Source organism: Novosphingobium sp. PP1Y (assembly GCF_000253255.1).
Taxonomy (GTDB): Bacteria; Pseudomonadota; Alphaproteobacteria; order Sphingomonadales; family Sphingomonadaceae; genus Novosphingobium.
In genome coordinates this window covers 378,091-434,964 of record NC_015580.1, presented here as the reverse complement: position 1 = coordinate 434,964, position 56,874 = coordinate 378,091, and the positions used below count along the sequence as shown (strand labels likewise).

49 protein-coding genes and 1 tRNA gene (2 of these 50 cut by a window edge) are annotated in these 56,874 nt (G+C 64.7%); 19 read left to right on the top strand and 31 right to left on the bottom strand.

Translation table 11 applies throughout. The annotated features are described in order from the left end of the window. Positions 1-601 carry the 3' portion of a universal stress protein gene (locus PP1Y_RS08235; RefSeq protein ID WP_013831822.1) on the top strand. The gene continues 182 nt to the left of window position 1, outside the view, so only the last 601 of its 783 coding nucleotides appear in the window; the start codon falls outside the window, past its left edge; its stop codon occupies positions 599-601. Between the two features lie 767 nt (positions 602-1,368). Beyond that, positions 1,369-3,684: a CDC48 family AAA ATPase gene (locus PP1Y_RS08230; protein ID WP_013831821.1), complete on the top strand. Its 2,316-nt coding sequence runs from the start codon at positions 1,369-1,371 to the stop codon at positions 3,682-3,684. Positions 3,685-3,857: 173 nt separating this feature from the next. On the opposite strand, the gene PP1Y_RS08225 is transcribed toward PP1Y_RS08230, so the two are convergent. Beyond that, positions 3,858-4,991: a mechanosensitive ion channel family protein gene (locus tag PP1Y_RS08225; protein ID WP_051010001.1), complete on the bottom strand. Its 1,134-nt coding sequence runs from the start codon at positions 4,989-4,991 to the stop codon at positions 3,858-3,860. 67 nt (positions 4,992-5,058) lie between these two features. Beyond that, a complete protein-coding gene (gene polA, locus PP1Y_RS08220; protein ID WP_013831819.1) occupies positions 5,059-7,899 on the bottom strand; it encodes a DNA polymerase I in 2,841 nt (946 codons plus the stop codon). 224 nt (positions 7,900-8,123) lie between these two features. Here polA and PP1Y_RS08215 point away from each other — a divergent pair, with 224 nt between their 5' ends. Beyond that, positions 8,124-8,432, top strand: a complete 309-nt coding sequence (locus tag PP1Y_RS08215) for a hypothetical protein (protein ID WP_013831818.1) — start codon at positions 8,124-8,126, stop codon at positions 8,430-8,432. 148 nt (positions 8,433-8,580) lie between these two features. On the opposite strand, the gene PP1Y_RS08210 is transcribed toward PP1Y_RS08215, so the two are convergent. The 4 genes from PP1Y_RS08210 to PP1Y_RS08195 form a co-directional block, all read right to left on the bottom strand. Continuing rightward, a complete protein-coding gene (locus tag PP1Y_RS08210) occupies positions 8,581-9,546 on the bottom strand; it encodes a serine hydrolase (protein WP_013831817.1) in 966 nt (321 codons plus the stop codon). Positions 9,547-9,921: 375 nt separating this feature from the next. Continuing rightward, positions 9,922-11,571: a chaperonin GroEL gene (gene groL / locus PP1Y_RS08205; RefSeq protein WP_013831816.1), complete on the bottom strand. Its 1,650-nt coding sequence runs from the start codon at positions 11,569-11,571 to the stop codon at positions 9,922-9,924. Between the two features lie 45 nt (positions 11,572-11,616). Further along, positions 11,617-11,904: a co-chaperone GroES gene (gene groES, locus PP1Y_RS08200; RefSeq protein ID WP_007012467.1), complete on the bottom strand. Its 288-nt coding sequence runs from the start codon at positions 11,902-11,904 to the stop codon at positions 11,617-11,619. Between the two features lie 177 nt (positions 11,905-12,081). Next, positions 12,082-13,461, bottom strand: coding sequence for an MATE family efflux transporter (locus PP1Y_RS08195; protein WP_013831815.1), 1,380 nt, complete (start codon positions 13,459-13,461; stop codon positions 12,082-12,084). A gap of 135 nt (positions 13,462-13,596) precedes the next feature. Here PP1Y_RS08195 and PP1Y_RS26100 point away from each other — a divergent pair, with 135 nt between their 5' ends. Next, positions 13,597-14,187, top strand: coding sequence for a cytochrome c family protein (locus PP1Y_RS26100; RefSeq protein WP_232512583.1), 591 nt, complete (start codon positions 13,597-13,599; stop codon positions 14,185-14,187). A gap of 99 nt (positions 14,188-14,286) precedes the next feature. Here the strand turns inward: PP1Y_RS26100 and PP1Y_RS08185 are convergent, their stop codons facing one another. From PP1Y_RS08185 to PP1Y_RS08145, 9 genes are all read right to left on the bottom strand, one after another. Further along, on the bottom strand, positions 14,287-14,934 hold the full coding sequence (locus PP1Y_RS08185) for a hypothetical protein (protein ID WP_041558689.1): 648 nt from the start codon (positions 14,932-14,934) through the stop codon (positions 14,287-14,289). Between the two features lie 77 nt (positions 14,935-15,011). Further along, positions 15,012-15,482: a CYTH domain-containing protein gene (locus tag PP1Y_RS08180; RefSeq protein ID WP_013831812.1), complete on the bottom strand. Its 471-nt coding sequence runs from the start codon at positions 15,480-15,482 to the stop codon at positions 15,012-15,014. 7 nt (positions 15,483-15,489) lie between these two features. Further along, entirely contained in the window at positions 15,490-16,401 is a 912-nt protein-coding gene (locus PP1Y_RS08175; protein ID WP_013831811.1) for a CHAD domain-containing protein, read from the bottom strand. A gap of 186 nt (positions 16,402-16,587) precedes the next feature. Further along, positions 16,588-16,962, bottom strand: coding sequence for a 50S ribosomal protein L7/L12 (gene rplL, locus PP1Y_RS08170; protein ID WP_013831810.1), 375 nt, complete (start codon positions 16,960-16,962; stop codon positions 16,588-16,590). Between the two features lie 89 nt (positions 16,963-17,051). Further along, positions 17,052-17,567, bottom strand: coding sequence for a 50S ribosomal protein L10 (rplJ, locus tag PP1Y_RS08165; protein WP_013831809.1), 516 nt, complete (start codon positions 17,565-17,567; stop codon positions 17,052-17,054). Positions 17,568-17,928: 361 nt separating this feature from the next. Next, on the bottom strand, positions 17,929-18,183 hold the full coding sequence (locus PP1Y_RS08160) for a helix-turn-helix transcriptional regulator (protein WP_013831808.1): 255 nt from the start codon (positions 18,181-18,183) through the stop codon (positions 17,929-17,931). Then, complete coding sequence (locus PP1Y_RS08155; RefSeq protein WP_013831807.1) at positions 18,183-18,743, bottom strand: DUF2975 domain-containing protein; 561 nt, start codon at positions 18,741-18,743, stop codon at positions 18,183-18,185. Before PP1Y_RS08155 ends, PP1Y_RS08160 begins: the two co-directional genes overlap by 1 nt. A 21-nt stretch (positions 18,744-18,764) precedes the next feature. Beyond that, positions 18,765-18,947, bottom strand: coding sequence for a hypothetical protein (locus PP1Y_RS08150; protein ID WP_041558688.1), 183 nt, complete (start codon positions 18,945-18,947; stop codon positions 18,765-18,767). Positions 18,948-19,185: 238 nt separating this feature from the next. Then, complete coding sequence (locus tag PP1Y_RS08145; protein WP_041558687.1) at positions 19,186-20,358, bottom strand: hypothetical protein; 1,173 nt, start codon at positions 20,356-20,358, stop codon at positions 19,186-19,188. Positions 20,359-20,928: 570 nt separating this feature from the next. Here PP1Y_RS08145 and rpoB point away from each other — a divergent pair. From rpoB to PP1Y_RS26485, 4 genes are all read left to right on the top strand, one after another. Further along, positions 20,929-25,083 carry a DNA-directed RNA polymerase subunit beta gene (gene rpoB, locus PP1Y_RS08140; protein ID WP_013831806.1) on the top strand — a complete coding sequence of 1,385 codons (4,155 nt, stop codon included), beginning with the start codon at positions 20,929-20,931 and terminating at the stop codon, positions 25,081-25,083. Positions 25,084-25,161: 78 nt separating this feature from the next. Beyond that, positions 25,162-29,454, top strand: coding sequence for a DNA-directed RNA polymerase subunit beta' (gene rpoC / locus PP1Y_RS08135; protein ID WP_013831805.1), 4,293 nt, complete (start codon positions 25,162-25,164; stop codon positions 29,452-29,454). Between the two features lie 177 nt (positions 29,455-29,631). Beyond that, positions 29,632-30,828 (top strand): MFS transporter, encoded by a 1,197-nt coding sequence (locus PP1Y_RS08130; RefSeq protein ID WP_013831804.1) that lies wholly within the window; start codon positions 29,632-29,634, stop codon positions 30,826-30,828. Positions 30,829-30,942: 114 nt separating this feature from the next. Further along, positions 30,943-31,077, top strand: a complete 135-nt coding sequence (locus PP1Y_RS26485) for a hypothetical protein (protein ID WP_007012477.1) — start codon at positions 30,943-30,945, stop codon at positions 31,075-31,077. A gap of 12 nt (positions 31,078-31,089) precedes the next feature. Here PP1Y_RS26485 and PP1Y_RS08125 read toward each other — a convergent pair whose 3' ends face one another. Together PP1Y_RS08125 and ispG are read right to left on the bottom strand one after the other, a co-directional pair. Beyond that, positions 31,090-31,626, bottom strand: coding sequence for a TIGR02281 family clan AA aspartic protease (locus PP1Y_RS08125; protein ID WP_013831803.1), 537 nt, complete (start codon positions 31,624-31,626; stop codon positions 31,090-31,092). A 70-nt stretch (positions 31,627-31,696) separates the two neighbouring features. After that, positions 31,697-32,821 (bottom strand): flavodoxin-dependent (E)-4-hydroxy-3-methylbut-2-enyl-diphosphate synthase, encoded by a 1,125-nt coding sequence (ispG, locus tag PP1Y_RS08120; RefSeq protein WP_041558686.1) that lies wholly within the window; start codon positions 32,819-32,821, stop codon positions 31,697-31,699. Between the two features lie 117 nt (positions 32,822-32,938). On the opposite strand from ispG, the gene PP1Y_RS08115 reads away from it, so the two are divergent. Then, positions 32,939-33,949, top strand: coding sequence for a zinc transporter ZntB (locus tag PP1Y_RS08115; RefSeq protein ID WP_013831801.1), 1,011 nt, complete (start codon positions 32,939-32,941; stop codon positions 33,947-33,949). A 7-nt stretch (positions 33,950-33,956) separates the two neighbouring features. Here the strand turns inward: PP1Y_RS08115 and PP1Y_RS08110 are convergent, their stop codons facing one another. From PP1Y_RS08110 to PP1Y_RS08070, 9 genes are all read right to left on the bottom strand, one after another. Further along, the gene (locus PP1Y_RS08110; RefSeq protein WP_041558685.1) at positions 33,957-34,475 is read right to left on the bottom strand and encodes a GNAT family N-acetyltransferase; all 519 of its coding nucleotides are present in this window, start codon (positions 34,473-34,475) and stop codon (positions 33,957-33,959) included. Between the two features lie 95 nt (positions 34,476-34,570). After that, positions 34,571-35,038, bottom strand: a complete 468-nt coding sequence (locus PP1Y_RS08105) for a GNAT family N-acetyltransferase (RefSeq protein ID WP_013831799.1) — start codon at positions 35,036-35,038, stop codon at positions 34,571-34,573. Next, positions 35,038-35,961, bottom strand: coding sequence for an RDD family protein (locus PP1Y_RS08100; protein WP_041558684.1), 924 nt, complete (start codon positions 35,959-35,961; stop codon positions 35,038-35,040). Before PP1Y_RS08100 ends, PP1Y_RS08105 begins: the two co-directional genes overlap by 1 nt. After that, positions 35,958-36,998, bottom strand: a complete 1,041-nt coding sequence (locus PP1Y_RS08095; protein ID WP_013831797.1) for a stage II sporulation protein M — start codon at positions 36,996-36,998, stop codon at positions 35,958-35,960. The genes PP1Y_RS08100 and PP1Y_RS08095 overlap by 4 nt, the downstream gene beginning before the upstream one ends. Next, positions 36,995-38,323, bottom strand: coding sequence for a DUF58 domain-containing protein (locus PP1Y_RS08090; protein ID WP_013831796.1), 1,329 nt, complete (start codon positions 38,321-38,323; stop codon positions 36,995-36,997). The genes PP1Y_RS08095 and PP1Y_RS08090 overlap by 4 nt, the downstream gene beginning before the upstream one ends. Positions 38,324-38,327: 4 nt before the next feature. Further along, entirely contained in the window at positions 38,328-39,302 is a 975-nt protein-coding gene (locus PP1Y_RS08085; protein WP_013831795.1) for a MoxR family ATPase, read from the bottom strand. Beyond that, positions 39,299-40,636, bottom strand: coding sequence for a hypothetical protein (locus PP1Y_RS08080; RefSeq protein ID WP_013831794.1), 1,338 nt, complete (start codon positions 40,634-40,636; stop codon positions 39,299-39,301). The genes PP1Y_RS08085 and PP1Y_RS08080 overlap by 4 nt, the downstream gene beginning before the upstream one ends. Continuing rightward, positions 40,633-41,337: a hypothetical protein gene (locus PP1Y_RS08075; RefSeq protein ID WP_007012488.1), complete on the bottom strand. Its 705-nt coding sequence runs from the start codon at positions 41,335-41,337 to the stop codon at positions 40,633-40,635. The genes PP1Y_RS08080 and PP1Y_RS08075 overlap by 4 nt, the downstream gene beginning before the upstream one ends. Before the next feature lie 99 nt (positions 41,338-41,436). Continuing rightward, complete coding sequence (locus PP1Y_RS08070; RefSeq protein WP_013831792.1) at positions 41,437-42,330, bottom strand: prephenate dehydratase; 894 nt, start codon at positions 42,328-42,330, stop codon at positions 41,437-41,439. 119 nt (positions 42,331-42,449) lie between these two features. Between PP1Y_RS08070 and PP1Y_RS08065 the strand changes: the two genes are divergently transcribed. After that, on the top strand, positions 42,450-43,082 hold the full coding sequence (locus tag PP1Y_RS08065; RefSeq protein WP_013831791.1) for a cytochrome c family protein: 633 nt from the start codon (positions 42,450-42,452) through the stop codon (positions 43,080-43,082). A gap of 198 nt (positions 43,083-43,280) precedes the next feature. Here PP1Y_RS08065 and PP1Y_RS08060 read toward each other — a convergent pair whose 3' ends face one another. After that, positions 43,281-43,940: an RlmE family RNA methyltransferase gene (locus PP1Y_RS08060; RefSeq protein WP_007012491.1), complete on the bottom strand. Its 660-nt coding sequence runs from the start codon at positions 43,938-43,940 to the stop codon at positions 43,281-43,283. Continuing rightward, the gene (locus PP1Y_RS08055; RefSeq protein WP_013831790.1) at positions 43,937-45,250 is read right to left on the bottom strand and encodes a Ppx/GppA phosphatase family protein; all 1,314 of its coding nucleotides are present in this window, start codon (positions 45,248-45,250) and stop codon (positions 43,937-43,939) included. The genes PP1Y_RS08060 and PP1Y_RS08055 overlap by 4 nt, the downstream gene beginning before the upstream one ends. A gap of 304 nt (positions 45,251-45,554) precedes the next feature. On the opposite strand from PP1Y_RS08055, the gene PP1Y_RS08050 reads away from it, so the two are divergent. Further along, positions 45,555-46,358 carry a crotonase/enoyl-CoA hydratase family protein gene (locus tag PP1Y_RS08050; RefSeq protein ID WP_013831789.1) on the top strand — a complete coding sequence of 268 codons (804 nt, stop codon included), beginning with the start codon at positions 45,555-45,557 and terminating at the stop codon, positions 46,356-46,358. Positions 46,359-46,391: 33 nt separating this feature from the next. Here the strand turns inward: PP1Y_RS08050 and PP1Y_RS25975 are convergent, their stop codons facing one another. Continuing rightward, positions 46,392-46,538, bottom strand: a complete 147-nt coding sequence (locus tag PP1Y_RS25975) for a hypothetical protein (RefSeq protein ID WP_158511840.1) — start codon at positions 46,536-46,538, stop codon at positions 46,392-46,394. 167 nt (positions 46,539-46,705) lie between these two features. Here PP1Y_RS25975 and PP1Y_RS08040 point away from each other — a divergent pair. The 6 genes from PP1Y_RS08040 (at position 46,706) to PP1Y_RS08015 (ending at position 52,049) form a co-directional block, all read left to right on the top strand. Further along, positions 46,706-46,779, top strand: a tRNA-Gln gene (locus PP1Y_RS08040). A gap of 203 nt (positions 46,780-46,982) precedes the next feature. Then, positions 46,983-48,278 carry an integrase arm-type DNA-binding domain-containing protein gene (locus PP1Y_RS08035; protein WP_051010105.1) on the top strand — a complete coding sequence of 432 codons (1,296 nt, stop codon included), beginning with the start codon at positions 46,983-46,985 and terminating at the stop codon, positions 48,276-48,278. Then, positions 48,232-49,029: a helix-turn-helix domain-containing protein gene (locus PP1Y_RS08030; protein WP_041558682.1), complete on the top strand. Its 798-nt coding sequence runs from the start codon at positions 48,232-48,234 to the stop codon at positions 49,027-49,029. The genes PP1Y_RS08035 and PP1Y_RS08030 overlap by 47 nt, the downstream gene beginning before the upstream one ends. 426 nt (positions 49,030-49,455) lie before the next feature. Continuing rightward, positions 49,456-49,893: a very short patch repair endonuclease gene (locus tag PP1Y_RS08025; RefSeq protein WP_013831786.1), complete on the top strand. Its 438-nt coding sequence runs from the start codon at positions 49,456-49,458 to the stop codon at positions 49,891-49,893. Positions 49,894-49,939: 46 nt separating this feature from the next. Further along, on the top strand, positions 49,940-51,277 hold the full coding sequence (locus tag PP1Y_RS08020; protein WP_013831785.1) for a DNA cytosine methyltransferase: 1,338 nt from the start codon (positions 49,940-49,942) through the stop codon (positions 51,275-51,277). Next, positions 51,270-52,049 carry a hypothetical protein gene (locus tag PP1Y_RS08015; RefSeq protein ID WP_013831784.1) on the top strand — a complete coding sequence of 260 codons (780 nt, stop codon included), beginning with the start codon at positions 51,270-51,272 and terminating at the stop codon, positions 52,047-52,049. Before PP1Y_RS08020 ends, PP1Y_RS08015 begins: the two co-directional genes overlap by 8 nt. 177 nt (positions 52,050-52,226) lie before the next feature. Here the strand turns inward: PP1Y_RS08015 and PP1Y_RS08010 are convergent, their stop codons facing one another. Further along, a complete protein-coding gene (locus PP1Y_RS08010) occupies positions 52,227-53,276 on the bottom strand; it encodes a phage portal protein (protein ID WP_041558681.1) in 1,050 nt (349 codons plus the stop codon). Next, entirely contained in the window at positions 53,276-55,129 is a 1,854-nt protein-coding gene (locus tag PP1Y_RS08005; RefSeq protein ID WP_013831782.1) for a terminase large subunit domain-containing protein, read from the bottom strand. The genes PP1Y_RS08010 and PP1Y_RS08005 overlap by 1 nt, the downstream gene beginning before the upstream one ends. A gap of 175 nt (positions 55,130-55,304) precedes the next feature. Between PP1Y_RS08005 and PP1Y_RS08000 the strand changes: the two genes are divergently transcribed. Together PP1Y_RS08000 and PP1Y_RS07995 are read left to right on the top strand one after the other, a co-directional pair. After that, entirely contained in the window at positions 55,305-56,114 is an 810-nt protein-coding gene (locus tag PP1Y_RS08000; RefSeq protein WP_013831781.1) for a GPO family capsid scaffolding protein, read from the top strand. 51 nt (positions 56,115-56,165) lie between these two features. Next, positions 56,166-56,874, top strand: the 5' portion of a protein-coding gene (locus PP1Y_RS07995; protein ID WP_013831780.1) for a phage major capsid protein, P2 family. The gene runs 383 nt beyond the window's last position; 709 of the gene's 1,092 nt are visible here — the first part of the coding sequence; it begins with the start codon at positions 56,166-56,168; its stop codon lies beyond the right edge, outside the window.

Genomic DNA, 56,874 nt, shown 5'->3' with positions numbered 1-56,874 from the left:
GGCGCGCGGCGAAGACGATGCCGCCGCCGAAGCGATCGAGGCGCGCCTCTCGCGCGACGATGTGCCGTTCAATGTCCTGCGCAGCGAGGACGACCCGGTCAACGCCCTGGCCGGTGCGGCCCGCCTGTCCGATCTCGTGATCGTATCGCGCTCGGGCGGACTGGCCGGCGAAGTGGCGCTGATCTCCAGCACTCCGGTTCTCGCCCTGCCCGACGGCAAGGGCCTGGAAGTGCCGATCCGCCGCGCGTGCATCGCCTGGGACGGCGGCGAACAGGCCGCTGCCGCGCTGCGCGCCTCGGTGCCGCTGCTCGCCGACTGCCAGATGGTGAAGTTGATTTCCGTAGCCGAGAAGCCGGGCGGCTATCCCGGCACCGAAGCGCTGCGCTATCTCTCGCGCCACGGCATTCACGCCGAGTTCGAGGAGCACCAGCGTCGCGGCTCGACCGAAGAGACGATCGCAACTGCCGTGGCGCAGAACCATGCCGAACTCCTGGTGATGGGCGCCTACGGCAAGAGCCGGATGCGCGAATTCCTGTTCGGCGGCGTCACCGCCTATTTCCTCAACGAGGCAAAGTCGCCGGCCCTTCTGCTGGTACACTGACCGCCACGCCGGTTCTCTGATCAGCCACTTGCCATCGCCCTGGAACCGATCCGGGGTGACGGCATGGGCAGGTTTCCCGCTTACCTGATAATCCGGCCTCCGGCGCAGCCGATGCGTCGGACACCGAAAACGACTCGCTGGCAGCGCCAGGACCCATTGCCTCCTGCTTTCGGTGAGTCGCGGGCTGATTCGGGTCTTGAACGGGCCATCGGTTCACCCGCAATTCAGTCCCACGAAGCAATAAGCCTGACGATACGGCGACAAGATCCTGAGGTAGCTTAGGAGATATCGCGTCGCAGCAGGAATGCCCAGTGCGCAGCATGCCACCGCCAAAACCTGCAGACATTACAATGGAATATGAAACCTGATTCGAATGTGGTTTCCTGTCATTTCCCGTGCATTACGGCGATTCCTCCAGGGCACTTGGCCTAATCGCAATCACAATTGAATTTTTTGCATCTCCGGAAATTGCATTTCGCACTTGCACAAAAGGGCGACTGGAGTCATAACGAAACTGCCTTTCAGGCATCCTCTCCCAAAACTTCCACGGCCCGGTCGGTAACGTCCGGGCCTTTTTTTGTCCGCAATTTGTGAGCGTTACCAAAGAATGGTGCCCGCGAGTGCCGCGTTCGCGCGCGGGAACTTGAGATTGCCACCACCGTTCGTTTGAAATCCCTCGGGGCGATACCTAGCTCAGGATCACTCTCCGAAAAGTCGCGATGTCGACGCGCGACAGACGAGGGAAATGGGCGAAGGAAAGGAATCACATGGCGGACGCCCCACCCCAGGTGGATGAACGGACGGTCAGGCTGCAAGTCGCGGCCGCCCGGCAGGAAGAGAGCGGCCAGGGCATTGCCCGAATGTCGCGCGGATCGCTCTCGGCGATCGGCGCGATGGAGGGCGATGTGCTAGAAATCACCGGCAAGTCGGTGACGGTGGCTCAGGCCGTTCTGGCCTATCCCGAAGACGAAGGGCTCGAAGTCATCCGGCTCGACGGTCTCCAGCGCGTCAATGCCGAAGTCGGTTCGGGCGATCACGTCACGGTCCGCAAGGGCGAATCGCGTCCGGCCCAGCGGGTCGTCTTCGCCCCCGCGCAAAAGGAAATGCGCCTGCAGGGCCCCTCCGCCGCGCTCAAGCGCAACTTCGCGGGCCGTCCGATGGTCCAGGGCGACCTCGTCGCCACGACCGGTCAGCAGCAGGTGGCCGACATTCCCCCGCAACTGCGCCGCATGTTCAATGCGCCGGCCTATGCCCTGACGCAGATCCGCCTGAACGTCGTTTCGACCACGCCGCGCGGCATCGTGCACATCGACGAGAATACCGAAGTCGAACTGCGCGAGGTCTTCGAGGAAGCCGAAGCCCGGCGCGGCGACATCAACTACGACGACGTGGGCGGCATGGGCGATACCATCCGCCAGCTGCGTGAAATGGTCGAGCTGCCGCTCCGCTACCCCGAGCTGTTCACCCGACTAGGCGTCGCGCCGCCCAAGGGCGTGCTGCTCCATGGTCCGCCGGGAACCGGCAAGACCCGCCTGGCGCAGGCCGTCGCCAACGAGAGCGAGGCCAACTTCTTCTCGATCAACGGGCCCGAGATCATGGGCTCCGGCTATGGCGACAGCGAGAAGGCCCTGCGCGAGGTGTTCGACGAGGCGACCAAGGCTGCCCCGGCGATTATCTTCATCGACGAGATCGATTCGATCGCGCCCAAGCGCAGCCAGGTCCACGGCGAGGCGGAAAAGCGTCTCGTCGCCCAGCTGCTCACGCTGATGGACGGCCTCAACAGCCGCGCCCACGTGGTCGTTATCGCAGCAACCAACCGGCCCGAGGCGATCGACGAGGCGCTTCGCCGTCCCGGACGCTTCGACCGCGAAATCGTGATAGGCGTGCCCGACGAGAGCGGGCGGCGCGAGATCCTGTCCATTCACACCCGCGGCATGCCGCTGGGCGACAAGGTGGACCTCAAGGAACTGGCGCGTACCACGCATGGCTTCGTCGGTGCCGACCTCGCCGCGCTCGCCCGCGAAGCCGCGATCGAGGCAGTGCGCCGGATCATGCCGCAGATCGACCTCGAAGCGCGCACGATCCCGCCCGAGGTGCTGGAGAACCTCTCGGTCACCCGCGAGGACTTCATCGAGGCGCTCAAGCGCATCCAGCCTTCGGCAATGCGCGAAGTCATGGTGCAGGTGCCCAATATCGGCTGGGCCGATATCGGCGGGCTCGACGAGGCGCAGCTCAAGCTCAAGGAAGGCATCGAACTGCCGCTTAAGAACCCCGAGGCGTTCCACAAGCTGGGCATCCGCCCGGCCAAGGGCTTCCTGCTCTACGGCCCGCCGGGCACCGGCAAGACGCTGCTGGCCAAGGCCGTCGCCAAGGAAGCCGAGGCGAACTTCATCTCGATCAAGTCCTCGGACCTGCTGTCCAAATGGTACGGCGAAAGCGAGCAGCAGATCGCCCGACTCTTCGCCCGTGCCCGCCAGGTTGCCCCCTGCGTCATCTTCATCGACGAGATCGACAGCCTCGTACCCGCCCGCGGTTCAGGCGGCGGTTTCGGTGAACCGCAGGTCACCGCCCGCGTGGTCAACACGATCCTGGCCGAGATGGACGGGATGGAGGAACTGCAGTCGGTCGTCCTGATCGGCGCAACCAACCGCCCGACGCTTGTCGACCCGGCGCTGCTGCGCCCTGGCCGCTTCGACGAGCTGGTCTATGTCGGCACGCCCGACACGGCCGGACGCGAGCACATCCTGGGGATCCATACCTCGAAGATGCCGCTGGCCGAAGACGTCTCGCTGGCAGACATCGCCGAACGGACCGAGCGCTTCACCGGCGCAGACCTGGAAGACGTGGTGCGCCGCGCGGGCCTCATTGCAATCCGCAAGGGCGGCGCCGACGTCCTGTCGGTAAGCATGGCTGACTTCGAGGAAGCCCTGGAAGACAGCCGCGCGACAGTGACAGAGGAAATGGAGAACGAGTATGGCCGCATGAAGGGCGAGTTGAAGAAGCGCGCGATGGAAGTGGCCCCCATCGGCTTCATCACCCCCGGCATGGTGGAATCGACTAGAGACAGGAAACACGGGGACTGATCGGTCCCGGCTCGAAGCTCAGGGAAAGCCCGGTCTGTGCAGGCCGGGCTTTTTCCTTGGGGCCAGGGCCAGGCCAGCTACCCAACTGGCGTCTGCCTATCCGGGCTCTCCGCGCGTTCGCTCGCAAATCCTGGCAGGTGCGGCGCCGGCCAGCCCCTAAGGCAGCAAGCCCCCTAAGGTAGCGAACCCCTGCCCTCACCGGCCATGGCCTCAACCATCGACGGGCCGGCGGCAAGCTCCACCGGGGCGACCGGCAGGGTGCGGCGGCGAACCAGGGCCTGCGGCATTTCGCGGCGAATCCAGTCGAGCATCGATTCGCGGATTTCGCAGCGCAAGTCGAACAGCGTGGGTCCGTCCTTTGCGCTCATCAACAGGCGCACCTCGATAGCCTCGTTGTCGCAATCCGTGACCTGCAGCACCTGCGCGCGCTTGTCCCAGAGCCGATGCGCGGCGATTTGCCGGGAATATTCGGCGCGGATCGGCGCGATCTCGGCCCCGTGGTCGAGGTAGATCATGACCGTGCCGAGCAGTTCGGAACTGGTCTTGGTCCAGTTCTGGAAAGTATCCTCGAGAAAACGGTTGGACGGCACCACCAGCCGGCGGTCGTCCCAGACGCGCACGATCACGTAGGTCGTGCGGATATCCTCGATCCGGCCCCACTCGCCGTCGATGATCACCACGTCGTCGATCGCTATCGGCTCGGTCAGGGCCATCTGGAATCCGGCGATGAGAGCCTTGAGTGCGGGCTGGGCCGCCGCACCGACCGCCAGGGCCGCAAGGCCGGCCGAGGCCATCAGCGTCACCCCGATCTCGCGCACTCCGGGGATCGAGGCGAGCATGCCCGCGACCGTCAGGAAAACGATCAGGAATGTGCCGATGCGGCTGAAGATCGCCAGCCGGGTGCGCCTGCGCCGGGCATTGCGGTTGTCCTCGACCGAGATGTCGTTTCGCAGGATCATCGCCTCGACGAATGCGCGCAGTACCGCAACCGCGATCCATCCCGTCAGCAGCGGCATGACGAAGCCCGAGAAGCGCGACCAGACCGCATCGAGCACCGGCATCTCGCGCGCGGCCATAACGATGCCCAGCGCCACGAAAGCATAACGGGTCGGCCGCGCCAGCCGCTTGACGACGATGTCGTCGGCATCGTTGCTGCTCGACCGGGCGACCCGGCGCAGGAGGCGGAAGAGGAACCAGTGGATCACCAGTGCCATGGCAATGCCGATGGCAGCGGCAATCACCGCAAGCAGGGGCTGCTCCGCCCAGAGGGGCAAGGCGACGAGGTTGCGCTCGATGAACTGGATCATCCGCACGAGGGTATGCCGCATTGCAGCATAATCAAGGGCGTAATTTCACGCGCCCCGATGCGGGCGGTCAGTGCGCCGCGCCCCAGCTCGATCCCGAACCGATCTCCACGCCCAGCGGCACGTCCAGCTTGACTGCCGGTTCCGCCGCGCTCGCCATGACCCTTTCGATGACTTGCGAGGCCGCCGCAACATCGGCTTCGGGCAGTTCGAAGACCAGTTCGTCGTGCACCTGCAGCAGCATGCGCACGTGGCCGAGGCCCGCCTGTTCCAGTTCAGGCTGCATGCGCACCATCGCGCGCTTGATGATATCGGCGCATGTGCCCTGAATCGGCGCATTGATCGCGGCGCGCTCGCTACCCTGCCGCTCGGCCTGATTCTTCGAGGTGATACGCGGGAACCAGGTCTTGCGGCCGAACAGCGTCTCCGAATAGCCGCGCTCGCGCACCTGCTCGAGCGTGTAGGCGATATAGCGCTGGATGCCGGGGAAGCGTTCGAAGTAGCGGTCGATCATGGCCTGCGCCTCGTCGGCCTCGACGCCGAGACGGCCCGCAAGGCCCCAGCGCGAAATGCCGTAGAGGATCGCGAAGTTGATCGTCTTGGCCCGGCCGCGCGTGTCGCGATCGACCGTGCCGAACATCTCCTGCGCCGTGCGCGCGTGGATGTCCTCGCCATTGGCGAAGGCTTCCTTCAGGCTCGGCACGTCGGCCATGAACGCGGCCAGCCGCAGCTCGATCTGCGAGTAGTCGGCCGCGAGCAGGACATTGCCGCTGTCCGCGACGAAGCAGTCGCGGATCTGGCGGCCTATCTCGGTGCGGATCGGAATGTTCTGCAGGTTGGGATCGGTCGAGGACAAGCGGCCGGTCTGCGCGCCGACCAGCGAATAGCTGGTATGAACACGGCCCGTCTTCGGGTTGATGGCTGCCTGCAGCGCCTCGGTATAAGTCGAGCGCAGCTTGGAGAGCTGGCGCCATTCGAGAACCTTGGTCGCGACCTGCGCACCTTCGCCGGCGAGCTTCTCGAGCACCGACTGGTCGGTGGAATACTGCCCCGACTTGCCCTTCTTGCCGCCCTTGTAGCCGAGCTTGTCGAACAGTACTTCGCCCAGCTGCTTGGGGCTGCCGATGGTGAATTCCTGCCCTGCGGCCTCGTGGATCTCGGCTTCGAGCGCGCCGATCGTCTCGGCGAACTGGCTGGAAAGACCGGCCAGCTTCTCGCGGTCGACCTTGATCCCGTGGCGCTCCATCTGCGCGACGACGGGGATCAGCGGGCGATCGACCCGCTCGTAGATGCGGGTGCCGCCTTCTTCGGAGAGACGCGGCTTGAGCACGGTGTGCAGCCGCCAGGTGACGTCGGCATCTTCGGCCGCATAGTGGGTCGCCTTGTCGAGCGGAACTTCGCCGAAGGGGATCGCCTTCTTGCCGGTGCCGCAAAGATCCTTGAACGCCATCGGCTTGTGGCCGAGGTGACGCTCGGACAGTTCATCCATGCCGTGACCGCCGCCGATCCCGTCGATGGAGCGACCGGCATCGAGGCAGAAGCTCTCGATCATCGTATCGTCGACCGGCGCCACGGCGATGCCGTAGCGGGCGAGTACGTTGAGGTCGTACTTGATGTTCTGGCCGACCTTGAGCACCGCGTCGTTTTCCAGAAGCGGCTTGAGCGCCTCGATGGCCTTGTCGAGCGGCACCTGCTGCGGTTTTTCGGCGAACATGTCGCTGCCGCCGTGCCCAAGGGGAATGTAGCAGGCCTCGTTCGGCCCGATCGCCAGGCTGACCCCGGTCAGGTCGGCCTGCATGGCATCGAGCGCGGAAGTCTCGGTATCGACGGCGACGAGATGCGCCGCGGCTGCCTTGTCCACCCAGGCCTGCAGAGCCTCGAGCGTCTGCACGCATTCGTAGGCGGCATAGTCGAGCGCGGGAAATTCCGGCGGCGACTGGCGCGCGGCGCCTTCGGCGGGACCGGCGCCCGCCGTGACCGGCTTGGCCGGGTTGAGCTGGGTCGCGCGCTCGGGGCTGCCCGCACCGCCATTGAGGCGCTTCAGGAGGCTGGTGAAACCATGCGTCGAGAGGAATGCTGCCAAAGGCTCGGGCGGGATCGCGTCGAGCTTGAAGTCCTCAATCGGCATCGGCAGGTTGCAGTCTTCCTTGAGCGTGACCAGCACCTTCGAAAGGCGGGCCTGCTCGGCCTGTTCGATCAGCCGTTCCTGCAGCTTCGACTTCTTCATCTCGGGCGCGGCAGCCAGCGCCGCTTCGAGATCGCCGTAGTCCTGGATCAGCTTGGTCGCGGTCTTGGGGCCGACGCCATAGACCCCCGGTACGTTGTCCACCGAGTCGCCCATCAGCGCCAGCACATCGCCGACCTTTTCCGGCGGCACGCCGAATTTCTCGACCACCTCGTCGATGTCGATGCGCTGGTTCTTCATCGTGTCCAGCATGTCGATCTTGCCGCCGCCCTTCTCGCAAGTACCGACCAGCTGCATCAGGTCCTTGTCCGAGGAGACGATGGTGACGTTCCAGCCCTGCTCGGCCGCGGCGCGGGCATAGGAGGCGATCAGGTCGTCGGCCTCGAAACCCTGTTCCTCGATGCATGGCAGCGAAAAGGCGCGCGTCGCATCGCGGATCAGCGGGAACTGCGGGCGCAGGTCTTCGGGCGGCGGCGGACGGTTGGCCTTGTATTCCTCGTAGATGTCGTTGCGGAACGACTTGCTCCCGGCATCGAGGATGACGGCCAGGTGCGTCGGCCCGTCTGCCTTGTTGAGATCGTCTGCCAGCTTCCACAGCATCGTCGTGTAGCCGTAGACCGCACCGACCGGCGTGCCTTCCGGGTTCGTCAGCGGCGGCAGGCGGTGATAGGCGCGGAAAATGTAGGCCGAGCCGTCGACGAGATAGAGGTGCTGCTTGGGATCCATGGACAGTCCCCTAGCAGTGCCGAAGCGGGGCGTCAGCAGGCAGGTCGACGAAGGTCGTGAACTTTCTCGGGAACCGCCCGGCCCGATGCGCGTTTTGCCCCGAGTGCTTGAAACGCCGCGTGCCCCCTCCTAATCCATGGGGGACCGGCCCGGTTCAAAATTCCGGGCCTGCTTCGTGGCTTTCGCCATCGGGGTTCAACTTGCCAACGAGGGATTACTGAAAGATGCGCAAGATCGTTATTGCAACCACCGCCGCTGTTGCGGCCCTCTCGCTCGCCGCCTGCTCTGAAAAGACCCAGGACGCGACCGAGGCCGCAGCCTCCTCCGCTGCCGATGACATGAGCGCGATGGCAACCGACGCCGCCGGCGCTGTCGACGACGCGGGCGATGCGATGTCCGGTGCTGCAAACGACGCCGCCGATGCCGCCAAGGATGCCGGTGCAGATGCTGCCGACGCAGCGGGCGACGCCGCATCGAGCGCCGAGCAGGCTGCCAAGGACGCGGAAGCGGAAATGGACAACCACACCAACTGAGCCCGAACGCTCAGTCTGGAGTGACGGCAAAGGCCCGTCGGACTTCGGTCCGGCGGGCCTTTCCTTTTACCTGGTGCGTCTTGCCGGCCCGGGCGCAATGCGCGCGAAAGCCAGATCCGGATGGACCGGGCCTGCGCCGGCGCATTCCTCAGCGCGAGGCAGTGCGGCGGTAGCTGGAGCTTTCGGTCAGGTAGCCGTCATAGACGGTGCGGGCGATCTGGGCGATGCGCGCCTCGCGGTTGGGGCGGCTGCCCTGCCCGGTCACATAGATGGCCACGGCGAAGGCATGGCCGTCGGGCGTCTGGATAATGCCGACGTCGCTGGACGTGTTGTTGAGCGAGCCGGTCTTGTGCGAAACGGTCACGCCATCGGGCATCATTGCCGGGATGCGGCGCCGGCCGGTGCGGCAACGGCTCATCGCCCCGAGGATGACGTCGCGGCTTTCCGCCTTCATCCACTTGCCGTCGTAGATGCCGTTCAGCAGCTTCACCATCGCCAGCGGCGTGGCGCTGTCGCGCTTGTCGATCACCTGTGCCGGATCGATCGCGCCGTCATCGCGAACCAGCGTGGCGATGTCGCGATCGAGGTGCCATTCCTCGATCCCCGCGACATTGTGCACCCAGTCGTTCACGGCCTTGGGTCCGCCCACGACCTTGAGCAGGGCGTCGGTCGCGTAGTTGTTGGAGCGGGTTATCATCTGTTCGATGAGATCGCGCGCCGATAGATAGGCGCCGGGCCGAACCGGCGCGATCGGGGTGGAAAACGGCGCCGAGGCGACCGGAACCATCAGCGGGAATTCGCTGGTCAGACTCCACTTGCCCTTCTCGACACCGGCCAGGAAAGTGGCGGCAATCGCGATCTTGCTGGTGCTGGCCATCGGGAAGCGCTGGTCGCCCAGCACTTCGATGGTGCGGCCAGTCGCAAGATCCACCGCCGCAACGCCGATGCGGCCCTTGGACGCTTCGGCCACCGAGGCCAGCTGCTTTTCGAACTGGGTCGAGTACGTCGGCGGACCGCGCAGCTCCGTCCCGAACAGCGAATCGAACGTCTGGCGTACTTCACCGATATCCTGCACCGTCGCGGTATCGCCCGCATGGGCAGGCGCAAGCGGCATCGTCGCCGCCAGCGCCATCGCGGCAGCGGCGGTCAGACGAGTGGCGCCACGCAGGCACCTTGCGATGAATGTGCTAGACCCGGTCATATCTCTTGAAGCCTAAAGCGTCCCAGTTCCGCAAATATGAAGGAAACGGCGGCGAACCGCCAGCCATTCGCGATGAATTGCCGGCATGCTGCGAGTAGTTGCGCAAAGCCGCAGTTTTACGCCGCCTTTGCGACGGATTCGTTCATCTGGGGGAAATGTTGCCGGACCCGCCCGGAACGGCCGTGAGCGGAACCCTTCGCACCTTTTCGCCGCCATGAACCCCAAAGAAAAGGGCCGGGAGGATCGCTCCTCCCGGCCCGTTTTCGTTCGGCAGATGGCCGGGCTGGCTTAGAAGCCGCCCATGCCACCCATGCCGCCCATGCCGCCCATGTCGGGCATCGGCATGGCGGGCTTGTCTTCCTTGGCTTCGCTGATCGCCGCTTCGGTGGTGATCAGCAGGCCGGCGACCGAAGCCGCGTCCTGCAGGGCAGTGCGAACGACCTTGGTCGGGTCGATGACGCCGGCAGCCACGAGGTTCTCGTAGGTGTCGGTAGCCGCGTTGAAGCCCTGGGTCTCGTCGTTTTCACGCAGCAGGTTGCCCGAGACGACCGCACCGTCGAAGCCGGCGTTGCTCGCGATCTGACGAACCGGAGCCATGATCGACTGGCGGATGATGTCCACGCCGCGGGTCTGGTCGTCGTTCTCGCCCTTGAGGCCTTCGAGAGCCTTGGTGGCGTAGAGCAGCGCGGTACCGCCACCGGGGACGATGCCTTCTTCAACGGCAGCGCGGGTAGCGTGGAGAGCGTCGTCGACGCGGTCCTTGCGCTCCTTCACTTCGACTTCCGAAGCGCCGCCCACCTTGATCACGGCAACGCCGCCAGCCAGCTTGGCAAGACGCTCCTGCAGCTTCTCGCGGTCGTAGTCCGAAGTGGTGACTTCGATCTGCGCACGGATCTGCTCGACGCGGGCCTTGATCTCTTCGGCCGAACCCGAACCATCGACGATGGTCGTGTTGTCCTTGTCGATCGTGACCTTCTTGGCTTCGCCCAGCATGTTGAGCGTCACGTTCTCGAGCTTGATGCCGAGGTCTTCCGAGATCATCTCACCGGCGGTCAGCGTGGCGATGTCGCCCAGCATGGCCTTGCGGCGATCGCCGAAGCCCGGAGCCTTGACGGCAGCAACCTTGAGGCCGCCGCGCAGCTTGTTGACCACCAGAGTGGCCAGGGCTTCGCCTTCGATGTCCTCTGCGATGATCAGCAGGGGACGGCCCGACTGAACAACGGCTTCGAGGATCGGAAGCATCGCCTGCAGGTTCGACAGCTTCTTTTCGTGGATCAGGATGTAGGGATTGTCGAGTTCGACAGTCATCTTGTCCGGGTTGGTGACGAAGTAGGGCGACAGGTAGCCGCGGTCGAACTGCATGCCTTCGACGACATCGAGTTCGAATTCGAGGCCCTTGGCCTCTTCCACGGTGATCACGCCTTCCTTGCCGACCTTTTCCATGGCTTCGGCGATCTTCTCGCCGACTTCACGGTCGCCATTGGCCGAGATCACGCCGACCTGGGCGATTTCCGCGTTGCCCGAGACGTCCTTCGAACGGCTCTTGAGGTTCTCGACGACCTTGGTCACGGCGAGGTCGATACCGCGCTTGAGGTCCATCGGGTTCATGCCGGCAGCAACCGACTTCATGCCTTCGCGAACGATCGCCTGGGCAAGAACGGTGGCGGTGGTGGTGCCGTCACCGGCCGCGTCGTTGGCCTTCGAGGCCACTTCGCGGATCATCTGCGCGCCCATGTTCTCGAACTTGTCCTTGAGTTCGATTTCCTTGGCGACGGTGACGCCGTCCTTGGTGATGCGCGGAGCGCCGAAGCTCTTCTCGATGACGACGTTGCGGCCCTTGGGCCCCAGGGTCACCTTGACGGCATTGGCGAGGGTGTCGACACCGGCGAGAATGCGCTCGCGGGCGTCGCGCGAGAACTTTACGTCCTTGGCTGCCATTGTAGAATTCCTTTTAGAATATCAGATGGATGGTTGCGTACAGGCTCAGGCGATGACGCCGAGAATGTCGCTTTCCTTCATGATCAGCAGGTCTTCACCGTCGACCTTGACTTCGGTGCCGGACCACTTGCCGAAGAGCACGCGATCGCCGACCTTGACGTCGAGCGGGGTAACCGTACCGTTTTCGGCGCGGGCGCCGTTGCCGGCAGCGACCACTTCACCCTCTGCGGGCTTTTCCTTGGCGCTGTCGGGGATGATGATGCCACCGGCCGTCTTTTCTTCGGCCTCAACGCGGCGCACGAGAACTCGATCGTGCAGCGGGCGGAAAGTCATTGGATACTCCCTAATCCTATGAGCAAGAATCTGGAATTGGCACTCCCGCTCTGAGAGTGCCAACGGCGGGGATATGGTCTCGCGCCCCGGAGGCGTCAAGCGGCTCGATGCTAAAAAATTTGCAAGCCGTTCCCGGAATCGGACGCAACCGCGCTCCGGCGGGGCGAAATGCCTGCGTTACGCGGGCACGAGACCGAAGCGATCGCGCCAGTGCCAGCGGGCGAGCAGCAGTATCGCCGCCACGGTCAGGCCGACGGCGAGGCCGATCCAGACGCCCACCCCTTCCAGCGGGGTCCAGAACGCAAGGACCACCGAAACCCCGAAACCGGCTGCCCAATAGCCGAAGATGGCGATGGTCATCGGCACCCGGGTGTCCTGGATGCCGCGCAGCGCCCCCGCGCCTACCGCCTGCAGTCCGTCGGTAAGCTGGAAAATTGCGGCGACGAACAGGTAGCGCAGGGCAAAGGCGATCAGCGCCGCATTCGCGGGCGCCGACACGTCGATGTAGGCCGAGAGGATCAGCTTCGGGAACGCCAGCATCGCGCCGGCCGAGGCCGAGGTGAACGCCAGACCGATGATGATCGCCGCCCAGCCGGCATGGCCGATGGCGAGGCGATTGGCCGCACCGTAGTGATAACCGACCCGGATCGTCGCGGCCTGGCCGATGCCGAACGGCACCTGGAAAGCGAAGGAAGCGATCTGCAGCGCAAGGGTGTGCGCGGCCAGTTGCGCCTCGCCGATGCGGCCCATCAGGAAGGCCGCCCCGCTGAACAGGCCGCCTTCCGCAATCAGCGTCAGCGCGATCGGTAGCCCGAGCGCGAGAATCTGGCGCAGGCGGCTCCACTCCGGCCGCCACCAGCGACCGAAGATGTGGAAGCGCCGCAGGTTGCGGTCCCGCGCGATTGCGATGGAGTAGGCCAGCACCGCAATGCAGGCGGTGATGATGCTCGACAGTGCCGAGCCCGTCAGCCCCAGAGCCGGCGCCCCGAAATGGCCGAAGACCAGCGTATAGTTGCCCAGCGCATTCACGAGGATCGACAGCGCGGTGATCAGCGTCGCGAAAACCGGCCGCCCCAGCGCCGAAACGAAGGTGCGCAGCACGTTGGACACCGCCATCGGCGTCATTGCGATCGACACAATCACGAGAAAATGACCCGCAAGCGCAGAGACTTCGGGGTCCTGACCGGTCGCCAGCATCAGCCACTCACCCTTCAGGCTGACGAGAAATCCGGCGATGCCGAGAATGACCGCCACCCACAGCGCCATGCGCGTCGAGCGACGCACTTCGCGCACTGCATTGCTGCGCCGCCCCAGTTCGGCGGCGATCAGCGGCGCGACCGCACTGGTAACCCCGTTCAGCCCCATCATCATCACTGCGATCAGAGCGATGGCAAGGCTCGACGCGGCAAGCGCCTGCTGGCCGAGCCGCGCCACGAAAATGACGTCGGTGGCAAAGACTGCCATCTGCAGCAGGTTGGCCAGCGCCAAGGGGCCCGCAAGACGCAGGGTGGCGCGCAATTCGCTGCGCAGAGTCGAGGAGCGGACCAACTTCGTCATTGCGGAGCGGCGCGATAGGCCGAGCGGCGAAACAACGGAAGCAAATTCCCATGGCAAGGCATTCTCGCGCCGGCTTGCGCTAGCTTTCATTCCCCGGATCAGTGCGATACGAATGCCCGCGAAGGAGAAATTTCAATGCGTTCCAGCTTCCTGCTTGCCCTTGCCCCTATGACGCTGCTCGCCGCATGCGGCGGCTCCGAGACCGAAGCCACGACCGATACCGCAACTCAGGACGCCGGGAGCGAACCGGCGCAACAGGCATCGAGCGAGGAAGCGGCTATCGCATCCGCAACGCCGGACGCTGCAACGCCGGACGCTGCCATGCAGAAGGATTCCATCCCTGAAGTGGCAGAAACGGCCAAGCCGCAAGCCGAAGCGAAGGCAACCGCGGCAGCACCTGCCGCCAAGATGGTATCGGCTGCGGCCACGGCGCCCGCCACGCCGCCCCCCTCCTTCACGCAGTGCAAGGTCTGTCACTCGGTCGAACCCGGCAAGAACGGCGTTGGCCCGACCCTTTTCGGCATCGTCGGCAGCAAGGCCGGTGAGGTCGCAGGCTACAACTTCTCGCCTGCACTTGCGAAGTCCGGGATCACCTGGAACCGCAGTACGCTGGACACCTGGTTGTCGGGTCCGCTCAAGATGGTTCCCGGCACCAAGATGGTCATCAGCCAGCCCGATGCCGCCAAGCGCAAGGAAATCATCGACTATCTCGAAACGCTGAAATAAGTCTCGCGGGCACGGGTCATTTCCCGATGAAAAGAGGGGCGGCGCGGAAGAGTTCCGGGCCGCCCCTTTTCAGTCGGGACACATCGCTTGCAGGGGCCTTCAGACTTGCTGGCCGAGTGCTTCGGGCGCCTTGGCCGGCGCTTCGGCCTTGGCGGGAATAGCGGCGGGCATCGCCGAACCGCTCGCATCGGCGGCATCGCAGGCGTCGGATGCCGCCTGGACCATCTTCGGGGCGGTGCCCGAACCCTCGGAGCTATAGGACACGGTACGGGTGCAGCCGTCTGCACTCGTCGTGGATGAATAGTAGGTCACGTGCATGCCCTGCGGCATGTCACCGACCATGGTGAAGCCGGGCGCGGCATTGCCGGCAACCGCAGGTGTCGCCGCTGCCTGCGCCTGCATCTGCGCGGCCTGCCGCTGCATGAGCGCGGCCCGCTGCATCATCGCATTCATCTGCGCATCCATGATGGCCGAGATGCGCTCCATGCCGGCGAAGGGATCCGCCATGAGCATCGTCTCTGGATCGGCGCTGGCCGGATAGGCCCGAAGGTCGGAGACGACCCGATCGACCGGGACGATTTCCACCTTGGGCACAATATCGCCGGTGTACTGGACATGGACCACCGCGCCATCGGGCGCTTCGACCTTCATCGAATGGAGCCTTGCCGTGGCGGCTTCGGCAACGCCGGCGCCAAGCACCGCCAGGATCGCGGCGCCGATCACATAATTGCGGGGGGCAATTCGCATTGAGGGATCTCCTGTGACTCAACCCGTTGCGAAGATGAAACTTATCCCCTCAACCTGAACCGCAGATTACCCGATGTTCAGCCGCCCTGTGCGAGCGCCGCGTTGCTGTAGCGCGGGTCCGATGTCACCTCGCGCCCGATCCATTCCGGCAGATCCACTGCTTCCTCGGCCGAGCCCAGCTCGATCTCGGCTAGGACCAGTCCTTCGTGCTCGCCGGCAAAGACGTCGATCTCCCAGGTCCGCCCGCCACCGGCCGGAACGAGGTGGCGTACCTTGTCGATGATCAGGCCGCGCCTCAGCTCCAGCATCGCCCGCGCATCCTCGAGCGGCACCTGATATTCGAACTCGGAGCGCGAAAGCGCCTTGCCGCCCGCCTTACCCCGGGACTTGATCGTCAGCTTGGCCCGATCCTCGTCGATGATGCGGATTCGCACGCCCGCCTTTCCGCCATTGGACAGGTAAGCCTGGCGGATGCGCTTCTTCGCGACGACCGCGCCGCGCCAGCCTTCGCCCTCGACCAGGAACTTGCGTTCGATCTCGATTGCCATGGCCCGCTCAGTCCCTCTTGTGCGCGGTCCCGGCGCGCCAGATCTGCCACAGGGACCACCAATACCCCTCGAGGTGCTCGGCCGACTGCGCGAGGATCCGCTCGATCAGGGGTTTGCTCGCCCGTTCGAGCGTCTCACGACGCTCCGAGGCGAGCGACTGCAGACTGGCCACCGCATGAGGATGCGCGCCACCGGCGTGAAGTTCGACCAGCCTCCGCTCGAAAACGGCAATGTCGTGATGGAGCCCCAGATTATCGGCCAGCAGGCTGAGTTGGGCCGCCCGCGCATTCATGATCTCGGGCCAGATCTGCACCAGCAGGCGCGTGTGATACCAGTGGTATTTCATGCGCTTACGCAGTTCATGGAAGTTTGCCGCGCTCGGATCGGCCGCCGCAACTTGCGCTGCCTTGCCAGCGCGGTGAAGAACCTTGCTCAGCCCTGCGCCGATCGCGTCCCAGCCCTTTTCCTCGACTGACCAGTCTGCGGCCTGCTCACGGCTCTCTTCAAGCAGGACCCGCACCTTCTCGAGATGGGCGTCTTCGACCTCGCCCTGCACGAGCCCGCTTCCCGCCGCTTCCAGCTCTTCCAGCACCGGTGCGAACATGTCCTGCCCCTGATCCCCCGGGGCATGCTCGATCAGCATCCTGCAGGTATCGGCCACGACCTTGGCATCGCGCGAGCCCGCCATGAGCCTGGCCATGTCCCGGAAACGGGTATTTTCAGCCGCATAGTCGGGAAACGCCGGCCGTACGAGGCGGATCAGCGCGCGGATCTTCTTGCAGGACTTGCGCACTTCGTGCGTGGCAACGGCCGCAGGTTCATGCTCGATCGCACTGAGCGCGCGGGCTGCCTGCTCGCGCGCGATGCGGCGCACGGCATGTTCCACCGAGCTGTCCCTGGCTTTGAAGCGGTAGGCCATGCGTCCCTTCAGCTGCCACGTGGGCGGGGATCGACCATGCCAAGAATCATGACGAAAGGGAACCGTGGTTGCTTTTCGCGGCGCGCGACGTTGCCGGGACAGCGAGCAGAACGGCGCGCAAAGAAAAAGGGCGGCCCCAATGGAGCCGCCCTTCCCTGTTTCGTTCCGAAAAATCCGGAAAGAAGATTACTTGAGCTCGACGGTGCCGCCGGCTTCTTCGATCTTCTTCTTGATCTCTTCGGCTTCAGCCTTGTTGACGCCTTCCTTGACGGGCTTGGGAGCGCCTTCAACGAGAGCCTTGGCTTCAGCGAGGCCCAGGCCGGTGATGGCGCGGACTTCCTTGATGACCTGGATCTTCTTGCCACCGTCGCCGGTGAGGACGACGTCGAATTCGGTCTTCTCTTCGACGGCAGCGGCTTCGCCACCGGCCGGAGCAGCGGCAACGGCCACGGCAGCAGCGGCGCTCACGCCCCATGCTTCTTCGAGAGCCTTGGCGAGGTCAGCGGCCTCGAGGACGGTCAGCTGCGACAGTTCTTCAACAAGCTTGGCGATATCGGCCATGATAATTAACTCCTGATCTGTGGTCCCGCCGGTGCCTCATGCAACCAGGCGGGATAAATCGTTTCGAATCGAATTGCTTCGACTTGCGCTCAGGCAGCGTCCTTGGCGGCGTAGGCGCCGAAGACACGGGCCAGCTTGGCCGCCGGAGCGGTCGAAAGCTGGGCGATCTTCGTGGCCGGAGCCTGGACGAGACCGATGAGCTTGGCGCGCAGTTCGTCGAGCGAGGGCATCGAGGCGAGAGCCTTGACGCCGTCCGCGTTCAGAACCTGCGAACCCATCGCGCCGCCGACGATCTCGATCTTGTCGGTCGTCTTGGCGAAATCGACGACGGCCTTGGCGGCTGCGACGGGGTCCACCGAAGTGGCGATGGCCGTCGGGCCGGTCAGGAAGTCGCCGATACCGACGTAGTCGGTGTCCGCGATGGCAAGCTTGGCAAGACGGTTCTTCGCAACCTTGTAGGACGCACCGGCTTCACGGATCTTGTTGCGCAGTTCGGTGGACTGGGCCACCGACATGCCGAGGTTGCGGGTGATGACCACCACGCCGACCTCGTTGAAGACCGCGTTGAGCTGGGCGACCGATTCGGCTTTCTGCGAACGATCCATGCCTTACTCCTTCACATGTGACCGCTTGGGGGTTTCGCCCCGCACGGCCGGCTACGTTTGTCCGAAGCGCAAAAGCACTTCGGGCGAGTCCGTTGTCGATGGGGAAGGAGTTCTCGTGCCGAAGCACGATCTGGGCACCACGCTTCGAAAAGGAGCGAGGGGCCGGAAAATTTCCTGTTCCCCGTCTAGGCTGGAAATTAAGCCGCAAAACGGCACCAACTGTCTCGGACGGATGATCGACAGGCGCAGGGCCTGCCGGTCGGAGCGGGCCATTGGCCGATTTGCACCGGAGAGTCAAGCAAAGCCGTGCGGCGCCGGACGGGGAAGTCGGGCGCCGCGCCGTTCTTGCGGATGGGTGGCCTCAGGCCTCCGAGGACGCCCCCGCGCCGACCGGCTCGTACCCCAACAGGTCCCCGGGCTGGCACTCCAGCTCGCGGCAGATCGCCTCGAGCGTGGAGAAACGGATCGCCTTGGCCTTGCCGGTCTTGAGGATCGAGAGGTTGGCCAGGGTAATCCCGATGCGCTCTGCCAGCTGCGTCAGGGTCATGCGGCGGGCGTAGAGCAGGTCATCGAGACGAACCACGATAGTGCCCCCATCGACTGTATCCTCGGGCATTAGACGGTTCCTTCCAGCTCGGCGCGCATCTCGGCGCCCTTACGGAAGACACGGGCAAGAATGAAGAGAATCAGCATCAGCAGCAGGCCATTGCCGTCGACCCCGCCATCGATCTGGAAATCGCCCTTGTCGGCGCCTACGCCTTCGGTGACCTTGTGGATCCACGTGCCGAGCCCGGAGATCGGCAGGCTGACAAGCTGTACCGCGAGCGAAAGCCACGCCATCCGGGTCAGCCGCGTCGCGTTGTCGGGCACGAAGGGATCGCCCTGCCCGACCGTATCAACGATGCGCTTGAGGTGCAGCAAGATCATGCCCAGCATCGCGAGCAGCGCGATGGCGAGGGCCAGCACCAGCTCCAGGAGCCAGCGGAACTGAACGAAATCGAAGCCAGGAGCATCCTTGCCCAATTCGACGGAGATCTGTCCGGGAAAGGCGAAGAGGCCGATCATTCCCGCCAGGCACCCCGCGGCGCCCACGCCCATCGCGACCATCAGGAAGTAAAGGATCCCCTTGGCGATCGACAGGAGGGGATCGTTGGCGAGGCGGGTGATGGCGTTCATGTCGGCAACCTCCTTTTCAGATCACATCAGCGTCGGCGCGACATAGCCGACGACGATCGCATCACCCCGGACGGAAGCGGCGGCTTGCACCGTGGCAGCCTGCGACGGGCTCGACAGGGTGGGAACCCAGAAGGCAGCCATGAAGGTAAGGGCCATGACGACGGCTGCGGGACGGGATGCGGCTTGCACGTTGTAAGTGGTCATTGTTCGTTCTCCGATATGTTCAATATCGATAATCAATAATTTTACACCGCCTTATTGTCAAATAATAATATTGAAAAACGATAATTCACTCATCGAATTACGGAAAAACAAGGACCTCAAGCCCGGCCTGGCGGCGGCAGCGCCTGGACCCGCGCGCCGAAAGCACGCGAAAAAACGGGGCGACTCGCTGGGAGTCGCCCCGTCGTCACCGGCCGCCCGAGGGATTGGCGGCTGGCGATCAGGCCTCGACCAGTGGGGGCGTAGGGGTGGAGGGCTTGGTCGCAGGCCGGTAGGTGCGCCAGTCGAAGGACTGGGCCATTCCCTGCTTTTGCAGGTGTTCGCGGTGCTGGAGCTGGATCCGCGCGCGGCGCAAGCGAGCCTTGCGCGAGGTGAAGGGGTTGCCGGCGTCCGGCGGCGCCGCTGCCATGCTTTCGAGCAGTTCGCGGCGCTCCTCACCGGTCGGAACCGGTCCGCTGTCTGCGACCGGGGCCTGGACCTTGCGCTCGAGCGGGCGACTTGCCGGGGCGGTCGCAGCAGGACTTCCCATGGCCGCCGAACCACCGGCCGTCATGGCCGCAGCCCTCGAAGCGTTCGACGCCGAAGCGGCAGCAGAGGCCGAGGCCGAGGCCGGGCGATAGGCGGCAGCGGGCTTGTACGACCCGGGCAAAGGCTCACGCGAGCGAGGCTGGCGAACCCGCTTGCGGCGCGAACGCATGGCCATGATGCCCGCACCGGCTATGCCTGCCGCGGCAAGCAGACCGAGAATCCCCTCGACGGGCAAGTCGCCGCCGTCATCGGCCGGGGGCGTATCGATCGCAGCGCCGGCATCGAGACCGGCATCGGCATCGGCATCGGCGTCGGGATCGGCAGGCGGGACCGTACCGAGCGGCGAGGCCGGCACCGGGTCTGCAACATCGCCCTGCGCAAGCGCGCCGTCGGCGGCCGTACCGACCCGGCCTTCGCTGGGCACGACAACCGGCTCCGCGGCGCGGCCTCGGCTTGCGCCGCGCGCGTTCGGTTCGCTTGCCGTCGTGCGCTGGGCCTGGCTGCGCTCTTCGGGGGCAGCATCCGCTGGACCGTTCGCAGCTGCGGAACTGGCGGTCGTGGTCTCGGGCTCAACCACGGGCGCCACCGGCATGACTACCGGCCGCGGAACCGATGCATCCCGTGCCGGCTGCGCCTGCGGGAGCACGATGCCAGGCTGGACCGCAGGCGGCTGCTCGGCTGAGTTCGTGACCGGGGCTGCCGATCTCGATGCGTCGACGGGCGAAGCGGTGTTCACGTCCTGCGGCAGGCTCAGCGCGGGCGCGGACGCCCCACTGTCCTGCGCCAGGACCGGCGTGGAACCAAGCACCAGGACAGCGGCAACCGCCGTCAGGGCGCGGGGCGAACGTGTGCGTACTTCTGTCATGCCCGGTACAATGCACGCCGACTTGAAAGAGTTACCGTCAAGACCGCCAATACAGGACAAGTCGACAGGCCAAATGCGACGAATTGATACTTGGACAGTCAGACACTGTAGTTGCCCTGTCAGCGCATGACAGTGCGTTCATTTGACGTTCACCGGAAAATCGCAGCCAACGCGTGAATATCGCATCGGATCAACGCCATGAATGCTCCACCGGTCGCTCGCGCACCGCAAATCCACCTGCCCCCGCTTCGCCTTCGCGAGGTGGCCATGGGATCGTTTGACAGTGCAGGGGCGCACTCCTATATGCACACCTCGCTCGGCGCTTCGAGCAAGGCGGGTCCATGCGCGGGGACACGTCCAGGAAGGAAGCGGTCCGGGTATTCATCTGACGCAGAGGCTGCAGGCCGCTTCGGACCCCGATGCTCGGGATTCCGGGCATGCCGAGCGGCCTTTTGGTGTTTCAGGTGATCCGTCCATCGGGCGGAAAATCGTCCTCGCGAAGACGAAATTTTTCCGGACCGTTCATCACGAATCGGTCCCTTTTGAGAAGCGAAGAGGCAAGAACCCCACATGGCGACCAAGCCCCTCGAACCCCGCCGCTCCGCGAAGAAGCGGATCCGCAAGATCTTCGGCGACATCCACGAAGTCGTCCAGATGCCCAACCTCATCGAGGTCCAGCGCGAGAGCTACGAGCAGTTCCTGCGTTCCGATCCTTCGGTCGGCTACGTTTCGGGCCTGGAAAAGACGCTGCGTTCGGTGTTCCCGATCCGTGACTTCGCCGGCACCAGCGAACTCGACTTCGTGCACTACGAACTGGAAGAGCCGAAGTACGACGTGACCGAGTGCCGCCAGCGCGGCATCACTTACGCGGCCCCGATGAAGGTCACGCTGCGCCTGATCGTGTTCGAGGTGGACCAGGAAACCGAGACCCGCTCCGTGCTCGATATCAAGGAGCAGGACGTGTACATGGGCGACATGCCGCTCATGACCGAGAACGGCACCTTCTTCATCAACGGCACCGAGCGCGTCATCGTTTCGCAGATGCACCGTTCGCCGGGCGTGCTGTTCGACCATGACCGCGGCAAGACGCACTCCTCGGGCAAGTTCCTCTTCGCTGCCCGCGTGATCCCGTATCGCGGTTCGTGGCTGGACTTCGAGTTCGACGCCAAGGACAACGTCAACGTTCGTATCGACCGCAAGCGCAAGCTGCCGGTCACCTCGCTGCTCTATGCCCTGGGCCTCGACAGCGAGCAGATCCTCGACCACTTCTACAACACCGTCACCTGGAAGCGCGGCGAAGGCGGCTGGCGCCTGCCCTTCACCCCCGAGCACTGGCGCGGCCTGAAGCCGGCCTTCGACATCGTCGATGCCAAGTCGGGCGAAGTCGTGTTCGGCGCCGGTCACAAGATCAGCCCGCGTGCCGCCAACAAGGCGCAGAAGGAGGGTCTTGAGGAACTCCTCATCCCGACCGAGGAAATCTTCGGCCGCTACATCGCCGAGGACATGATCGACGAGTCCACCGGCCGCATCTACATCGAGGCAGGCGACGAAGTAACGCCGGAAAACCTCGAGGTGATCGACGCTGCCGGCATCGACCAGCTCAACCTGCTGGACATCGACGACGTCAACACCGGTCCGTGGATCCGCAACACCATGAAGGTGGACAAGGCCGAGAACCGCGACATGGGTCTCGAGGCCATCTACAAGGTCATGCGCCCGGGCGAACCGCCGACGAAGGAAACCGCCGAAGCCCTGTTCGAAGGCCTGTTCTTCGACGGCGACCGCTATGACCTTTCGGCCGTCGGCCGCGTCAAGCTGAACATGCGCCTCGGCCTCGAAGTCGAGGACACCGTCACCACCCTGCGCACCGATGACATCCTCGCGGTGGTCAAGGAACTGGTGAATCTCAAGGACGGCAAGGGCGAGATCGACGACATCGACAATCTCGGCAACCGCCGCGTGCGTTCGGTGGGCGAGCTGCTGGAAAACCAGTACCGCGTCGGCCTGCTGCGCATGGAGCGCGCCGTCAAGGAACGCATGAGCTCGGTCGACGTCTCGACCGTGATGCCCAACGACCTCATCAACGCCAAGCCCGCCGTGGCTGCCGTTCGCGAGTTCTTCGGTTCCTCGCAGCTCTCGCAGTTCATGGACCAGACCAACCCGCTCTCGGAAGTCACCCACAAGCGCCGCGTCTCGGCGCTTGGCCCGGGCGGTCTGACCCGTGAGCGCGCCGGCTTCGAAGTCCGCGACGTTCACCCGACCCACTACGGCCGCATCTGCCCGATCGAGACGCCGGAAGGCCCGAACATCGGTCTGATCAACTCGCTGTCGACCTTCGCACGCGTCAACAAGTACGGCTTCATCGAAACCCCGTACCGCAAGGTCGTGGACGGCAAGGTCTCCGGCGAGGTCGTGTACCTCTCGGCGATGGAAGAGCAGAAGCACACCGTCGCGCAGGCTTCGGCCGAACTCAACACCGACGGTTCGTTCGTCGAGGAACTCGTCTCGGCTCGCCAGAACGGCGAATTCGTGATGAGCCCGCGCGACCAGATCACGCTGATGGACGTTTCGCCCAAGCAGCTCGTCTCGGTGGCCGCCTCGCTCATTCCGTTCCTGGAAAACGACGACGCCAACCGCGCTCTGATGGGCTCGAACATGCAGCGTCAGGCCGTTCCGCTCGTCAAGGCCGATGCGCCTTACGTCGGCACCGGCATGGAAGAGACCGTCGCCCGCGATTCCGGCGCCGCGATCTCTGCGCAGCGCGGCGGCGTGATCGACCAGGTCGACGCCACCCGTATCGTCATCCGCGCCGCGGGTGACATCGAGGCCGGCAAGTCGGGCGTCGACATCTACCGCCTGCAGAAGTTCGAGCGTTCGAACCAGTCGACCTGCATCAACCAGCGTCCGCTGGTGAAGGTGGGCGACGTCGTCGAGGCCGGCGACATCATCGCCGACGGCCCGTCGACCGAGTTCGGCGAACTGGCCCTGGGCCGCAACGTGCTGGTCGCGTTCATGCCCTGGAACGGCTACAACTACGAAGACTCCATCCTCATCTCCGAGCGGATCGTGAAGGACGACGTGTTCACGTCGATCCACATCGATGAGTTCGAAGTGATGGCCCGCGATACCAAGCTGGGTCCGGAAGACATCACCCGCGACATCCCGAACGTCGGCGAGGAAGCGCTGCGCAACCTCGACGAAGCGGGCATCGTCTACATCGGCGCCGAAGTGCACCCGGGTGACATCCTCGTCGGCAAGATCACCCCGAAGGGCGAAAGCCCGATGACGCCGGAAGAAAAGCTCCTGCGCGCCATCTTCGGTGAAAAGGCCTCGGACGTTCGCGACACCTCGCTGCGCCTGCCGCCGGGCGTTTCGGGCACCATTGTCGACGTGCGCGTCTTCAACCGCCACGGCATCGAGATCGACGACCGTACCCGCGCGATCCAGAACGAGGAAATCGAACGCCTCGCCAAGGACCGCGAGGACGAACGCGCCATCCTCAACCGTGCGACCTACAACCGCCTGCAGGAAATGCTGATCGGCCAGGTGGCCGCTTCGGCGCCCAAGGGCGTGAAGAAGGGCATCGAGATCGACGAGGCCATTCTCGGCGAAGTCGAGAAGCACGAATGGTGGAAGTTTGCGGTCGCCGACGACCACATGCAGTCGCAGCTCGAAGCGGTGAAGGCCCAGTACGACGCGACCGTCAAGGCCATCCAGGAGAAGTTCGAGGATCGCAAGGAGAAGCTCGAGCGCGGTGACGAACTCGCTCCGGGCGTACTCAAGATGGTCAAGGTCTTCGTTGCGGTGAAGCGCAAGCTGCAGCCGGGCGACAAGATGGCCGGTCGTCACGGTAACAAGGGTATCATCAGCCGCATCCTGCCGCAGGAGGACATGCCCTTCCTCGAGGACGGCACCCCGGTCGACTTCGTACTCAACCCGCTGGGCGTGCCTTCGCGCATGAACGTCGGGCAGATCTTCGAAACGCACCTCGGCTGGGCCGCTCGCGGCCTTGGCAGCAAGGTCGGCGAGGCGCTCGACGCATGGCGCGCCGCCAACCCCGACCCGGTTGCCGGTCAGCCGCCCGAAGCCGTGAAGGAAGTGCTCAAGGAGATCTACGGCGAGAACTACACCGCCGAGATCGACGCGCGCACGCCCGAGCAGATCGTGGAACTGGCGCAGAACGTGCGTGCCGGCGTGCCCATGGGCACCCCGGTGTTCGACGGCGCGGTGGAAGCTGACGTCTCGGCCATGCTCAAGCTCGCCGGGCTCGATGAATCGGGCCAGGTCACGCTCCTCGACGGCCGCACCGGCGAGGCGTTCGACCGCAAGGTCACTGTCGGCTACAAGTACGTGCTCAAGCTGCACCACCTTGTCGACGACAAGATCCACGCCCGTTCGATCGGCCCCTACTCGCTCGTCACCCAGCAGCCGCTGGGCGGTAAGGCGCAGTTCGGCGGCCAGCGCTTCGGTGAGATGGAGGTCTGGGCACTCCAGGCCTACGGTGCAGCCTACACGCTGCAGGAAATGCTCACCGTGAAGTCGGACGACGTGGTCGGCCGCACCAAGGTCTACGAAGCGATCGTCAAGGGCGACGACACCTTCGAGGCGGGCATCCCCGAGAGCTTCAACGTTCTCGTCAAGGAAATGCGCTCGCTGGGCCTCAACGTCGAGCTCAAGAGCCACGACGACGAGAACGACGACGGCCTGGCCGAAGCGGCGGAGTAACGGGATCGGGCGGGGCTTCCACGCTCCGCCCTCCCCTCTCCACCCGCCAAGAGAATTCACCCTGTTGGGGACTGAACTATGAACGACCTGACCAAATTCACCAACCAGATGGCGAAGCCCGAGACCTTCGATCAGATCCAGATCGGTCTCGCCTCCCCCGAGCGCATCCGCTCCTGGTCCTTCGGCGAGATCAAGAAGCCGGAAACCATCAACTACCGCACGTTCAAGCCGGAACGTGACGGCCTGTTCTGCGCGCGCATCTTCGGCCCCGTGAAGGACTACGAGTGCCTCTGCGGCAAGTACAAGCGCATGAAGTACAAGGGCGTCGTCTGCGAAAAGTGCGGCGTCGAAGTCACCGTCACCAAGGTGCGCCGCGAGCGCATGGGCCACATCGAGCTGGCCGCCCCGGTCGCGCACATCTGGTTCCTCAAGTCGCTGCCTTCGCGCATCGGCCTGCTGCTCGACATGCAGCTCAAGCAGCTTGAGCGCGTCCTCTACTTCGAGAGCTACATCGTCATCGAGCCGGGCCTGACCCCGCTAGAGAAGTTCCAGCTTCTTACCGAAGACGAAATGCTCGACGCCCAGGACGAATACGGCGAAGACGCCTTCTCGGCCGGGATCGGCGCCGAGGCGGTCAAGCAGATGCTCATGGAGCTCGACCTCGAGCAGGAGCGTGCCGACCTTCTCCAGGAGCTTGAGACGACCAAGTCGGAACTCAAGCCCAAGAAGATCATCAAGCGTCTCAAGGTCGTCGAATCGTTCATCGATTCGGGCAACCGTCCCGAGTGGATGATCCTTGAAGTCGTGCCGGTCATTCCGCCGGAACTGCGCCCGCTGGTTCCGCTGGACGGCGGCCGCTTCGCGACCTCGGACCTCAACGACCTCTACCGCCGCGTCATCAACCGCAACAACCGCCTGAAGCGCCTGATCGAACTGCGCGCGCCGGACATCATCGTGCGCAACGAAAAGCGCATGTTGCAGGAAGCCGTCGACGCCCTGTTCGACAACGGCCGCCGCGGCCGCGTCATTACGGGTGCCAACAAGCGTCCGCTCAAGTCGCTGTCCGACATGCTCAAGGGCAAGCAGGGCCGCTTCCGTCAGAACCTGCTCGGCAAGCGCGTCGACTATTCGGGCCGTTCGGTCATCGTGACCGGTCCGGAGCTCAAGCTGCACCAGTGCGGCCTGCCCAAGAAGATGGCGCTCGAACTGTTCAAGCCGTTCATCTACGCACGCCTCGATGCCAAGGGTCTCTCGATGACCCTCAAGCAGGCCAAGAAGTGGGTCGAGAAGGAACGCAAGGAAGTCTGGGACATCCTCGACGAGGTGATCCGCGAGCACCCGGTTCTGCTGAACCGCGCGCCGACCCTGCACCGCCTGGGCATCCAGGCCTTTGAACCGGTTCTCATCGAGGGCAAGGCGATCCAGCTGCACCCGCTCGTCTGCTCGGCCTTCAACGCCGACTTCGACGGTGACCAGATGGCCGTCCACGTTCCGCTCTCGCTGGAAGCCCAGCTCGAAGCGCGCGTGCTGATGATGTCGACCAACAACATCCTCTCGCCTGCAAACGGCAAGCCGATCATCGTGCCTTCGCAGGACATGGTGCTGGGCCTGTACTACCTGTCGATGGACCGCTCCGGCGATCCTGGCGAAGGCATGAAGTTCGGCGACATGGCCGAAGTGCACCAGGCGCTCTTCACCGGCGCCGTCACCCTGCACTCGAAGATCGAGGCCCGCGTGCCGCAGACCGACGAGGACGGGAACCAGTACATGAAGCGGTTCGAGACCACGCCGGGCCGCATGCTCATCGGCGAATGCCTGCCCAAGAGCCACAAGGTGCCCTTCGAAGTCGTCAACCGCCTTCTCACCAAGAAGGAAATCGGCGACGTCATCGACCAGGTGTACCGCCACACCGGCCAGAAGGACACGGTGCTGTTCGCCGACGCCATCATGACGCTCGGCTTCCGCAACGCGTTCAAGGCCGGCATCTCCTTCGGCAAGGATGACATGATCATTCCGGAATCGAAGGAAGCCCTGGTGGGCGAGACCAAGGACCTGGTTGCCGACTACGAGCAGCAGTACCAGGACGGCCTCATCACCCAGCAGGAAAAGTACAACAAGGTGATCGACGCCTGGAGCCGCTGCGGCGACCAGGTCGCGAACGCCATGATGGAAGAGCTTAAGGCGCTTCCGGTCGACCCTGAAACCGGCCGTCAGGCTCAGATCAACTCGATCTACATGATGAGCCACTCGGGCGCTCGTGGTAGCCCGGCCCAGATGAAGCAGCTTGGCGGTATGCGCGGCCTCATGGCCAAGCCGTCGGGCGAGATCATCGAAACGCCGATCATCTCGAACTTCAAGGAAGGCCTGACCGTCCTTGAGTACTTCAACTCCACCCACGGCGCCCGCAAGGGTCTCGCCGACACCGCGCTCAAGACGGCGAACTCGGGTTACCTGACCCGCCGTCTGGTCGATGTCTCGCAGGACTGCGTCGTCGTCGTCGAGGACTGCGGCACCGAACGTGCGCTGGAAATGCGCGCGATCGTCCAGGGCGGTTCGGTCATCGCCTCGCTGGCCGAGCGCATCCTGGGCCGTACCCTGGCCGAGGACATCGTCGACAAGGAAGGCGAAATCGTCGTCGCCAACGGCACGCTGCTCGACGAATCGGCGGTCAAGGCGATCGAAGGCGCTGGCGCGCAGTCGGCCCGCATCCGTTCGCCGCTGGTCTGCGAAGCGACCCAGGGCGTTTGCGGCAAGTGCTACGGCCGTGACCTCGCCCGCGGTACGCCGGTGAACATCGGCGAAGCGGTGGGCGTCATTGCCGCCCAGTCGATCGGTGAACCGGGCACGCAGCTGACGATGCGTACCTTCCACATCGGCGGCGCCGCGCAGCTCAACGAAACCAGCCACCTGGAATCGATCTGCGACGGTACCGTGCAGTATCGCGACATCCCGACGATCGTCGACAAGCGCGGCCGTCGCCTGTCGCTCGCCCGCAACGGCGAAGTCGTGGTGATCGATACCGAAGGCCGTGAGCGCGCCATGCACCGCGTGCCTTACGGTACGGTGCTGCTGCACACCGACGGGGCTACCGTGAAGGAAGGCGAACGCCTTGCCGAGTGGGACCCGTTCACCCTGCCGATCATCACCGAAACGGCAGGTGTGGTGAAGTATCAGGACCTGATCGACAGCCGCACGCTGACCGAACAGGTCGACGATGCCACCGGCATGACCAGCCGCGTCGTTACCGAAGACCGTTCGTCCAGCCGCTCGAAGAAGAAGGAAGACCTGCGTCCCCGCATCACCCTTCTCGACGACTCGTCGGGCGAGGCCGCACGCTACATGCTGGCGCCGGGTGCGACGCTCTCGGTCGAGGACGGCCAGACCGTCGAGGCCGGCGACATCATCGCCCGTGCATCGCGCGAAGCTGCCAAGACCCGCGACATCACCGGCGGTCTGCCGCGTGTTGCCGAGCTGTTCGAGGCCCGCAAGCCGAAGGACAATGCGGTCATCGCCAAGGTCTCGGGCCGCATCGAATTCGTTCGCGACTACAAGGCCAAGCGCAAGATCGCGATCATTCCCGAGGAAGGCGAACCCGTCGAGTACCTGATCCCCAAGAGCAAGGTGATCGACGTTCAGGAAGGCGACTTCGTCAAGAAGGGCGACAACCTGATCTCCGGCTCGCCGGATCCGCACGACATCCTCGAGGTCCTCGGCGTCGAGGCTCTGGCGGAATACCTCGTGTCGGAAATCCAGGAAGTCTATCGACTCCAGGGCGTGAAGATCAACGACAAGCACATCGAGGTGATCGTTCGCCAGATGCTGCAGAAGGTCGAGATCACCGACGGCGGCGACACCACGCTGCTGCCGGGCGAGCAGGTCGACTTCGAGGAAATGCTCGAGGTGAACAGCAAGCTCACGGGCGGCAAGAAGCCGGCCGAAGGCAAGCCGGTGCTGCTGGGCATCACCAAGGCCTCGCTGCAGACCCGTTCGTTCATCTCGGCGGCGTCGTTCCAGGAGACCACCCGCGTCCTCACCCAGGCCGCGGTCGAGGGCAAGAAGGACTCGCTCATCGGTCTCAAGGAAAACGTCATCGTCGGCCGCCTCATCCCGGCGGGCACCGGCGCGGGCATGAACCGCGTGCGCGTTGCCGCGTCGAGCCGCGACGCAGCCCTGCGCGCCTCCTATCGCAAGATGCAGGAAGCGCTCATCGCTGCCGACACGGCCGAGGAAGAGCATGCCGCAGAACTCAAGCGCGACCCGCTTGACGATCTGGGCGACGATCCGCTGGCGGCAGTCGAGGGCGAAACCCACGGCACCGACGCCGATGCGGGCGAATACCTGATCAAGGGCGACGAGGAAGGCGAGGCCTGAGCCTCACCCCTCCAGCCTGACAGGCGACAAACAGGGCCCCGCCGGAGCGATCCGGCGGGGCCTTTGCTTTGTCGGGCCTGCGGTTCAGCCCTGCCGTGACGGCCCGGTGATCGCCCCACGGTGATCGCGAATGTACCGCCTTGCGCCGCGCCCACCGTCATGCGTCATGATCGCGCGATGACTGCAACGATCCCCGGCGCCGCGCGGCGCGAATTTGCGCAGGGCTGGCCCGCAGTGCTGGCTGCGGCGCTGGCCATCAGCGTCGGCATGACCGGCATCGGCTTCTACTCTCTGGGACTCTTCGTGCAGCCGCTGCAGGACGAATTCGGGTGGAGCCGGGCGGCCGTTTCGGGTGCGGCGACATTCCAGCAGCTGGGCATCTTCCTCTCGGCCCCCGTCGTCGGTCGCCTGGCAGACCGCTTCGGCGCGCGCCGCATTGCCATTGTCAGCTACCTCGCCACTCCTGTCGCCCTCGTCCTGCTGGCCCAGGCCGGGCCGTCGATCCCGGCCTGGTACGCACTTTGGCTCATGGTCTCTCTGGCAGGCTGCGGAACGACGCCCGCGATCTGGGCCCGGGTCGTGTCGATCCGCTTCGATCGCGCAAGGGGCCTTGCGCTCGGCCTGATGCTGCTGGGTACGGGCGTAGCGGCAGTGCTGGCACCGGCCCTGCTGGGCCCGGTCTTCGTCGCTTACGGCTGGCGCAATGCAGTGCTGGCCATGGCCGCCGTGACGATCCTCATCGGCCTGCCGGTCAGCCTGCTCACGGGGCGAGAAACGCCGGATACAAAGACAGGTTCCCGGATCGGTCGCGGCCGCTTCGAGGCCAACCGAGCGACCCTTGTACTCATCGTCATCGGCTTCCTGCTCGGGCTGATCGTGGCCGGCCTCATCGTCCATCTCGTGCCGATGCTGGTTGATCGCGGCATAGCTTCGACCCAGGCGGCGCAAGTCGCGGCCAGCGTGGGCGTGGCGGTCCTCGCCGCGCGCGTAGTGGTCGGTTACCTCTTCGACCGCTTCCACGCTCCCTATGTCGCCAGCCTGTTCCTGCTTTCACCCGTCATCGCCAGCCTGCTGCTGCGCTTTGGCGGACCGGTCGTCCCCGCTGCGATGCTCCTCGGCCTCGCCGCCGGAGCCGAAGTCGACATGCTGGCCTATTTCACCAGCCGCTATGCCCGCCTCGAGAACTACGGCGCGACATATGGCGTCATCCTCGGCCTGTTCAGCTTCGGAGCCAGCTTCGGCCCCATGCTGTTCGGATGGTCGGTGGACGTCACCGGCAATTACGACATCGCCCTGGTGAGCTCGGCCCTGTTCCTCGCTGTCGTCGTCGTCCTGATCGCCACGCTCGGGCCCTATCGCAAAGAGGCAGCATAGGCTGGCCGGTCGCGGGTTCGACGGGCGACATATCCGGTTCGACCGGTGACATGGCCTTCGAGCGGGCGGAGCGGCATAGAGGCGCTCGCCCCCGCTCTCGCAAGGCCGGAACCGATGAAACGTCACGAGTCCCCTGTCAGCAGCGCCGCAGCCGCCTCGGTGATTGCCATGCTGGCCTTCGTGGTGTGGTCCGGCCTTGCGGAGTTCAGCGGGGCGTTCAGCAGCACCGCAGCGCTGCTCGGCGCGTGAGCGAGCCGGGGATCAGCTTACCGGTCCGATAACCAGGCGATCGTCCTCGATCCGCACCCCGCTCAGCTTCGAGAGGAACGACTGGCCGAGAAGCGAAACGTCGAGCCCCTCGGGAATGATCGCCGCCTCGACGTCACGCGCTTCGAAGCCGCCCAGTTCCAGGCGCTCCAGCCGGACCGGTACGCCATAGACCGGACCGCTTGCCCCGCGCCCGACCCCGACGAGATCCGAATCGTCCCACTCGAGGCCGATCGCCTGCGCATCGGCGCCCGTGAGAGCGACAATGCTGGCGCCCGTATCGACGAGAAAATGCGTGCGCGCATTGCCGACCATCGCATCGGCATAGAAATGACCGTCAGGTTCGCGCGGCAGCACGGTTTCGCCGGCCAGCCAGGCATCGCGGCGATTCTGCCGGACTTCGCGGCTCGCAACCTCGACAGGATTGATGCTGGCGGCAGGACGGCGCCCGTTGCCTGCCTCCAGTCCAGGCGCAATCCAGCCGACGACGGCGGCCGTCCCGACGAGAAGGATGATCGGTCCCTTGCGCATGGCCCGTGCAGGCTATGCGCCAAAGCCTTAAACCGGCGTAAAGCGCACGGCGAAGCGACGCAGGAGGGACTTACTCGGCCGCCTGGGCCTGCGCCTCGGCAGCCTCGATCTCCGCCGCCTTGGCTTCCACCAGCGAAACTATGTGATCGAGCATGTCATCGCTCTGCACATGGTGGTCGGTCACCCCGGAGAGATAGACCATGTGCTTGCCATTGCCACCGCCGGTAATGCCGATGTCGGTTTCGCGGGCTTCGCCCGGGCCATTGACCACGCAGCCCAGCACGGAAAGCGAAAGCGGCGTCTTGATGTGCTGCAGACGCGCCTCGAGCGCCTCGACCGTGCGGATCACGTCGAAGCCCTGGCGCGCGCAGGACGGGCAGGAAACGACGCGTACGCCGCGGGTGCGCAGGCCGAGCGCCTTGAGGATCTCGAAGCCGACGCGCACTTCCTCTTCCGGCTCGGCCGAAAGGGAGACGCGCAAGGTATCGCCGATACCGGCCCAGAGCAGGTTGCCGATGCCGATGGCCGACTTGACCGTGCCGCCGATCAGGCCGCCGGCTTCGGTGATGCCCAGATGCAGCGGGCAGTCCACCGCGTCGGCCAGCCCCTGGTAGGCGGCGACGGCAAGGAAAACGTCCGAGGCCTTCACGGCCACCTTGTACTCGTGGAAGTCGTGGTCCTGCAGCAGCTTGATGTGATCGAGCGCCGATTCGACCAGAGCTTCCGGGCACGGCTCCCCGTACTTTTCGAGCAGGTCCTTCTCGAGGCTGCCCGCGTTCACACCGATGCGGATGGCGCAGCCGTTGGCCTTGGCCGCGCGCACGACTTCGGCGACGCGCTCGTCCGAGCCGATGTTGCCCGGGTTGATGCGCAGGCAGGCCGCGCCCGCGTCCGCTGCCTCGAGCGCGCGCTTGTAGTGGAAATGAATGTCCGCGATCAGCGGAACCTGCGCTGCCCGGGCGATCTCGCGGAACGCCGTGGTGCTCTCGACATCGGGGCACGAGACGCGGATGAGATCGGCGCCCGCGTCCTCGCAGCGGCGGATCTGGTCGATCGTCGCGCGCGCGTCCGAGGTCGGCGTATTGGTCATGGTCTGCACGGTGATCGGGGCATCGCCGCCGACGGGAACGGTGCCGACCATGATCTGGCGGCTCTTGCGGCGCTCGATATCGCGCCAGGGTCGAATGGAAGACATGGCCGCTCCTATAGGCGCTTGGCGTGACGGTTTGAAGCACGTTTGCATTCTGCCGGGCCAAGCCGCGGATTCGAGGGCGCTCTTTTGCCCGTGCGGATTTTCGGGCATGCATGGCGAATGTTCGACGATACCCGTACCGACGACCTCGAAGCCGAAACGCCTCTGCTGTTCGGTCGCGTGCTGGACGGTCGCGGCGGCGGGCGCACCGTGACCTGGCAGGAAGCGAACGCCTGGCAGCCCGGCACACCGGGGGAAGTCTTGTGGATGCACTTGCGGCGCGACCGTCCGGGCGTCGCCGAGTGGCTGGAGCAGACGCTGGGCCTGCCCGAACCCACGGCGGAACTGCTCACCAGCGAGGATACCCGCCCGCGCGCCTTCAGCGAGGACGGCGCGCTGGTGGCGACGCTGCGCGGGATCAACTTCAACCCCGGAGCAGAGCCGGAAGACATGGTCTCGATGCAGGTCTGGTGCGACGGGCAACGGCTGATCACGCTGCGCCGGCGGCCCTTGCAGACGCCGCGTTCGGTGATGCACGATCTCGATGGCGGGCGCGGCCCGGTCGATGCAGGCGCTGCCATCACTTCGCTGGTCGAGCATATGATTGCCCGCATGAACCGCTCCATCGTCGACATGAACGAGGTGATCGACCAGCTGGAGGACACCGATCCCGACGACGATCCGGAAAGCATGCTCGACAAGATCTCGACGATCCGGCGCAATTGCCTCGCTCTCAAGCGCCACATGTCGCCGCAGCACGTCGCGCTTGAGCGCATCTCGCGCGATGCCCCGGCCTGGTTCGAGGACCACGACCGCCGCGAGATCGCCGAGACGATCGACCGCATGCGCCGCTATATCGACGATCTCGACATCAGCAAGGAAAGCGCGGTCGTCCTGCAGGACGACCTGCGCGCCCGCGCCGTCGCCCAGTCGAACCGCACCAGCTACCTGCTGACGATCGTTGCGGCGATCTTCCTTCCGCTCGGATTCGTGACCGGGCTGCTCGGCATCAACGTCGGCGGGATGCCCGGCGCCTCGAACCCGGACGCGTTCTGGCTGGTCGTCGCCATGTGCGTTGCGATCCTGGTGATGCAGTTGCTGATGTTCTGGCGCTGGAAGTGGTTCGGGTAGAGCGCCGTCAGCCCAGCAACAGGCGCGCGTAGAGGAATTCCTCGTCACGCTGTTCGCCGACCATGAAGTGAATGTCGGCGACCTTTTCGAAGCCATGGCGCGCATAGAACTTGTGAGCGCCGAAATTCTCGCTCCACACCGAGAGCTGGACTTCGTCCGCGCCGAAATCGCGCGCCTCGTCCATCGCCCAGTCCATTAGCCTTGCGCCGATGCCCTGCCCGGTCGCATCGGGATCGGTGTAGAGCTGCTTGAGTTCGACCACCTTGCTGCCGCGGGCGTGCTCCGGCCAGCCGCAGGCCATGACCATCTTGCAGAATCCCAGCAGGCGGGTCCCGTCGACGGCCAGCATGATCCGCATGCCCGGATCTGCGATCTGCCCTGCAACGACGTCTTCGCCATGGGAACCGGCCAGAAAGGCAGAGAGATCCTCCGGGCGGTAGAGGTACCCGAACTTCTCCACGAAGCTGCGCGCGCCCAAATCGGCAAGGGCGGCTGCATCGGCTGGCGCGGCGAGTCTCATATCCATTGCCGTTTCCTGGTTCACTTGCCCGCGCCCGTCAATTCCGTCCGATTCAGCGCAAGTCTTTGCAGCCGCGCTCGCAAGGAGGCGGCCGTTTCCCGTTACAGCGCGCGGGTCATGCACATGGAAAAGGCGTCGGAGACATAGTCGCCGAACGGCGGGCACTCGACAAAGCCGTTCGCAAGATAGAGCTGCCGGGCGGCGCGGAAGGCCTCCGGCTTGCCGGTCTCGAGGCTGACGCGGGTATAGCGGCGCTCACGCGCGACCGTGAGCAGATGAAGCAGGATCGCCTTGCCCACCCCCTTCCCGCGATAATCGGGCGCGGCGCGCATCGATTTGAGTTCCCCGTGGCCGTCGTCCAGATGCTTGATCGCGCCGCAACCGGCGAGCCGCTCGCCATCCCATGCGGAATAGAACGCAACGTCCGCCTGCCGCAGGCGCTCTGCCGGCATCGCGTGAACCTTGCAGGCCGGAGACCACTTGTGCATCTCGTCGAGATGGAACTGCAGCAGGGCGAGAACCTGATCGCCGGACAGGTCATCGGGCACGATCCTCAAGGCGTCGATCATCAGCCTTCGTCCGAGAACTTGTCGGCCTTGCGCCGCCCCATGCGCATGCCTGCCTCCAGCCGCGCGCGCAACTGGGTGTAATATGCCTCGAGGAACCGGCGCTCGTCGTTCCAGCCGTCATTGCGGCCGATCTTGGCGGCGATCGTCTGATAGACGGATTCGATCGACTGATCCCGCCTGCCGCGCAGTACGCGTTCCAGCGCCTGAAGCTCGTACTCTCCGTAAACCGCCAGTTCCGCATCCTCGAAGTGGTACTTGCGATGCGGCGCAGCCACGGCGGTCTGCGCTCCGCGCGCGACTGACATCGCCGCCACCAGCTTCTGCCGCGGTCTTTCGAGCACCCAGCTACCGGCGATGATGTCCCCGGCGCGCAGGCCGTCGCGATTGAACATCGGGAACAGCATGAAGATCAGGAACCAGCCCGTCGCGGCCAGCCACGCCGCTCCGCTTTCCACGCCCGCAGACGCGAGAAAGACCAACGGCAGGAACAGCTCGACATCGCGCAGGAGATTGCGGGCGATGACCATTTCCGCCGAAAGCCGCCCGCCATCGCGCGCGGCGATGCGGATGCCCGCCATGCGCTTGCCCGGCGTCGCGCCGCGCGGGCCGAGTTCGAAGAACAGGAAGTAGGCGTTGCGGAACAGGAACAGGACCACGATCCAGACGATGAAGATGAATTGCAGGACATGCCCTGCAGCCGTGTCGCTCTCGATCTCGCGCATAAACGCCGATGCCCCGCCGGCGATCGAGAACAGCGCCATCGTCGATCCCAGGATCAGCAGGAATATGAAGACGAGGTCGAGCATCAGCGCACCGGCCCGCGCGCCGCGGCTGGCCACGGTGACCGGCAGGGCGATCCCCTCGGGCGTGACGAGCACGCGGTCGCGCGAGGAACGGCGCAGGCGGGTCGGCATCGCGGTCATCGAGGGGTGTCCCGGCTCGCCGCGTGGCCGTCATTGCCGCGAAAGGCGAAGAAATAGCCGAGCCAAATCAGCAGCATCGATCCGCCGATGGCGAAGCGCCCCGCCGTCTCATCGACAAGCTGGCGCGCAAAGCCTTCGAGCAGGGCCGCGACGACAAGCATGAGCACGACGCCGGCCATGACCAGCGCGGCGCGGCGTCCGGCCTGCGCAGTGGCCTGCAGCACCGGCCTGCGCCCCGGAAATGCCAGCGAGCGTCCGATGTGCAGTCCGGCTGCCCCCGCCAGCAGGATCGCGAAAATCTCGGTCGTACCGTGGACCGCGATCCATCCGGCGAAATCCGTTGTGAGCCCCGCCCCATTGTAGAGCCAGAGCATGGCGCCCAGCACGGCCATGTTGTGCACCAGCAGCAGCAGCGAGGGCACGCCGAAGGCGAAGCCGAGCGCGAAGGCGAGGATCGAGACCTGCGCATTGTTGCTGAACAGCTGGGCGGCAAACACGCTCATCCCGTTCTGCCCGGAATTACCGAAGATCGTCGCCTTGAGCGCCTCGGCGCTTGCCCCGGGCACGCGCGCGTCGCCGAACTGCTTGGGCACCAGCGCGAAATACCATTCCGGATCGTGCGAGACGAGCAGCCAGCCGACCGCCGTTCCCGCCACCATCACCGCGAAGGCGATGAGAATATCGACCCAGATCGCCCGCACCGCGGCGCTCCAGCCACCGCCAAGGAAGCCGCGGAACCATTCCCACAGGCTGGTCCGCGGGCCATAAACGACGAACCACGCGCGCTGGACCAGCGCTTCGAGGTAGGCGAGCGTTGCCGCATCGAGCGAAGTTTCCCGCGCGATCGACAGGCTGGAGGCGACGGTTCGGTAGAGGCCCGGAAGCGCCAGCAGGTCCTCGTCGGAAATGCCCCTGATCCGGCCCTTTTCCATGCGCGTGACGATGGCTTCCAGCCGCTTCCAGTCCGCCTCGCGCTCAAGCCGGAAACGGTCCGAACGCAAGGCCGCGCTTTCGATGGCATCGAGGGTGACGGTCATCCGATCGCTCCGGATCGCTTGATGGCAAGGTAGGCGTCGAGCAATCGGGTGCCGATCCGGTCGTAGCGGGCCTCGATGACGTCGACGCCGATCTGCTGCAGCCGCCGGGTCACAAGCGCGCGCTGGCGCAGCAGCGAGTCGGCCGAAACCGCCATCGAGAGCACTTCGAGATCTTCGGGAGGCTCGGCCGAAATTTCCTCGAGCTCCTCATCCTCCATCGTCACGAACAGCACGACGTGGCGGGAGACGAGACGGCCGATGCTCTCGATCATCAGTTCGGCGCTGGTCGGGTCGGAAAAGTCGCTGAACACGACGATGAGCGAGCGGCGCTGCAACCGGTTGGCAAGGGTCGCCAGGGCGAGCGTGAAATTGGGCTCCTCGGCGCGGTACTCAAGCCCGGCCGCCGCGCGCTGCAGACGGTGAAAGTCGCGCGAAGCGGTGATGAAAGGCGTGGAAACTTCGGGGCGGGAGGCGAAGCCGAACAGCGATACCCGGTCCCCGCCCTTCAGCGCGACATAGGAGGTCGCCAGCGCGGCGGAGACGGCGCGGTCGAGCCGGGGCATGCCGGCAATCGGCTCGCACATCGCCTGCCCGCAATCGAAGGCGAAGACGATCTGGTTGTTGCGCTCTGTCTCGAATTCCTTGGCGTAGAGATGGACGTGGCGGGCCGAGGCCTTCCAGTCGATGCGGCGGCGATCCATCCCGGGCTCGTACTCGGCCAGCGATTCGAACTGTGTGCCCTCGCCGCGAATTCGCCGCGCGATAAGCCCGTATTGCGCATCCTTGAGGAAAGTCTGCAGGGCCGGGGAACGCACCGCGGCAATGTTCGGCCAGACGCGGACCTGTTCGTCGAGATCGCCCAGCAATTGCCGCGCGCCCAGTCCCAGTGGCCCGGTCCAGCGCAGCCAGCACCGCATGACCCGGCCGGTGCCCCGACGCGAAGGACTGACCTGCGCCTGCCCGCGCCATTCGCCGTCCCGACGGTGCAGCGCGAACTGGCAGCGCCCGCCGGGCGACAGCCGCGCATCGCATTCCAGCGCGATCTCGACGGCAGAGGGCCTGCCTGCATGGAGCGCGGCCCGGGCTGAAAACTGCGTCTCGGCCCCGACTTCGGCATCGCCGGGCACGGTCACCTGCAAATCCTCGAGCCGCCCTCCCAAAAGACCGTCAACGACGATCAGCACCAGCACTACAAGCCCGAACAGCGGCGCGATGACCCATGCTTCCGGCTGCGTTGCGCCGATGACGAGCGCTACCGGCGCACCAAGCGCCAGCAGCACCACGGCGCGCGCGGTCGGTACGATCGGGGCAAGCCGCGTGCTCATCGCGTCAGCGCGGCGCCTCGGTCTGTTCGACAAGCTGGGCGACAAGCGCCTCGACCTGCTTGCCCTCGATCTCCGCCGCAGGACTGAGCAGCAGGCGGTGGCGCAGCACGCCGGTCGCCAGCGCCTTCACATCGTCGGGCACAACATAGTCGCGGCCCTCCAGCGCCGCGCGGGCGCGGGCCGCGCCGGCCAGCAGCACCGCCGCACGCGGGCTCGCCCCGCAGGCAAGGTCGGCGCTGTCACGCGTGGCGCGCACGAGCCGCACGATGTAGTCGGTCACGCTTTCGGCCAGGGTCACGGTCGCAACAGCGCGGGTCGCGGCGGAAAGCACCTGCGGCGATGCCACCGCTTCGATGCCCAGCTCCATAGGTGAAGGCGCACCGCGATTCTCGCCGTAGCGGGCGACGATGCGGATCTCCTCCTCGGCGCTGGGATAGTCGACCAGCAGCTTGAACAGGAAACGGTCGAGCTGCGCCTCGGGCAACGGATAGACGCCCTGGCTCTCGATCGGGTTCTGCGTGGCGACGACCATGAAATGCGGCGGCAGCGCATGGGCGGCACCGTCCAGCGTGACGCGGCGTTCCTGCATCGCCTCGAGCAGGGCGGCCTGCGTCTTGGGCGGGGTACGGTTGATTTCATCGGCTAGCAGCAGGTCACAGAAGATCGGCCCGTGGGTCAGGGTGAACTGGCTGGTCTGGAAGTTGAACAGGTTGGAGCCGAGGATATCGCCCGGCATCAGGTCCGGCGTGAACTGGATACGCCCGAAATCGAGCCCCAGCGTCGCCGCGAAGCACTGCGCGAGGAAAGTTTTCGCCGTGCCCGGCGGCCCTTCAAGCAGCACGTGGCCGCGCGCCATCAGCGCGATCAGCAAGTGGTCGATGGTCCCGGCCTGGCCAACGATGGCCTTGCCGACCTGTTCGCGTATGGCCCCGGCGATCTGCGCGACATCGGGCAGGCTGAGGGTCTCGGTCTCACTCATCGGATCAGCTTCCTTTCGAGCGCGTGGAGTTCGCGCGCGGCTTTCAGGAGGTCATGGGCCTTGCGCGAGCGCTTGAGGCGCGCGGCAATGACGGAAAAGGGTTCGGCTTCGGGATCGCGCGCGGCAAGGGCGCGGTCGATGGCCTCTTCGGCGTGAACGGTATCGAGGTAACGCGGCAGGCCAAGCCCCTGCACGAGTCGCTCGCGGATGCGGTCGGCATATGGTCCGCCGATCAGGTGCAGGCGGCGGGCACGGCGCACGAGGCCGGCGGAATTGCTGACGAGGGCGCGCTTCCCGAAGGCGATGGCGCGTTCCGCGCTGGCTGGCGGTCCGAACCGCAGAAAGGCGCGCCAGCCGATCAGCACCGCGGCGAGCAGCAGGCACAATGTGGCGGCGAGAAACGGCGGAGTGAAAGCAAGCGTGAGCAGGTTGCGCGACTGTCCGAAGCCATTGAGCGTCATGTCGAAGATCACCGGATCGCCCGGCGAAATCCCGCTGGCCCGGACCAGCGCCTCGGCAAGGCGCGCATTCTCGAGCCGCGCCATGCCGTAGTTGTCGATCAGGTCCGGCTCGAACACCAGCACCAGCGGATAGAGGTCGTCATCCTCGACCTCGGACTTCATCGGTGCAAGCGCGCGGTCTTCCAGCTCGGGGTAGTAGCCGCCGTCGTCGAGAACAGCCGCGAGGATCCGACCGTCCTGACCTTCCACCAGCGGGACCAGCCGGGCGCCCTGCCCCGACAGCACCTGCTTGCCCTCGGGCAGCACGCCGCCAAGGCCCATGCCGCGCCAGCGCGGCTGCGCGCCGTCCTTCCCCATTGAGGACAGGGTGACGCCGACATCGTCGAGAAAGCCCTGCCAGTTGGGGCCAGAAGCACCCATGAGCTGCACCCAGCCGCGCCGCGCGCCCTTCTGCTGGCGATTGACCGGGCCCGCCATCCACTTGGGCGTGACCACCAGCGTCGGCCCGATGTAGCGCCGGGCACTGACGATGCGGTCGATCTCCTCACCCTCGGCAAAGGCAGGCGGTGTCAGGACCAGCAGCCCCTGCTTCGCAAGCGCACCCTCGTTCTTGACCCTGCGCACGGCAAAGCCGCGCCGGTCGAGGAAATCGGCCATGGCCGCATAGCCATTGAGTCCCTTGCCCTGCGCATGGGCCTGGCCGTCGTTGCTGGTGCCCATCCCGTTGCCGGTCCCGATCATCCACAGCAGCGCGATGAACAGGACGGAGCCGAGGAGCACGATCCCCAGGACGGCGCGGCGGGAGAAAGGGTTGGCGCCGACCGGAATGGCGGTGCCTGCAACCGGGCCTGCAGCGGACGCCGCCGCGCTCATGCGCGCAGCTCCAGCCGGGCGAAATCGGCATAGGCGGCGCGGGCCGCTGACCAGTCCTGCGCGTCGAGATCGCGCAGGGCGAACAGGCTGCGCTCCACCCGCTCCGCAATGGTCGCGAAGGCGCGGCGGCCGCTTTCGGGCAGCATCGGCAGGACGGAAATTTCGCGCGCGGTGCTGGCCGGGATCAGCCAGTCGGGCCGGGCATCGTTGATCTGGTGGACGCTGCGCTGAAGCAGGAGGTGCGCGGCTTCACCGAATCGCCCTTGCGCGGCAAGCCGGTCGGCATCCTCGAGCAGGGCGACGGCCTGGGCCCGGTTCGGCGTCCAGACGGCGTCCTCCTCCCGGTCACGGCGATTGCGCCAGACGGCGATGGCCGGGCCGAAAATCCGCCAGAGCAGAAACAGCGCCATCGCTGCCGCCAGTGCGATCAGGACGTACTGGAACACAGGCCAGGACATGCCCAGCAAGCGCCCGATCGGCGCGAAGATGGCTTCCATCAGCCTGGAAAGGGCGCGCAGCCAGCCCGGTACTTCGGAGACGGGCGGCTGCTGGAGCGGCGGCAAAGGCGCGTACTGGATATCGGACGCGGCGCGCACGGCCTCCCAGTCGCTCGCGGCGTCCCGGGCAGCGGCCGCACCCGCAATCTGAGGCCCACCAACCGTCACGCCGGCCTGATTGGCATGGGCGGCCGTGACGTGCAAGCGATTGCCAGCGTGACCGCCGCGCAAGCAGGCCTGAAAATTCCCGACTTTTCAGGCAGCACCGCCATCCGACGGGCCGCAAGCACGCTTCGCGCAGGATCAGCCGCGGGCGCGCGCCTGCCGGTAGCTGCCCAGCGGCCGCACGTACTTGCAGTGGAAAGCCAGTTCCTGCAGCGCCATGTCGACACGCGGATCGCCCGGCACGCCTTCGATGTCGGCATAGAAGGTCGTGGCGGCAAAGCTTGCCCCGGTCTGGTAGCTTTCCAGCTTGGTCATGTTGACGCCGTTCGTGGCGAAGCCGCCCAGCGCCTTGTAGAGCGCAGCGGGGATGTTCTTCACCTCGAAGATGAAGGTCGTCATCGCCGTCTCGCCCTGGAGATAGAACGGATCGAGCGGTTCCTTGGCCAGCACGACGAATCGCGTCATGTTGTCCGCGGCGTCCTCGACATTCTGTTCGATGATCTTGAGGCCGTAGAGCTCGGCAGCCAGCTTGGGCGCCACGGCGCAGGCCGTCATGTCGCCCTGCTCGCGCACGAACGCCGCCGCGCCCGCGGTATCGGCATAGGACATCGGCACGATCCCGCGCTCACGCAGGTAATGGCGGGACTGACCCAGCGCCTGCGGGTGACTGTAGGCACCGGTGAAAGGTCCGTCCCCCAGCGCCATCAGCGCGTGGTGAATCGACATGAAATGTTCGCCGACGATCGAAAGCCCGCTTTCCGGCAGCAGGAAATGGATGTCGGCGACCCGCCCGTGCTGCGAATTCTCGATCGGGATGATCGCCCGCTCGGCCTTGCCTTCCTTCACCGCATCGAGCGCATCCTCGAAGGAAAAGCACGGCAGCGGCAGGCAATCGGGATCGAATTCGAGGGCGGCACGATGCCCGTTGCAGCCTGGTGCGCCCTGCAGGGCCATGGCGCGCGATGGGTCCGAAGCCGCTGCGGCTTCCATCTCGGCCACAAGGGCGAGAGCGGGTTTGGGATAGGAATGCATGGTGCCTGCGCGATTAGGCTGCAACTGCGATATCCGCAATGGCTCTTGCACTAAGCACCGCCCGCCACTAGAGCGCAGCGCAACCGAATGGGCTAGATTCACCGGCGGGGCAACTTCGAATGGATGATCGTTTCAATACCATTGCAGGCTGGACGCTGTTCGCAGGCATCGTTGGGCTCGGCCTGACGACCGTCAGCTCGCATTATTTCAAGGCTGACAAACCGCATCGTCCCGAGACGATGGGATACGCCATCGAAGGCGTGCAGGAAGAAGGCGAAGGCGCCGGCGAAGTGCCGATCGCAACGCTTCTGGCCAGCGCCGATGTCGCCAAGGGCGAGGCGACTTTCGCCAAGTGCGCCTCGTGCCACACGATCAACGCCGGCGGTGCCAACGGCATCGGCCCGAACCTTCATGGTGTCGTAGGCGAAGCCATCGGCCAGGGCGTGGCCGGTTTCGCGTTCTCCGATGCGCTCAAGAGCGTCGGCGGCGAATGGACCTTCGACAAGCTCAACGACTGGCTGAAGAGCCCCAAGGCCTTCGCGCCTGGCACCAAGATGACTTTCGCCGGACTTTCCAAGCCGGAAGATCGCGCGAACCTCATCGCCTATCTGAACACGCAGGGCTCGAACCTGCCGCTGCCCACTCCGCCGGCCGCCGACGAGGCACCGGCCGAGGGTGACGCCGCTGCCGCTCCGGCAGAAGGCGCGGAAGCCGCTGCTCCCGCGGAAGGCGAGGCCGCCGCGGCCGAATAATCCCGAAAATTCGACGAATCCGGCATTGCCGGCAGGAAGCGGTCCGCAGGCGTCACCGAGTCGCCTTCGGGCCGTTTCCGTCTTTAGCGCAGGAAAAATAAGCCAACCCGCCCGGCCGAGACTAACCGGGCCGGCTGACTTGCAAGGTCGCCGAAAACAGCGTCATCCCGCAGTCGCGGGAACGACGAGAGGCTCGCCCTAGCCCTTGAAGCCCTTGGCGATGACGTACCACTCGGAAGAGTCCTTGCGGCTTGCCGGCGGCTTGGCATGCTTGACACTGGTGAAGTGGCGCTTGAGCAGGTTCAGCAGTTCGGTATCGGTGCCGCCTGCAAGGACCTTGGCCACGAAAGTACCGCCGGGTGCCAGCGTCTGGATCGCGAAATCGGCCGCCGTCTCGACCAGCCCCATCGTGCGCAGATGATCGGTCTGCTTGTGACCGACCGTATTGGCCGCCATGTCCGACAGCACCAGTTCCGGCGCGCCGTCCAGCGCCCCTTCCAGCGCCGCAGGGGCCTCGTCTGCCATGAAGTCCATCTCGAAGATCGTCACGCCCTCGATGGGATCGGTGGGCAGCAGGTCGATGCCCACGACCTTGGCCCTGGGGCACTTGAGCCGCAGCACCTGGCTCCAGCCGCCCGGCGCAATGCCGAGGTCGACTGCACGGGTTACGCCCTTGAACAGGCCGAACTTCTCGTCCAGTTCGATCAGCTTGTAGGCCGCACGGCTGCGATAACCGTCGGCCTTGGCCTTCTTGACGTAAGGATCGTTGAGCTGGCGCTGGAGCCAGCGTGCCGAACTCGTCGAACGCTTCTTCGCCGTACGCAGTTTTTCGCCCGGATCGCGTCCCGAACGGCTCATCGACCGGTTTCCACTTGCTGTACGTTTCCTTCACTTGCGGCGATGACCTGTCCCGCGTGGGGGCTGCCATGGCCATTGGATGCAATCAGGCTGCGCAGGATGCCTTCGCGAATGCCGCGATCGGCAACGCCCAGTCTTGCTGCCGGCCAGAGGTCGAGGATGGCCTCGAGAATGGCGCAGCCCGCAACGACAAGATCGGCACGCTCCCGGCCGATGCAATTGAGCTCGCGGCGATCCTCGACTGCCATGGTCGAGAGGCGTGTGCTGATTTCGCGCATCGATTCGGCCGGCACGATCAGGCCGTCGACCATCCGCCGGTCGTACTGCGGCAGTTGCAGGTGCAGGCTCGCCAGCGTCGTCACGGTGCCGCTGGTGCCCAGCAGGCGCAGTTCGCCGCTGCTTGCAACCGACTTGCGCGCGCCCGAGATCCTGTCGGAAAATCCAGCGAAGCTCTCGGTCACGAGGCCGTGCATGTGGCGATAGCGGTTGAGACGATCCGCCTCGCTCACGCCTTCCGGGCCGCAGCTCTCGCTCAACGAGACAACGCCCCAGGGCACGCTCTGCCAGTCGAGAATGCGCGGCACGGTGCCGGTGCTCTCGATCAGGACGAGCTCTGTCGAGCCGCCGCCGATATCGAAGATCATCGCTGGCCCCAACCCTGCCTCGAGCAGGACATGGCAGCCCAGCACCGCCAGCCGGGCTTCCTCGCGCGCGCTGATGATGTCGAGGGCAATGCCGGTCTCTTCGCGCACCCTCTCGATGAATTCCGGGCCGTTCTCGGCACGGCGGCAGGCCTCGGTGGCGACGGAGCGCGCGAGATAAACGTTGCGGCGCATAAGCTTGTCGGCACACACGCGCAGGGCCGCAAGCGTACGGTCCATCGCCTCGTCCGAGAGACGGCCGGACTGAGCCAGCCCTTCGCCAAGACGAACGACGCGGCTGAAAGCATCGATCACGGTGAAGTTCTCGCCCGAAGGTCGGGCGATCAAAAGACGGCAGTTGTTGGTACCCAGGTCGATCGCCGCATAGGACTGCCGACCGCCGCCCGGCCGCGGACCGGCAGTACGTTGAGGATAAGGTCGTTGTGAAACCTGCCGCACCGTTTGCCGACGCGATGACGCCTGCTCGTTATTGTCGTTCTCTTCGCGCGGCGCTGCGCCTGCCTCTGGCTGTTGTGCGCCCGGTGGACGCACCTTCCCCTTGGCCGTGCCGGCGACTTTCGGGCGTGACTTGCCCTTACGTCCCTTGCGCCGCCTTCCCGGGCGACCCGACACTTTGACTTTCGCGGCCGGCGGATCTTGCTCCGCCATGGTATCAAATCTCGTTCATATCTTCCCGCCAAGGCGGCGGGCACCTGAGGCCAATGCTAACGTGCCGTAACCAAAGGGGCAAGAGAGCTTCCCCGAGCCGGTCGCAACCGCCCCCGTCATGCCGTCTCGCAAGAGCCCGTGAAACCGGCCCGGGCGCCGATCGCGATTGCCGATCCCGGCTTGCGCAAGACACCGCGGTAGTGATTTTCGCCGGGCGGGGGGTCGCGCGGGGCACGCTCATCTGCCAACATCGGCGCAAGAAAATGCGGCGCAGGCACCGCTTGCGACGAGCAGAGGATTGAACATGGGTGATTTCGTCAAGATCGAGAAGCGCGGGCGCATTGCCGTCCTGACCTTGAACCATCCCGACAAGCTCAATGCCATCGGCGCTCTCGAGGACTGCGCAGACTTCGTGGCGGCACTGGAGGATATCGGTTCGGATGAAGCCATCAGCGTGGGCATCCTCACCGGGGCCGGCAAAGCCTTTTCCGCCGGCGGCAACCTGCAGGCGATGAAGGACCGCAATGGCATCGGCCCACTCGATTCTCCTACAGCGACACGCCTCAACTATCGCCGCGGCGTGCAGCGCATTCCGCGCGCCTTCCAGGAATGCGAAGTGCCGCTGATCGCCGCGGTCAACGGTTTCGCCATCGGCCTGGGCAACGATCTCGCCTGCTTTTGCGACATTCGCATCGCTTCACAGAGAGCCAGGTTCTCGGCCGGGTTCATCAAGATGGGTCTGATCCCGGGAGACGGCGGCGCATGGGCCCTGCCCCGCGCGGTCGGCTTCGCCAATGCCGCCGAAATGCTCTTCACCGGCGAGACGCTGGACGCCGAACAGGCCAAGGCGATGGGCCTCGTTTCGCGCGTCGTCCCACCCGAATCGCTGATGGACGAGGCCATGGCGATTGCCGAAAAGATCGCCGCCAATCCGGCACGCTCGCTGCGCCTCGCCAAGCGCCTGCTGACCGACGCACAGAACATGCGCCTGAACGAAGTGCTGGAAATGTCCGCCGCCATGCAGGCGTTGGCTCACGAGACTTCGGACTTCGAGGAAGCGATCGACGCCTTCCTCGAAAAGCGTCCGCCGCACTTCACCGGCAAGTAGTCCGCACAGACCTTGCTCACGAAAGGCCCCCGGTCAGGCGAGAGGATCGGCCACGATCGCCCTGACCTGCTCACGCAGCGCGGCCGCCTGTGGCGGGAATGCGAACGGCTCGATGGTGAAGGTCCTGACGATTCCCCGTTCCTCACCCGGATCCCCTATTGCTTGACCGTGAAACTGCATGGGACGGACCATCCCTTGCATGAACGGGGTCGCAGATTCGACAGCGCCGAACGCCGCCACCGACCTTGATCATACCACCTCGCCAGGCGCCCCGGCGCCGGAGCACAAATTTCCTTGAAGTTGGGTCTTGACCCCTCCGAACCCGCAAGCTAGAGGCGCCCCCTCGTTGCCCCGTCGTCTAATGGTAAGACTACGGATTCTGATTCCGTCTATCGAGGTTCGAATCCTCGCGGGGCATCCACTTCCCAATCTCAGTTGGCTTCAACCAATCGCGGAACCCTTGCTTTTTGCGAGGTTTTTCTGCGACATCGGCACCATGCAGTCTCAGCGAAATTCAGCCAAGCGCAGCGTCGGTGGGGGTACGAATTGGGGTACTGGGGGTATCGGCTCTTGTTGACCGATGCTGCTTGCCGGAAGGCGATTCCAAGCGAGAAAGACCGAAAAATGTTCGACGACAGGGGGCTTTACCTGTTCGTCCGGCGTTCCGGCTCGAAACTCTGGCGACTCAAGTACCGATTCGCCGGGAAGGAAAAATCCCTCTCGATTGGTCCATATCCAGAAGTATCAATCTCGCAAGCAAGGCAAGCGCGAGACAGGGCGCTGCAGCAATTGCGCGATGGGATCGATCCTTCAGCAGAGAAGCAGAGCCGGAAGGCGCAAGCCGTCGCGGATGCGCTCGACAGCTTCGAAAAGGTCGCGCGAGCCTGGCACGCGGCGAAGGCAACTACGTTGGCGCCACGCTACTCCGCAGCCGTTCTGAGCAGGTTGGAGAACAACGTCTTTCCGGCGCTTGGGCAAAAGCCAATTCGAAGCATCACGCCTCCCATGGTGTTGGCTGTGATCAGGAAGATCGAGAAACGCGGAGCCCACGACATGGCGCATCGCGTTCGCAATCATATGTCGGACGTGTTCGTCTGGGCGATCGCTTCGGGCCTTTCGGAGAACGATCCAGCGGCGATAATTCGCAAGGCACTTGTGCCGACCGACCCGAAATTGCGGCCGGCGATGATAAAAATCACCGGCGCGCGAAAGCTTCTGGCGGATATCGAAGCGCTTGCCGGCACACACTGGTCGACCCTTCTGGCATCCAGACTACTCGCACTGACCGCGGCACGGCCGGGTGTAGTTCGTCTGGCCGAAAAGCAGGAGTTCGAAGGGCTGGACGGGGCAGCCCCCATCTGGCGCATACCCGCCGAGAAAATGAAGCTAACCCGCGCTCAGAAGCGCGATATTTCATGGGAGTTCGTCATCCCCTTGTCGCGGCAGGCGGCGGAGGTAGCGAAAGCAGCGATCTCGGAAAGCCTGGCTTGCCACGCCTCGGACGGGCCTTCATGGCTCTTCCCGGGCACAGGCGCTTGGAAGCGACCGATCAGCGACAGCACACTGAGCAAGCTGTATCGAGACGCCGGGTTCACGGGAGTTCATGTCCCCCACGGTTGGCGCTCCACTTTCTCAACGATAATGAACGAACGGGCTGCCTTGGAAGACCAGGAACGCGATCGTGCAATCATCGACCTGATGCTTGCACACGCGCAACAAGGCGTCGAACCGATCTACAATCGCGCCCTGTATCTGCCGCGTCGGCGCGAGCTGGCTCAGGACTGGGCCGATCTGTTGATGAAGGACGCCGTGGCACCGCAGTTCCTGCTGCCGGAATACCGGCCCTGGCGAGCGAAGTCCGGGGAGACCGGGCATGAGCGGCGTGCGCGAATCCGGAGGCCCTTGGCGCAAAAGCTATGACGTCAACGACGAACGGGCACAGGTCTCCACGATCTATTGGGAACCAACGGCGAAGAATGAAAATGCTCTGAAATTCTTCGATGCTTTCGCGAGATCCGTAGTCGGCTATTCGGATCATATCCGCGAAGCCGGCAAGCAATTGCCCATCTCCATGAACGCGAAGGCCGTCCTGGACGCTCTTCTGAGCGTCATGGATGGAAAGTCAGGACGATGCGATCCATCGCTAGACACAATTGCCAGGCGCAGCCGCCTTTCCCGCCGCACTGTCGTGCGTCAGCTGAACGTCCTTCGTGAGCTGAGGATCATTGATTGGGTCCGCCGCACCGTGAAGACCGGGAACGCGCGAGGCGAAGGTCCTCAACGGCAGCAGACCAGCAATGCCTACTTCATCGACATGCTCAAACTTCCCATCGAGATCGTCCGCACGCTTCGACAGAAGCTCGGCGCCAGGCTCCGTGAGAAAGTGCGCCATCTCGAAGGGTCCGGCAGTGTGCCGAATCGTATGGCCATCAAGGCCGAGCGGCTGCTGAAGAGCGTGACGGGCGCCCTATCGGCAACAGCTAGGCGTGACGGAGCAAGTAGGCGCGCCTTGGCTGGCTCGTCCCTCTCTTCGCGCCTCGCCCACATGTATGCCGGCAACCCCGATGCCATTCGCGAACACGAAGAAATGCTGAGCCTCTCTTCCGCCACTAGTGCGAGTGCCAAGTTGGCATTGTACCCCGTGCTCAGAACTGAAAGAGAAGTGGACTGAGGTCGCTTGGGCGCCCTCAGGCGTCAGATTTGTCATGACCCCCAACTCTAGATGCTTCTCCCGCCTTCAGCGGAGCGCCAGTCGAACCGGCGCGCAAGGGCGGCTGCGCCGCCCGGGGTGTTCCAGGGGGCCAAGAGCAAAGGACGTGCCATTCTCGGGCGTCAGGACGGCGGAAATGGAGCCGCACCGAACGGGTCCGAACATCGACGTCCAGGTGCATCAATGTGCATCAGCGTCAGGATCGTCCGCAATGGGCGTCCGCCCAGGACATAGGCCAGTTCTTCGAACCTGCCGAGGGTGCATCAAAACCGACACGAAAAGCGCGCGGGCGAGGCGGGGGGAAAAGCGCGCGGCGTGGGGTGGTGGTGTGGAAGCAGTCGAACCGAGCGAGCGACACGCCGGAGCGGCCTGTGCTATCGGGCCCCGATGGCAGATACCCGGACAGCAGTGCAGCGGCGCAGGATCATGCAGTCGGTCGGGACGAAAAACACAGGCCCCGAACTGGCAGTCCGCAAAGCACTGACAGAACTCGGCTACCGCTACCGCCTTCATCGTAAGGACTTACCCGGCAGCCCAGACATCGCGTTCATCGGTCGAAGGAAGGCAATTTTTGTCCACGGATGCTTCTGGCATGGACACGAGTGCCAGAAGGGCAAAGCGCCGAAGTCGCGCCTGGACTATTGGGGCCCCAAGTTGGCGGCCAATGTCGAGCGAGACAAGCGCAAGGCGCAAGAACTATGTGACTTGGGCTGGTCGGTACTGACCGTCTGGCAGTGCGAGCTAAGCGACTTCGCTGGAGTGAGGGAACGGCTCATCAATTTTCTGGGTAAGCCGCCGCGCGAGTGCAAGACGAGCCGAGCCTAATCCGCTAGACCCGTCTCGAAGCATCTCTTGAGCGGAGAAGATCGAGTTGTCACGTCCCATCGGTGTGGATTTATTTGCAGGCGCGGGCGGCTTGAGCCTTGGGTTCGAACAGGCTGGATTCGACGTGGCCGCTGCCGTGGAGATCGATCCCGTCCACTGCGCCGTCCATGAGTTCAACTTCCCCGACACCGCCGTCATCCCCCGGTCGGTGGCCGAGTTGAAAGGTTCTGACATCCGGCTTGCCGCAGGTATCGGTACTCGCCCCGTGGACTGCGTCTTCGGTGGCCCGCCATGCCAGGGCTTCTCAATGATCGGGCACCGGGTTCTTGACGATCCTCGCAATCGCCTCGTGCTCGACTTCGTTCGCATTGTCTCGGAGCTCGACGCGAAGACGTTCGTATTCGAGAATGTTAAAGGCCTCACGGTCGGCAAGCATCGACAATTTCTAGCCGAGTTAGTGGAGGCGTTCGATGCAGCTGGCTATCAAGTCGGTCAGCCTTGGCAGGTTCTGGATGCGGCGCACTTCGGCGTTCCGCAGCACCGTGAACGACTGATACTCATCGGCGCGAAAAAAGGGCTACCACTGCCCGCGTACCCGAAGCCTTCGACTTCCCCTGCCGACGGAAAGCGGGCCGTGAAGGATTTGCCGAACGGCCCCACATGCTCGGAGGCACTGGACGATCTGCCCGATGCCGACAAATTTGCCGCGCTAGAATGCGGGGACGCGGTGCGGACAAAGCGTTACGGCGAACCCAGTTCCTACGCTGCGGAGCTGCGTGCGCTTACAAACAACGCTTGGCACTTCGGTTACGTGCGAAACTGGGAGCGCGATGTCCTCACGTCGAGTGCGCGCACGACGCATACCGACATTTCCAGGCGTCGCTTCAGTGAGACCCAGCCTGGGACGGTGGAGCCAATAAGTCGCTTCTTCCGCCTTCCGCCTAATGGGCTGTCGAATACGCTTCGAGCAGGCACAGACGGTGCAAGGGGTGCGTTCACCAGCCCGCGCCCCATTCACCATCGATACGACCGGTGCGTCACCGTCAGGGAGATGGCGCGCCTACACGGCTTCCCCGACTGGTTCAGGCTTCATGCAACCAAGTGGCATGGCGCCCGCCAGATTGGGAACGCGGTCGCACCGCCGATGGCTCGTGCCATTGCCTCGAAGGTAATCGAGGCCTTGGGCGTCGCGCCGAAACGCCCCGAGCGCGCCATTAATCTGGGTGATCCGAAGTTGCTCGATCTCGAGATGTCCCAAGCGGCGGCGCACTTCGGTGTGCCTGCGCCGAATTCCCGTCGCGATCGCAAAAGCGGAGCCAAGAAGCGCAAGCAGGAAGAGATCGAGGAAGCACGGCAGGCGTTGGTGAGAAGCGCGCATGGCTAGCCGATACGCCAAGTTGATCGAAGCTATATTCTTCGACCACCATAATGCCGATCTGACTGAATTCGAATTCGAGCGCGCCGAACTGGAGACCCAGGCCGAGGCACTACGAATCGGACTACCCAAGAACCTGGGCGACGTGGTCTATTCTTTTCGATATCGGAACCCGCTGCCCGACCGGATCCTCGACACTCAGCCGCATGGATTGGAATGGATCGTCGAAGGCGCCGGCCATGGACGCTATCGCTTCCGCCTCGTAAGCGCAAACCGGGTCCAGCCACGCGAGGATCTAGTGCGGATCGCAATACCGGATGCCACTCCGGAGCTAATTCGCATGTATGCGTTGGACGACGAACAGGCCCTGCTCGCGATCGTTCGCTATAACCGCCTCATCGACACTTTCCTCGGTCTCACCACGTATAGCCTGCAAAACCACCTGCGCACGACGGTGAAAGGCATAGGCCAAATCGAAATCGATGAACTTTACGTGGGGCTAGACAAGCGGGGGTGCCACTACGTCATTCCCGTTCAGGCGAAGGGCGGTAACGACCAGATCGGTATCGTACAGACTTCGCAGGACATCAGGTGGGTAGAACAAAAGTATCCAGATATGAGCTGCAGGGCCATCGCAGCGCAGTTCATGGCCGACGATGTCGTGGCCCTGTTCGAGCTCACACTACAAGACGACGAAGTGCGGGTGGTCGATGAAAAGCATTACCGGCTCGTTCCTTGGAAGGAGCTAGATCCGCGGGCAATCGTTTCGTATCGTGAGTGACCGAAGCGAGAACTTATAATTCTAGTCATCATCGGCGGCGGAGTGCGGCTTTCCTGCGTTATTAATTTACAGAAGTTTGGGATCGAAGAGTTAGCGCAACCGAGGCTCGATTGGATTGCCCGCTTCTGAAGCTAGAGCCTTTGTTTCTAACATTAGGCCTAGCAGCACTGGTGAACATCAAGCCGCCGTCGCTCGCTCCCAAAACCGCACCGCTTCGAACCCAAGCACGTCGTTCAGTTCCAGGAACACCGACTGCAGCGGCGCGATCTCCAGCTCGAAGAACGCATCCGTCGCCTTCGTCACATCGCCGAAACCGCCCGCATTTGCCGGCACGATGCCGAGCAGCTGGGGCGGTACGCGGTGGGCGGCGAGGACGTCGTCGCGAGTGGTGTTCTTGATGCCCAGGAATTCGTCCTTTGCGGCGACTTCGGCGATCGGCAGCAGCTTGATGCCGGTTTCCTTGCCGTTCGCGGCATGGACGAACAGGTTGCGGAAGTTGCCCGGGCCCTTTGACTTCTTCAGCGCCTCGCGCATGGCGTCGACGTCGCCGTTGGCGAATTCGCCCGTCGCGTAGAGGATGTAGCCGGCGTGGCTGCCGTTTTCGTAGTAGCGGCGACGGAACAGGGTGGCGTTCTCGTTGAGCAGGGCGGACTGCAGCGCGGAGAGGTATTCCGGCAAGCCATAGATCTCCTGATTGATGTCGGGCGCCATCAGCTGGTGAACGGTGCCCTGCTCGAACTCCTCTTCCTGCTGGTAACCCGGCACCCACCAGAAGTGGCCCGGCTCCACCCCGCGCCGCGTGTACTTGGCGAGGCAATGCTCGAGACGCATCACTTCGCCCAGGCGGTTGCGGATCTCGCGCACGTAGGCGTTGCCCAGGACAAGGTAGTCCTGGACCATCCCGGCAAACGCGCGGCGGCTCAGTTGGGGTGTGGGATCGAGGCTGGCGGCCAGCATGTTGCGCTTGAGGATGATCGCGCTCGAATGGTGCGGCGATGCCCGAAAGGCACGGGCCAGGCCATCCATCGAAACCGGCGGCTCATACCAGCGCCGGTTGTGCCAGCACTCCAACATGTCCAGCATCGTCGCCCGGTTCAGCACCGGCTCCGGATCGCCGAAGGTGAACGCCTCGATCGCGCGGCCGCGATTGTCGTTCGAGGCGACCAGCGCGCCCTTCGATGCCTCGGCCGCTTCCCGGCGGTTCATTCTGCGCGCGCGCTTTCCCATCAGATAATCTCCATCGTGCCCTTCGGCGCTTCCTTGCCGTCGAGCGGTTCGTTCATGAGGATGTGCATGGTCGCCCAGGCAAGATCGGCGTGGCCGTCCTCGCCGCCGCGCCCGGCCTTGAAGGTCATGTTGCGGCCGCTGCTGGTGAGCGTCTTCTTGATCGAGACGAAGGCCGAGACGATGTCGAGCATGCCGACATCGAAGGCGAGGCGACCGCGGCGCACCACGTTTTGCGCCTTCATCACCATCTGAGCCTTGAGTTCGAGCGAGTACTCGATCTTCGCCACCGAACAGCCCGGCATCGCGCCCGGCTTGGCCAGCAGCTGATAGACGCCCGCACCCACGCCCTTGGCGTCGATGCCCAGATAGGTGCAGGTGTAGCGCGACAGGATCGCCTTGATGAACTCGGCCTGCTGCTCGAAATCCAGCCCGCGCAGCTGGTGGCGCTCCAGCACCCGGAACTGCCCACCCTCGACCAGCGGCGGCGCGGCAATCACCAGCGCGGCATTGTCCCCGTTCTCGCTTTCCTGCGGATCGTATCCGGCCCAGACCGAACGACTGCCGTATGGCCGCTCGGCTTCGATGTTGAAGTCGGTCCATTCGACCAGGCTGTCGACGCCGCAGGCGATCATGTCGTTGAACCTGAAGGCCGACAGGCTGTCGTCGACGAATTCGCACAGGAACAGGTTGGCGAATTCGTCGGGCGCGTACTCGTCACGCAGTTCCTCGATATCGAACAGGTCGCAGCCGCCGGCCTCGGCATCCTCGATGTTGACGATGTGGCGCCAGATGCGATCCGGCCCGGTGCTGCCATTGGCCAGCGCCTTGTGGCTGACGTCGATCGAGACCCGGTCTTCCTTCTTGCGCCTCCGGTTGCGGCGCTCACCGGTCCAGTAAGGATAGGCGGGGTGGGCAACGCTGGACGGCGTCGAGAAATAGGTCTTGCGCCACTTCTTGTGGGTCGCCATGCCCGAGGCAACCTTGTTCAGTTCCTCGAACGAATGGACCCAGAAGAACTCGTCGAAGTAGAAATTGCCGTGGCGGCCCTGCGCCGTGCGGAAATTGGTGCCAAGGAAGTGCAGTTCGGCCGCCGCTTCCTCTTCCGGCCGCAGGTCCGACGTGATCAGCATCGGATCGCCGGTCAGCGATACCCCCACCAGCTTGGCGAAGCTGACGATGTAGGAGCGGAACTGATGCGCCTGCGCCTTTGAGGCGGACAGGAAGATCTGGTTGCGGCCCGTCTCGATCGCATCGATCAGGGCTTCGAAGGCGAAGTAGTACGTCGCGCCGATCTGGCGCGATTTCAGGATCATGCGGGTGCGCTGGCTGAGCGCGTTCCACCAGGTCAGCTGGTAGTCGTAGAGCCCGTCCAGGAAGATGCGCTTGAGTTCGCTCGCCTGTTCGGCGGTGAAGTGGTTCTTCCTGGCCTTTCGGCGCGGGCCGGCGTTGCGATTGCCCACCTTCGGATTGAGATCGCCGGAATGCCCGCCCGGTTCTTCGTACCGGCGCACGCGGGCGAGGCTTTCGATCTGGCGGGAGAGCGCGTCCATTTCGACCAGGTCGGCGCTGGTCTTCTTCTCCTTCGCGATCAGCGTCAGCAGGCGGATCTCAAGGCCGTCCTCGATCTTGCGGATCGATGGCGCATCGTCCCAGCGGTCGCGCTGCTTCCACGCCTCGATCGTGGCGCGCGGGATGGGCGTGCCCTTTTCGCTGACCACGCCGAACAGTTCGAATTCCTGCGCGATCTGCGTGACGCCCCACCCGCGCCAGTACAGGCTGCGCGCATGGCGGCGCGGATCGAACTGCCATGCGGCAGAGGGCGCACCGGGTTGGGAAGGCGTTTGAATGGGCATCGCCGCCGACCATGCCGCGCGAAACGCCCCTTAATCATGGCCGTCCATTTGGTCAGCCGCCCGTCCAAATGCAGGCCCTTGAGGAAGTGGCCCCGCCAGCCCTTTTCTGGACCCGTCAACCAAATCGCAGGCCTTGGGGCGCGCCGCCCCGCAACCACGGGAACCGGAACCGATCATGGCTAAGAGCAAGTTTTTCCGCGTCGCCGTCGAGGGCGCCACCGTCGACGGCCGCGTCATCCAGCGCGAATGGCTCGAACAGATGGCGGCCAGCTATGACCCGGCCACCTATACCGCGCGGATCAACTGCGAACATGTGGCCGGCTACAGCCCCGACCGCCCGTTCAACGCCTATGGATCGGTCCTCTCGCTCAAGACCGAGGAAGTCGAACTCAGCTTCAATGGCGAGAAGAAGTCGCTGCTCGCGCTCTATGCCGAAATCGACGCGAACGATCAGCTGGTCGAGATCAACAAGGCCGGCCAGAAGCTGTTCACAAGCTGCGAGATTCACCCGGACTTCGCGGGCGAGGGCAAGGCCTATCTGGTCGGCCTGGCGGTCACCGATCAGCCCGCCTCGCTCGGCACCGAACCGCTCAAGTTCGCCGCGCTTTCGCGTCCCAACCTGTTCACCACGGCGCACGAAACCGCCCTCGAACTCGCTGCGCAGCCGCTCAGCGGCGAACAGATCGGCGAAAGCATCGGCCGCTCGCTCCTCGCCTTCTTCAGGAAGGACAGGAAGGAGGAAGAGCCGGCTACCCCGCCGCCTGCCCCCGCACCAGCCAACGACAATGCCTTCGATGTCGACAGGTTCGCCAGTGTCATGGGCCTGCAGATCGCGGCGGCCGTGAAGCCCGCCAACGATGCCGTGGCCGCCCTTGGCGCCCGTTTCGATGCCCTCGAAAGCAAGCTCAAGGCCACAGAGCAGCCCGGCAGCTTCACCCGCGCCCCGGCCACCGGCGGCACCGGCTCCATCAAGACCGACTGCTGATCGCGCAGTCCCGCAAGTCCCCCGCCTTCATCCCGCCAGGAGCCCACGCACATGCGTAAAGAAACCCGCCAGCTCTTCAAATCCTACGTCAGCCAGATCGCGCTGCTGAACGGTATCGACGTCGAGGATGCCGTCACCAAGTTCAGCGTATCGCCCGCCGTTGAGCAGACGCTGGAAGAGAAGATCCAGGAGTCGAGCGACTTCCTGAGCGAGATCAACATCGTCGGCGTGCCGCAGCAGACCGGGCAGAAGGTCGGCGTCACCGTCACCCGCCCGATGGCAAGCCGCACCGACACGGCAGGCGGCAACCGCCGCACCCCCACCGATCCGACCGACACCGGCGACAACGGCAGCTACTTCTGCCGCCAGACCAACTACGACCACGCGATCAAGTACGCAAAGCTCGATGCCTGGCGCCACAAGCCCCAGTTCCAGACCCTGCTGCGCGACGTGATCCTGAAGCAGCAGGGCCGCGACCGGATCATGATCGGCTTCAACGGCACCTCGGCCGCCGCGTCGACCGACGTCGTCGCCAATCCTCTGCTGCAGGACGTCAACGAGGGCTGGCTGCACAAGATCCGCACCCATGCAGGCTCGCGCGTGCTGAACGACGGTGACCTTTCGGTCGATCCAACCAAGGCGATCTATGTCGCGGCGGGCGTGGAAGTGGTCGATGGCGATGCCACCAACACTGCGAGCGCCGAAGCCGACTATGCCAACCTCGACGCGCTGGCCTTCGACGCGCTCGACCTGCTCGATC

What these genes read in the sequence shown, in the direction of transcription:
- PP1Y_RS08050 (WP_013831789.1), top strand. Translation starts at nt 45,555, where the DNA reads ATGGGTGATTTCGTCAAGATCGAGAAGCGCGGGCGCATTGCCGTCCTG.
- PP1Y_RS08230 (WP_013831821.1), top strand. Translation starts at nt 1,369, where the DNA reads ATGGCGGACGCCCCACCCCAGGTGGATGAACGGACGGTCAGGCTGCAA.
- PP1Y_RS08195 (WP_013831815.1), bottom strand. Translation starts at nt 13,461, where the DNA reads ATGACGAAGTTGGTCCGCTCCTCGACTCTGCGCAGCGAATTGCGCGCC.
- PP1Y_RS08210 (WP_013831817.1), bottom strand. Translation starts at nt 9,546, where the DNA reads ATGCCGCTTGCGCCTGCCCATGCGGGCGATACCGCGACGGTGCAGGAT.
- PP1Y_RS08105 (WP_013831799.1), bottom strand. Translation starts at nt 35,038, where the DNA reads ATGATCGACGCCTTGAGGATCGTGCCCGATGACCTGTCCGGCGATCAG.
- PP1Y_RS08145 (WP_041558687.1), bottom strand. Translation starts at nt 20,358, where the DNA reads ATGACAGAAGTACGCACACGTTCGCCCCGCGCCCTGACGGCGGTTGCC.
- rpoC (WP_013831805.1), top strand. Translation starts at nt 25,162, where the DNA reads ATGAACGACCTGACCAAATTCACCAACCAGATGGCGAAGCCCGAGACC.
- PP1Y_RS08115 (WP_013831801.1), top strand. Translation starts at nt 32,939, where the DNA reads ATGTTCGACGATACCCGTACCGACGACCTCGAAGCCGAAACGCCTCTG.
- PP1Y_RS08160 (WP_013831808.1), bottom strand. Translation starts at nt 18,183, where the DNA reads ATGCCCGAGGATACAGTCGATGGGGGCACTATCGTGGTTCGTCTCGAT.
- groL (WP_013831816.1), bottom strand. Translation starts at nt 11,571, where the DNA reads ATGGCAGCCAAGGACGTAAAGTTCTCGCGCGACGCCCGCGAGCGCATT.
- rpoB (WP_013831806.1), top strand. Translation starts at nt 20,929, where the DNA reads ATGGCGACCAAGCCCCTCGAACCCCGCCGCTCCGCGAAGAAGCGGATC.
- PP1Y_RS08125 (WP_013831803.1), bottom strand. Translation starts at nt 31,626, where the DNA reads ATGCGCAAGGGACCGATCATCCTTCTCGTCGGGACGGCCGCCGTCGTC.
- rplL (WP_013831810.1), bottom strand. Translation starts at nt 16,962, where the DNA reads ATGGCCGATATCGCCAAGCTTGTTGAAGAACTGTCGCAGCTGACCGTC.
- PP1Y_RS08015 (WP_013831784.1), top strand. Translation starts at nt 51,270, where the DNA reads ATGGCTAGCCGATACGCCAAGTTGATCGAAGCTATATTCTTCGACCAC.
- PP1Y_RS08155 (WP_013831807.1), bottom strand. Translation starts at nt 18,743, where the DNA reads ATGAACGCCATCACCCGCCTCGCCAACGATCCCCTCCTGTCGATCGCC.
- PP1Y_RS08150 (WP_041558688.1), bottom strand. Translation starts at nt 18,947, where the DNA reads ATGACCACTTACAACGTGCAAGCCGCATCCCGTCCCGCAGCCGTCGTC.
- PP1Y_RS26100 (WP_232512583.1), top strand. Translation starts at nt 13,597, where the DNA reads ATGCGTTCCAGCTTCCTGCTTGCCCTTGCCCCTATGACGCTGCTCGCC.
- PP1Y_RS08180 (WP_013831812.1), bottom strand. Translation starts at nt 15,482, where the DNA reads ATGGCAATCGAGATCGAACGCAAGTTCCTGGTCGAGGGCGAAGGCTGG.
- PP1Y_RS08225 (WP_051010001.1), bottom strand. Translation starts at nt 4,991, where the DNA reads ATGATCCAGTTCATCGAGCGCAACCTCGTCGCCTTGCCCCTCTGGGCG.
- PP1Y_RS08010 (WP_041558681.1), bottom strand. Translation starts at nt 53,276, where the DNA reads ATGGGAAAGCGCGCGCGCAGAATGAACCGCCGGGAAGCGGCCGAGGCA.
- PP1Y_RS08055 (WP_013831790.1), bottom strand. Translation starts at nt 45,250, where the DNA reads ATGGCGGAGCAAGATCCGCCGGCCGCGAAAGTCAAAGTGTCGGGTCGC.
- rplJ (WP_013831809.1), bottom strand. Translation starts at nt 17,567, where the DNA reads ATGGATCGTTCGCAGAAAGCCGAATCGGTCGCCCAGCTCAACGCGGTC.
- PP1Y_RS08095 (WP_013831797.1), bottom strand. Translation starts at nt 36,998, where the DNA reads ATGACCGTCACCCTCGATGCCATCGAAAGCGCGGCCTTGCGTTCGGAC.
- PP1Y_RS08100 (WP_041558684.1), bottom strand. Translation starts at nt 35,961, where the DNA reads ATGACCGCGATGCCGACCCGCCTGCGCCGTTCCTCGCGCGACCGCGTG.
- PP1Y_RS08110 (WP_041558685.1), bottom strand. Translation starts at nt 34,475, where the DNA reads ATGGATATGAGACTCGCCGCGCCAGCCGATGCAGCCGCCCTTGCCGAT.
- PP1Y_RS08185 (WP_041558689.1), bottom strand. Translation starts at nt 14,934, where the DNA reads ATGCGAATTGCCCCCCGCAATTATGTGATCGGCGCCGCGATCCTGGCG.
- PP1Y_RS08175 (WP_013831811.1), bottom strand. Translation starts at nt 16,401, where the DNA reads ATGGCCTACCGCTTCAAAGCCAGGGACAGCTCGGTGGAACATGCCGTG.
- PP1Y_RS08060 (WP_007012491.1), bottom strand. Translation starts at nt 43,940, where the DNA reads ATGAGCCGTTCGGGACGCGATCCGGGCGAAAAACTGCGTACGGCGAAG.
- PP1Y_RS08070 (WP_013831792.1), bottom strand. Translation starts at nt 42,330, where the DNA reads ATGCATTCCTATCCCAAACCCGCTCTCGCCCTTGTGGCCGAGATGGAA.
- polA (WP_013831819.1), bottom strand. Translation starts at nt 7,899, where the DNA reads ATGGATCCCAAGCAGCACCTCTATCTCGTCGACGGCTCGGCCTACATT.
- PP1Y_RS08065 (WP_013831791.1), top strand. Translation starts at nt 42,450, where the DNA reads ATGGATGATCGTTTCAATACCATTGCAGGCTGGACGCTGTTCGCAGGC.
- PP1Y_RS25975 (WP_158511840.1), bottom strand. Translation starts at nt 46,538, where the DNA reads ATGCAGTTTCACGGTCAAGCAATAGGGGATCCGGGTGAGGAACGGGGA.
- PP1Y_RS08090 (WP_013831796.1), bottom strand. Translation starts at nt 38,323, where the DNA reads ATGAGCACGCGGCTTGCCCCGATCGTACCGACCGCGCGCGCCGTGGTG.
- groES (WP_007012467.1), bottom strand. Translation starts at nt 11,904, where the DNA reads ATGACTTTCCGCCCGCTGCACGATCGAGTTCTCGTGCGCCGCGTTGAG.
- PP1Y_RS08130 (WP_013831804.1), top strand. Translation starts at nt 29,632, where the DNA reads ATGACTGCAACGATCCCCGGCGCCGCGCGGCGCGAATTTGCGCAGGGC.
- PP1Y_RS08025 (WP_013831786.1), top strand. Translation starts at nt 49,456, where the DNA reads ATGGCAGATACCCGGACAGCAGTGCAGCGGCGCAGGATCATGCAGTCG.
- PP1Y_RS08035 (WP_051010105.1), top strand. Translation starts at nt 46,983, where the DNA reads ATGTTCGACGACAGGGGGCTTTACCTGTTCGTCCGGCGTTCCGGCTCG.
- PP1Y_RS26485 (WP_007012477.1), top strand. Translation starts at nt 30,943, where the DNA reads ATGAAACGTCACGAGTCCCCTGTCAGCAGCGCCGCAGCCGCCTCGGTG.
- ispG (WP_041558686.1), bottom strand. Translation starts at nt 32,821, where the DNA reads ATGTCTTCCATTCGACCCTGGCGCGATATCGAGCGCCGCAAGAGCCGC.
- PP1Y_RS08215 (WP_013831818.1), top strand. Translation starts at nt 8,124, where the DNA reads ATGCGCAAGATCGTTATTGCAACCACCGCCGCTGTTGCGGCCCTCTCG.
- PP1Y_RS08080 (WP_013831794.1), bottom strand. Translation starts at nt 40,636, where the DNA reads ATGAGCGCGGCGGCGTCCGCTGCAGGCCCGGTTGCAGGCACCGCCATT.
- PP1Y_RS08005 (WP_013831782.1), bottom strand. Translation starts at nt 55,129, where the DNA reads ATGCCCATTCAAACGCCTTCCCAACCCGGTGCGCCCTCTGCCGCATGG.
- PP1Y_RS08085 (WP_013831795.1), bottom strand. Translation starts at nt 39,302, where the DNA reads ATGAGTGAGACCGAGACCCTCAGCCTGCCCGATGTCGCGCAGATCGCC.
- PP1Y_RS08000 (WP_013831781.1), top strand. Translation starts at nt 55,305, where the DNA reads ATGGCTAAGAGCAAGTTTTTCCGCGTCGCCGTCGAGGGCGCCACCGTC.
- PP1Y_RS08030 (WP_041558682.1), top strand. Translation starts at nt 48,232, where the DNA reads ATGAGCGGCGTGCGCGAATCCGGAGGCCCTTGGCGCAAAAGCTATGAC.